Here is a 56797-nt window from a genome sequence, read left to right on the forward strand (position 1 = left end):
GGGCGGCCGGCTGGGTGATCACTCCGAAGGACGGTGTGGACAGCGTCCCGGTGTACGGCCGCGCCTACCCGGAGGCCTCGGCCTATCCGGCGGGGGTGCCCGTCCAGGCGGTATCCCCGCTGCCGTACACCCTGCCCAAGGGCCAGAAGTACGTGGTCGGCGGCAAGGTGCCCGGCGAGTACTACTACGCGGTCACCTTCACCACCGACTCGCACAAGGTCGTCGTAGGAAAGGATCTCTACTACGAGATCCAGTACGGGCACCGGGTGGAGTTCGTCCGGGCCGCCGATGTGACGCTGGAGCGGTCGGGCCGGTAGCCGGGCCTCAGCCCTGCTGGAAAAGCTCCGCCGGGAGCGGTTTCAGCAGGGCGTAGAGGTCGTCCGTGATGGGGCGGTCCCAGGCGGCGATGGTGACCAGGACGTTGTCGCTGCGGTCGAACTGGACGCAGGAGATCCGGCTCTCGGAGAGCTTGAGGCGGCGCACGATCAGCAGGTTGTCGCCCTGCATCACCGGCATGTCCTCGGTTCCCACGACCGTCACCTCCTCGTCGTTCTCCAGCGCGAGCAGCAGTTGCGCGACCTCGAACGGGACCTCGTCCTCGGCGACGTCACGGGCCGGCGAGCCCTCGGGGAGGTTGCCGATGACCATCGCGGGGCCCCGGCCGCCGAACAGGTCGTACCGCAGGAACACGCCCTGGCAGGTGCCGTCGGGGGCGGGCAGCAGACCGGCGCCGAGATTGCCGGGCCAGTCGCCCGGATCCATGGCCAGCACATCGAATTCGGGGCCGGCGGGAGTGGCGCTGCGGCGGCGGAGGAACGACATGGGGCCATGGTACGGGGTGCCGTCCGGCGGTGTAGCCGTGGTTGGGTGCGGGATCGTTGTCGGGTGCGGGTGAGTGGGGGTTGAGCGCGCAGTTCCCCGCGCCCCTAAAAGACTCGGCCCTCCGTTGGCTGAATCAGTGCCGTTTCCAGGCCTGTGCGGTCCGTTCCCAACTTTTGGTACGCCGCTGAGAGCAGGCGTACTGCCGACTGTTCGTCCGTGTCGAGTTCTACGGCGATCTCGTGATCGGTGCTGCCGTGCGCGGCCAGGGTCGCGGCAGCGCGCTCTCGGGTCGTGAGGGTGTCTGTTTCGGTGGTGTGGAGGCGGCGGGGGCGTAAGCCTGCGGCGGCCAGTTCGGAGCGGGTGGTGTCGGCGAGGCCTTCGGCGCCGCACTGGACGGCTGTGTCGAGGCCTCGGTAGAGGTAGTCGGCGGCTTCCCTGGAGCGGCCGGTGCGGCGGAGTTCGGTGCCGAGGGCGACCAGTGCGCAGGCCAACTCGTAGGCGGCCGGGGAGCGTTCGAGGTGGGCGACGGATTCCTCAAGGAGTTTGGCACGGGCCGAGCCGGAGGAGACCTCGGCGGCGACGCGCAGGGCCTGGCCGATGGCGGACGGGGTGCCGAACTGGCGGGCGCGGGCGACCGCTTCGTGGGCGGTGGCGACGGCGCGCTCGGGGGTCTCGTGGCGCTCGGCGCGGGCGAGGTGGAGCTGCCAGGGGCACCAGGCGGGGTTGCGGATGCCGCGCGGGTCGAGGCGGCGGCCGGCGGCTGCCAGTTCCTCGGCGGCTTCCTTGGTGAGGCCGCGGGCCAGCAGCAGTTCGCCGTACACGGTCTGGGCGTCCGGGAAGACGACGGCGGCCGGGAAGGGTTCCGCGAAGGCGTGGTCCTCGGCGAGCTGTGCGGCCTCCGCGACCCGGCCGCGGGCGAGCAGGACCTCGATGAGGATGCCGGTGCCGTACCAGTAGACGGGAGTGCCGGGGCCGACCCGCTCGGCGAGGCGCAGTCCCGCGCGGGCGAAGTCCTCGGCCTCGGCGAGCCGGCCGCGCCGGTAGCGGAGGTAACCGAGGAGGGTGTAGCCGAAGGCCAGGTGGGCCCCGCGCCAGCCCTGTTGCTCGAAGTCGGCGATGCCGGTGGCGAAGAGTTCCTCGGCGCGGCCCGGCCGGTCGCAGTACATGTGGGCGAGGGCGACCAGCACCGGTACTTCGAAGCCGCGGTCGGCCTCCGCCCAGCCGAGGCCACCATTGAGTGCGCGCTCGGCATGGTGGAGGGCCACATGTGCGGGTTCACCACGGAGTACGGCGTCCCAGGTGCGCAGGCCGATGATGTACCGCTCGGTGAGGTCGCGGCCCTTGAGGCGGTCGGCGAGTTTGGTGAGGCGGCGGGAACGCGAGGGGTGGTCGGGTTCGTCGGCGCGGAAGGCGTCCCACATGAACTGCTCGGAGAGCATGCGGAGTTTGACCCGGGCGTCGTCGGTGACACGGATCTCGCGGGCGAGGGTGTCGGAGGCCTCGGCGAGGCGGTCGCTGTGGGCGAGGACCTGGGAGAGGCGGTAGACGATGTTCTGCCGCAGGCCCGCGTCGCTGATCGGCTCTTCGAGGGCGGCCCGCAGATGGTTGACGGTGGTCGCCGGTTCGGTGAGCAGGGAGGCGCTGCCCAGTTCGTAGAGGACGGCGGCCCGGTCGTCGAAGGGCGGGGGTTCGCGCAGGGCGCGGGCGAGGTAGCTGCGGGCGGCGTCGGGGGCGCCGGCGCGCAGGGTTTCGCCCGCTGCCGCGCGGAGTTGCTGGACGACCCAGTTGTCGCCGTCGGGGTGGGTCTCCATGAGGTGGCGGGCGGCGGCGGAGGGGCCCTGGCCGTCGTTGATGACGCACCAGGCGGCCTGTCCGTGCAGGGCCACGCGGACGCCGGAGGGGATGGCGCGGTAGACGGCGGTGGCGATGAGCGGGTGCACGAATTCGAGGGTGCCCGCGACGGTCGGCGTGCTGGTGAGGATGCGGGCGCCGCGCAGTGCCTCGGCGGCGTCGGCGGCTTCCTCGTGGCCGAGTCCGGCGACGGCGGCGGCGAGCGCCGGACGGGTCTCGGTGCCGAGGACCGCGCAGGCCCAGGCGAAGCGGACGGTGGAGGTGCCGAGGCGTTCGAGGCGGGTGAGAAGGCCGGTGCCCTTGACGGCCGCGGCGAGATCGCGCAGCAGGTGGGCCCCGGACTCGGTGGGGGTCAGACCCCGGTCGTGGATCTTGGCGGTGAGTTCCACGGTCTCGAACGGGTTCCCGGCGGTGACCGCCCAGCACTCCTGGCAGAACGCGTCGTCGGCGTGCTCGCCGAGCGTCTCGCGCACCAGGCCGGCGACGGCGTCGACGCTGAGCGGTTCCAGGTCGAGGGGACGACCACCGGCCCGGCCGGGCAGTCCCCTGAACGACTCGGCGTGGTCGGGGAGTTCGTCGGGGCGGTACGCGACGACTACCAGGAGCGGGAGTTGTTCGGCGCGGGGCGCGAACGCGGCCAGCCAGCCCAGGGATTCGGGGTCGGCCCAGTGCGCGTCGTCGAGGACGAGGACCATCGGGGCGCGTTTCACCGCGAGGTGGGTGAGCACCCAGTCGAGGCCGTCGCGCAGACCTTGCTGGTCGGGCGGGGAGCCTTCGGTGGGGGCGCAGAGACCGAGGGCGGGGCCGACGATGTCGTACCAACTCCCCAGCGCGGTGCGGAGATCGGCGTCGGCGGAGCCGGCGAACTGCGGTTGCAGCAGCTGGCGGGCGACATGGAAGGCGACGCGCTGTTCCTGGTCGCCGCCTCGCGCGGAGAGCACGGTGCAGCCCTGTGCGGCGGCACGGCGGCGTACCTCGGTGAGGAGGGTCGTCTTGCCGATGCCGGCCCGTCCCGCGAAGGCGAGCAGGGCGCCACGGGGCCGGTGTCCCGGCTCGCCACCGTCCGTGCGCAGGCCTGTGAGCTCGCCCAACGCGTCGTCCACGGCGAGGAGTTCACCCTCCCGTTCGAAAAGCGTCCTGTTGCCGCGCGCGCTCCGCTGTCCCATCCCCATACCCCCTGCCACGGCGGGCGCGTCCGCGCGGGGAGCGAACGCATACCGTGAGCTACAGGGACCTCAGCGTACGCTTTCCGAGGGTGCGGCGGCTGGTTAGTCGACAAAGGCGTACTGGCCGGTTTTCGCGGGTGCGCGGTCCGGAGCGAGCTCACTCCTCCAGCGCACGCGGCGGCACCACCGCGACCGGGCTCGCCGCGTGCAGCAGGACCGCCTGGGTGACCGAGCCGAGCAGCCGGGCCGGGGCGAGCAGGCGTCGGCGGTGGCGGCCCACGACGACGAGGTCCGCGTCCTTGGAGGCGGCGACGAGGTGGCCGGCCGCGTCGCCCGGTGCGACGTACGGCTCGACATGGACGGCCGGGTGGTCCTTGCGGTGCGGGGCGAGGAGGGACTCGGTGAGGACGCGGGTCTCGTTCTCGACGGCGTCCTGGTCGAGGACCGGTGGGACGAGTTCGCCGGCGGACGCCCAGGTCTGCGGCGGCCACGGGTAGGCGGCGACGACCTGAAGGCGTGCTCCGCGCAGAGCGGCCTCGGCGAAGGCGAAGGCGAGGGTGGTGTCGTCGGGGCTGTCCACGTGCAGGCCGACGACCACCCGGGGTCCGGGCTCGGCCGGTGGCGCGTCGTGGACCACGCGTCCGGGCCGGGGCACCACGACGACGGGGCAGTCGGCGTCGCGGGCGGCGGCCATGCCGTTGGAGCCGAGCAGCAGACTGGCGAAGCCGCCGCGGCCCCGGGAGCCGAGCACCAACAGCTGTGCGCCGGTGCCGAGTTCGGGCAGTACGGCACCTGGTGCGCCTTGTAGCCCGAGGTACTCCATGACCGGTCGGTCGGGGCGCCCGTCGAGGTGGGTGCGGACCTGGTCGAGCACCTCGTCCTCGTCCGGGCCGGGCGGTCCGGCGACCAGGACGCCGGGCGGTGTCCAGGCGGCCGCGTACTGCCACACATGGACGACCCGAAGCGGCACCCCGCGTCCGCGCGCGGCACCGAGGGCCCAGTCCAGGGCGCGCAGGCTGTCGTGCGAACCGTCGACCGCCGCGATGACCGGCAGAATGCTCATGGGTTCCTGACCTCCGGGATGACGGGACCTTCCCTTCCGGGGCCAGCCTGGCTCAGGCGTCGGCTCCGGAAGGGCACTCGAGGTCGCGTGTCCGGAAAAACAGGTGGAACGCCCTTCAGGTCAGGTCGAACTCCCCTTCCCGCGCCCCCGAAACGAACGCGCCCCATTCCGCGGGCGTGAAGATCAAGGAAGGGCTTTCCGGGCGGCCGCTGTTGCGCATCGCGATGAATCCCTCGACGAAGGCGATCTGGACATCCCCCTGTCCACGGCTCCCTGAATGCCACTCGGCGTCACTGAGGTCCAGCTCCGGCTTGTCCCAGCCGGCAAGCGGGTGCTGCTGGATGGTGCTCTCGGCCACGTCCGTGCTCCTCCCGGTTCGTCGTCCGCGGCCAGCCTAGCGATCGGTTTCTGATGCCAACAGGCCACGTGAGGGGGACCTTTCAGGAGGCGGGGGGTTCGCTGCCCACGAGCCACATCGAGAAGAACTGGGATCCGCCGCCGTAGGCGTGTCCGAGGACCCGTCGGGCCCCTTCCACCTGGTGTTCTCCGGCCTGGCCGCGCACCTGGAGGGCGGCCTCCGCGAAGCGGATCATGCCGGACGCGCCGATCGGATTGGTCGAGAGCACCCCTCCTGACATGTTCACGGGGAGATCGCCGTCCAGCTCGGTCACCCCCGACTCGGTGAGTTTCCAGCCCTCGCCCTCGTCGGCGAATCCGAGGTTCTCCAGCCACATGGGCTCGTACCACGAGAACGGCACGTACATCTCGACGGCGTCGATGTCCCGGCGCGGGTCGGCGATCCCCGCCTGCCGGTACACGTCGGCCGCGCAGTCCTTGCCGGCCTGTGGCGACACACAGTCCTTTCCAGCGAACAGTGTGGGCTCGCTCCGCATGGCGCCCCCATGCATCCAGGCAGCCGGACGTGGTGCCCGGGCCGCGCCCGCCCGGTCGGTGAGGACCATCGCGCAGGCACCGTCCGAGGAGGGGCAGGTCTCCGAGTAGCGGATCGGGTCCCACAACATCGGCGAGGCCTGGACCTTCTCCAGGGTGATGTCGTGCTCGTGGAGATGGGCGTACGGGTTCTTCAGCGCGTTGCGCCGGTCCTTGTACGCCACCAGGGAGCCGACCGTGTCGGGCGCTCCGGTGCGCCGCATGTAGGCGCGCACGTGGGGGGCGAAGAAGCCGCCCGCGCCCGCCAGCAGCGGCTGCTGGAAGGGGATCGGCAGGGAGAGCCCCCACATGGCGTTCGACTCGGACTGCTTCTCGAAGGCGAGGGTGAGGACGGTGCCGTGCACCCGGGCCGCGACAAGGTTGGCGGCAACGAGGGCCGTCGACCCACCCACGGAACCGGCGGTGTGCACCCGCAGCATGGGCTTGCCCACGGCGCCCAGCGCGTCGGCGAGATACAGCTCCGGCATCATGACGCCCTCGAAGAAGTCGGGCGCCTTCCCGATGACGACGGCGTCGATGTCGGCCCATGTCAACTCGGCGTCGTCCAGGGCCCGTTGGGCCGCCTCCCGCACGAGCCCGGCGATCGACACGTCCCGCCGCGCGGCGACATGCTTGGTCTGGCCGATCCCTACGACGGCCACGGGCTCCTTGCTCATCGCGGATCCCCTTCGAGTACGGCGACCAGGTTCTGTTGCAGACAGGGACCGGAGGTGGCGTGGGCGAGGGCCCGGTCGGACTCGCCCCGGTGGATCCGGGCGGCGGCCTCGCCGATGCGGATCAGCCCGGCGGCCATGACGGGGTTCGCGGCGAGGGCTCCCCCGGACGGATTGACGCGCACCTCGTCGCCCAGGCGCAGCGCCTTGCGCAGAACGACCTCCTGAGCGGTGAACGGCGCGTGCAACTCGGCGGTGTCGACGGGCCGTTCGAAGGCACCGGCCTTCTCGGCGGCCAGCCGCGCGGACGGCGAGTCGGTCAACTCGCGTACGCCCAGGCCGTGTGCCTCGATGCGGTGGTCGATCCCCCTGATCCAGGCGGGCCGTTCGCACAGTTCACGAGCCCGGTCCCCGGCCGCGAGGATCACGGCGGCGGCGCCGTCCCCGACCGGCGGACAGTCACCGGTGCGCAGCGGCCGTACGACGTACTCCCCTTGCGGTACCGAACCCCGCACCTGGGCATGGGAGTTGGCGCTCGCGTCGGTCCGGCTGCGGGCGGCCACGGCGGCGAGCGCGGGCTCGTCGGTGTCGCCGGCGTCGATGAGGGCCTGTGCCTGGAGGGCGGCGAGGGCGACGGAGTCCGGCCACAGGGGCGCCACGTAGTACGGGTCGAGCTGACGGGTCAGGACATCGCGTACGGAGCCGGGGGACGACTTGCCGTACGAGTAGACGAGCGCGGTGTCGGCGTCGCCGGTGAGGAGTTTGGTCCAGGCCTCGTAGAGCGCCCAGGCGCCGTCCATCTCGACGTGCGACTCGGAGATCGGCGGCCAGGCGCCGACGCCGTCGAGGGCGAGGGTGAAGGAGAAGGCGCGGCCCGCGAGGTAGTCGCTGGAACCGGAGCAGGTGAAGTCGATGTCGGCGGTCTTGAGGCCGGTCTGATCTAGGACGCCGTGCAGGACCGGCATCAGCATCTCCACCTCGGAGAGCTCGTCGGTGGTGCGCCGGTGGTCGGTCTGCGCGAACGCGACGACTGCGATCTCACGCATCGCGGCAGCTCCATGCATCACAGCAGCTCCTTGTAGGCGTCGTAGTCCGCGTCGGGCTCACCGGTCGGCCGGTAGTGGTCCGGATAGCGACCCCCCTCGCTCCACACCGCCTCGACCCGCAGCCCCATCCGCACCTGGTCGTACGGGATGCCGCCGATCCGCCCGTGCAGCGCGAGGTCGGCCCCGTCGAGGGCGATGTGCGCGTAGACGTACGGCACTTCGATGTCGAGGTTCTTCGCCTTGATGTTGACGATGCAGAACGTGGTGACCGTGCCGCGCGGACCCACTTCCACATGTTCCGCCGTGGCGACACCACATGTGGGACACGCACCCCTCGGCGGGACGTACACCTTCCGGCAGGAGGGGCATCGTTCACCGACGGTGCGCTGTTCGGAGAGCGCGTGGATGTAGTCGGTCTGGGCACGCCCGGGCGAGTAGACGTAGTCGAGGCGGGCCTGCGCCACGATGCCGGTGACCATGTTCTCGAACTCGCCACTGTGGTCGGCGGGTTGACCTGTCTCGTCGCCGTCGTACGGTTCGAAGCAGGCGATGTCCGTGATGGCACCGGTACGTTCCTCGGCCCACCGGACGCGGACGCGCATGTCGGTGCGGACGGCGTCGGGGCCGGGTGCGTCGAGGGCGTGCAGGAGGGCGGTGTCGGCGCCGTCGAGCCGGACCAGAACCCAGGCGAAGGGTGTGTCGAGGGGCTGCCCGCGCCGGGGTTCGTGATTCCAGGCCCAGGTGGTGACCGTCCCGGTGGGGGCGACCTCGACGAGATCGCGAATCTCCTCGGCGGTGACGGGGTCGTACTCGACGGGAGGGACGAGGGTCCGTCCGTCGCCGGTCTTCACCCCGAGCACGACGCGCTCACGAAGCCCGGTGAGAAAGGCACTCTGGACGGGACCGAGGGAGCGGGTGAAGGGGAATTCCAGGACGAGCGGTGCTTTGAGGACGTCGGGCATGAGGGGCTGCCTCCTTGCGAGGGTCAGGCTCGCTTGTAGACGGGCGGTCGCTTCTCGGCGAAGGCACGGGCGCCCTCTTTCGCATCGGCGGTGTCGAAGATCGGCCAGCCGCGCTTGAGTTCGGCGGCGAGGCCGTCGGTCTCGGTCTGCTCGGCGGTCTCATACACCGACGCCTTGACCGCCTCGACCGCCAACGGCCCACAGGAGTTGACGAGTTCAGCGATCTCCAGCGCCTTGGCGAGAGCCGCCCCGTCGGGCACGACATGTCCGATCAGCCCGACGTCCGCCGCCTCCCGCGCGCTGTACGGCCGCCCGGTGAGCAGCATTTCCAGCGCGTGAGTGCGCGGAATCTGGCGCTGGAGACGGACAGTTGAGCCCCCGATGGGAAAGAGCCCGCGCTTGACCTCGAACAGCCCGAAGGTCGCGGACTCACCAGCCACCCGGATGTCCGTGCCCTGAAGGATCTCCGTGCCGCCGGCCACGCAGTACCCCTCGACGGCCGCGATCACCGGTTTCCGGGGCCGGTGATGCCGCAGCATCGCCTTCCAGTGCAGATCCGGGTCGGCCTTGAGCCGGTCGCGGTACTGCTGGCCCTCCATGCCTTTCCCGGCAAGGGCCTTGAGGTCCATGCCCGCGCAGAACGCACCGCCCGCGCCGGTCAGCACGATCGACCGGATCTCGTCGTCCGCGTCGGCCTCGATCCACCCGTCGTAGAGCCCGACGAGCATCGGCAGCGAGAGCGCGTTCTTGGCCTCGGGCCTGTTGAGCGTGAGCACCAGTGTGGCGCCCTCGCGCCGCACGGTCAGGTGTTCCGTACCGCTCATGGTCGTCCTCCCGTCGCCGTACCGCCTCCGGAACGAGAACAGGTTGCAGGAGGCGCCCTGCCAGTACAAGAGGTTTCTGACACTCAGTCAGATTTCTTCTGCGCGGACCCTTCACAGTTGCCGCGCCCTTTGCTCTGATGACCGGCGAACCGACGTCAGGAGGAGTGGTGGAGTACAACATTGCCGACCTGTTCGAGTCGGTCGTCGACGTGGTCCCGGACCGCGAGGCGCTCGTGTACATCGACCACCCGGGCGCGGGCGCGGAACGCCGCCTGACCTACGCGGAGTTGGACGCGGCGGCGAACCGGATCGCCCATCATCTGATCGACACCGGGATACGCCCGGGTGAGCATCTGGGACTCCATCTCTACAACGGCGTCGAGTACTTGCAGACGGTACTGGGCTGCCTGAAGGCGCGGGTCGTACCGGTCAACGTCAACTACCGTTACGTCGAAGAGGAGTTGGTGTACCTCTACCAGGACGCCGATCTCGTCGCGCTGGTCTTCGACACGGAGTTCACCGAACGGGTGGCCGCCGCGCTGCCGCGCGCGGAGAAGCTTCGGCACCTGGTACGGGTGGGGGCGCCGGCCCAAGACGCCCCGGACGTACCGGCCGTGGCGTTCACCGACGCCGAGGCCACCGGGTCCCCCGAGCGGGGGTTCCCGGCCCGTTCGGGCGACGACCAGTTCATCATCTACACCGGCGGCACGACCGGGATGCCCAAGGGCGTGATGTGGCGCCAGGAGGACCTGTTCTTCTCCGGGCTCGGCGGTGGCGCGCCGACGGGTGAACCCGTGAAGAGGCCGGAGGAGTTGGCCGAGAGGGTCGCGGCCGGCGGGGCGGGGATCACGTTCTTCCCCACTCCCCCGCTGATGCACGGCACCTCCACGCTCACCGCGTTCATCGGCTTCAACTTCGGCCAACGCATCGTGATCCACCGGAAGTTCATGCCGGAGGAGGTGCTGCGGACCATCGAGAGGGAGAAGGTCACCAGTATCTCCCTGGTCGGCGACGCGATGCTGCGACCGCTGATCGACGCCCTCAACGGGCCGATGAAGGGCACGGACTGCTCGTCGGTGTTCAGTGTCTCGTCGTCGGGCGCGATCATGTCGGAGACGGTGCGCCGGCAGTTCCAGGAACTGCTCCCGAACACGATGCTGCTGAACAACTACGGTTCGTCCGAGTCCGGCTTCAACGGCACGGCGACGGCGGACTCCGGCGCCGGGCAGTCCTTCCGCATCCGGGTCAACTCCCGTACCCAGGTGGTCGATCCGGCCACGCACGAGCCGGTCGCCCTCGGTGAGATCGGCCGGGTCGCGCAGTGCGGCCATGTACCGCTCGGCTACTACAACGACGAGCGGAAGACCGCCGAGACCTTCTTCGAGAAGGACGGCAGGCGGTGGGTCCTGCTCGGCGACATGGCGACCGTGGACGAGGAGGGTGTCGTCACGGTGCTCGGCCGTGGCTCGCAGTGCATCAACACCGGTGGGGAGAAGGTGTATCCGGAGGAGGTCGAGCAGGCGCTCAAGTCGCATCCGGACGTCTACGACGCGCTGGTGGCCGGAGTGCCGGACGCGAAGTGGGGCAACCATGTGGCCGCCGTGGTGGAGTTGCGCGCGGGTGCGGTACGGCCGTCGCTGGACGACATCCAGACGCATTGCCGTTCCCATCTCGCCGGGTACAAGATCCCCCGGCAGTTGGTGATCGCGGAGTCGATCCAGCGGTCACCGAGCGGCAAGGCGGACTACCGGTGGGCGCGGGAGGTGGCGGTCGCCGCAGCTCAGTGAGTCAACAGTGGGTCAACACCCAGGCCAGGTTGAACTGGCGGTAGCGTGCCACCGTACTGATGGTGACGGATCTGGTGGCCCGGGCCAGGTACGCCATGCCATCTCCGGGCTCAGCACGGAAGGACGTTCGGGTGCCGCTCTTCACTCGCTCTCACCCATCGGCGCAGCCGAAAGCCACCGGGGAGACCGACTCGACAGCGGCGACGGAGGCCGCCGCCGCACCGCCCGAACCACAGGGCCCACCCGAGCCGGACGATACGGCGGACACGCCCGAGCAGCTCGAACCGGCCGAGGCGCCCGAGACGGCGGATTCCGCGGACCCCGCGGAATCCGCCGCGCCCGACGAGACCTCTGAGCCCGCGGAGCCGACGGATTCAGAGGCGGAATCCACCGCCGACTCCGCCGAGCCGTCGTCCCAACTCCCGTCCCGCGCCGGTTGGTTCGGCTGGCGGACGCGTTACCCCCGTACCGCACGTGCCGTTGGGGTGGGTACGACCGTGCTGGCGGGTGTGCTGCTGATCGTCGCGCTCCTCGTGCCCGACCGGCTCGACCGGATCACTCTCCAGTCGTTCTTCCGCTTCCCGGTCGAGGCGATCGTCCTCGCGATCGTCCTGCTCGTACTGCCCGCGAAGGCACGGCGGATCGTGGCCGTCGTGCTGGGGGCGTTCGTCGGGCTGTCCACCGTCCTGAAGTGCCTGGACATGGGCTTCTACCAGACCCTGGCCCGGCCGTTCGACCTGGTCTTCGACTGGGTCCTGCTGAGCGACGCGGCGGACTTCCTGAAGGACTCGGTCGGCCGCTCGGGCGAGGTGCTCGCGATCGTCGGGGTGATCGTGGCGCTGATCGCCGTGCTGGCGGGGAGCGCGCTCGCGATGGTGCGGCTGTCGGACGTGATGGCCAGGCACCGCCCCATGGCGGTACGCACCACACTCGTCCTCGGTGTCGTGTGGATCATGTGCTTCACGCTGAGCTTCCAGGTGGGCGGCGTCACGCTCGCCACGAAGGGCTACAGCACGTTCCTCGCCAACCGTGTGCAGTACGTCCGCGAGGGGCTGGGCGACGCCGACATCTTCAGGAAGCAGCTCGACGTCGACGCCTTCGCCAAGACCCCGCCGAACCAGCTGCTGACCGGCCTGCGCGGCAAGGACGTCCTGTTCACGTTCATCGAGAGCTACGGCCGGGTCGCGATCGACGACCCGACGATGGCACCGGAGATGGACAAGACGCTCGCGGCGGGAGACGCCCGGCTCAAGGCGGCCGGTTTCGCCTCGCAGAGCGGCTGGCTCAGGTCACCCGTGACGGGCGCCGGCAGCTGGCTCGCCCACTCGACGTTCCTGTCCGGGCTGTGGGTCAAGAACCAGCAGCGGTACCGGACCGTGACCACCAGCACCCGCGCGACCCTCACCAGCTACTTCCAGAAGACCGGTGCCTGGCGCACGGTCGGCATCGTCCCCGGTGTCCGCAAGGCCTGGCCCGAGGGCAAGTACTTCGGCCTCGACAACATCTACGACTCCACGCACCTCGGCTACAAGGGCCCGTACTTCAGCTGGACGCCGGTACCGGACCAGTTCAGCCTTCAGTCCTTCGAGGACCTGGAGTACGGCAAGAAGAACCGGGACCCGATCATGGCGGAGATCATCCTCGCCTCCAGTCACAACCCCTGGTCGCCCATCGCCCACACGATCCCCTGGAACCAGCTCGGGGACGGCACGATCTTCAACCAGATCAAGAAGGAGGGCACGAACCCGACGGAGGTCTGGAAGAGCGCGAAGCGCGTGCGCACGGAGTACCGCAAGGCCATCCAGTACTCCGTGGACAGCCTGACGCAGTGGATGCAGCGCTACGGCAACAAGAACACCGTCCTCGTCTTCCTCGGCGACCACCAGCCCGTCCCGACGGTCACCGGAGGCACCTCCGACCGGGACGTGCCGATCACGATCGTCGCGCACGACCCCAAGGTGCTGGACAAGATCTCCAGCTGGGGCTGGACGGACGGGCTCAAGCCGGCGGACAACGCACCGGTGTTGAGCATGGACAAGTTCCGGGACAAGTTCATGACGACGTTCGCGAAGTGACGGTCGCCGTCCGGTCGTCGCCGGGCGGCCCGCTACGCCCCGCGAGGAACGGCTCCACCGCCGCCAGGAACTCCTCCGGCCGGTCCGTGTGCACGAGATGTCCGGCGTCGACGGTCACCAGACGGGCGTCGGGAATCCGTTCGGCGACCGCGACGACCCGGTCCTGAGGGATCCCGCTGGTGGGACCGCCCGCGATCACCAGCGTGGGCATGGTGATCCGCCCCATGTGGTCCCACCACACGGGGTCGGGGCGGTTCGCCGAGACGTCGGTGGCCTCGATCATGGCCCAGTCGAACGGCAGCTTCCCCGCGGGGCGTTCGGTGGGCGGCCTCGGCGGATCGAAGGCAATCGGCGCCGGCACATCCTCCAGGACCAGCCGCCGTACGGCGTCGGGCGCCTCCTGCGCGAGCAGGTACGCGACGATGCCGCCCAGCGAGTGGCCGATGACGTCGGCGCGTTCGATGCCGAGGACGGTGAGAAGGGCGCGCATGTCGTCGCGCATCGCCTCGTACGCGTACACGTCGGCCGTGGCTCCCGGCTCGGTGCCGGGCCAGTCGCTGCGGCCGTGGCCGCGCAGGTCGGGGGCGTACACGCGGCGCGGGTCGGGTGCGCCTGCGAGCCGTTCGGCGATCCGCGTCCAGTCGATGCCGTCGGCGCCCCGGCAGTGGAGCAGGAGGACGGGCGGTGCCTCCTGGGGCCCCCAGGAGTGCAGGGCGAGGGTGATGCCGTTGGCCTCGACGGCTCGGGTCTCGGTGCGCATGGCGGGAATGTAACCGCCGGGACGACGGGCGGGGCGCCTACTCTGCCGAGGGCAGAACCGCGCCGTGCGCGTCGAGGAACGCGACGACATGGCGCACGAACCACTCCGGATCGTCCAGCCACGGGTAGTGACCGGCACCCGGCTGCACCGCCGATGTGGCGTGCGGGAACACGTCGGCGCTGCGGCGGGCGAGTTCGGGCCGGGGGCCGCCGTCGAGTTCACCCGCGAGAACCAGGACCGGTGCGGGCAGCCGGCCAAGAGCGGCCATGAGGGCCGGTGGGTCGAAGGCGCCCTCGGAGAAGTACAGGTCGGCGGCCTCGTCGTTGCTCTGCTCGTCGGCGAGTGCGGAGTTCCGTTCGGCGACGACATCCCAACGGCCGTGGAAGAAGGGCTCGAAGACCGGGTCGAAGTCGGCGGTGCCCGCGAGCCAGGCCTCGAACGCCGGGAACGCGTCCTCGAACCACGGTTCGCCCTTCCGGAGCCGGGCGGCGGCGAGCCGTCCCTCGGGTGTGGCCGGCATGCCCAGTGCCCATGGGGTGGCGGTGATCAACGCGAGTCGTGTCACCCGCTCGGGATGGCGGGCCGCGTAGAGCATGGCGAGGCTGCCGCCCGCCGAGTGCGCGAGCAGATCCATGTGGTCCAAGCCCATGTGGGCTCGCAACACCTCGACGTCGGCGACCAGTCGGTCGCAGCGGTACGTCCCCTCGTCGGCCGGCATCGCGGAGTCACCGGTGCCGCGGAGATCCAGCAGGATCAGCCGTCGATGCGCGGCCAGTCCGCCCAGGTCGCCGAGGTAGGCGGAGGCCCGCATGGGTCCACCGGGCAGGACGACCAGTGGCTCGCCCTCACCCCGTACGTGGTAGGCGAGTTCGGTGCCGTCGGTGGCGGTGAAGGTGCCGGTCACGGTCTGCATGACGGTAGATCATCACGGCCGACCGGGCGTGGGCGCAAGAGCGGACTCAGTCGCCGAACCGCTCCCGCAGCTCCCGCTTCAGGATCTTCCCGCTGGCGTTCCGCGGCAGCTTCTCCACGAACACGACCCGCTTCGGTGCCTTGAAGTGGGCGAGCTTCGCGCGGGCGTGGTCGATGAGTTGGGCCTCGGTGACCTCGCCGCGCGGGACGACGACCGCGGTGACCGCCTCGATCCAGCGGTCGTCGGGAAGGCCGATCACGGCGACCTCGGCGACGCCCTCGTGGGTGTAGAGCGCGTCCTCCACCTGGCGTGAAGCGACCAGTACGCCACCGGAGTTGATGACGTCCTTCACCCGGTCGACGACGGTGAAGAAGCCGTGCGCGTCCCGTACCGCGAGGTCGCCGGAGTGGAACCAGCCGTCGCGGAAGGCGGCGGCGGTCTCCTCGGGTTTGTCCCAGTAGCCCTCGCACAACTGCGGTGAGCGGTAGACGACTTCACCCTGGGTGCCGTCGGGTACGTCCTTGCCGTCCTCGTCGACCACGCGCGCGTCCACGAACAGGACCGGACGGCCACAGGAGTCCAACCGACCTTTGTGCTCGTCGGGGCCCAGGACGGTGGCCAGGGGGCCGATCTCGCTCTGGCCGAAGCAGTTGTAGAAGGCCAGCTCGGGGAGCCGTTCGCGCAGCCGTTCCAGGACGGGCACCGGCATGATCGACGCGCCGTAGTACGCCTTGCGCAGGCCGCTCAGGTCGCGGGTGGCGAAGTCCGGGCGGTTCGCCAGGCCGATCCACACCGTGGGCGGGGCGAACAGGCTGTCCACGCGCCCGGCCTCGATCAGGTCCAACAGCCGGTCGCCGTCGGGCGCGTCAAGGATGAGGTTGGTGGCGCCGACCGCCAGGTACGGCAGCAGGAACACATGCAGCTGCGCCGAGTGGTACAGCGGCAGCGCATGCACGGGCCGGTCCCCGGCGCTCAGGTCCAGAGCGGTGATCGCGCTCAAGTACTCGTGCACCAGGGCCCGATGGGTCATCATCGCGCCCTTGGGCAGCGCCGTCGTGCCTGAGGTGTAGAGCAACTGCACCAGGTCCTCGGTGCGCGGCTCGGGACCGTCGTACGGCGGCGCGGACGCCAGCCGCTCCAGCAGCGAACCGTCCGCGTCCCGCAGGGGCAACGTCCTTGTGTCGTCCGGCAGTTGGGCGGCGAGGTCCGGGTCGGTGAGCACCAGCGCGCTGCCGGACTGGCCGACGATGTACGCGAGGTCGTCGCCGGTGAGGTTCTGGTTGACCGGCACGTGCACGAGGCCCGCGCGGGCGCAGGCGAGGAAGCCGATCAGGTAGGCGTCCGAGTTGTGGCCGTAGGAGCCGACCCGGTCGCCCGGTGCGAGGCCCTGGTCGAGGAGCACGGTCGCCGCGCCGGAGACGGCGTCGTCGAGTTCCTGGTACGTCCAGGAGCGCTCGCCGTAGTCCACCGCCACGCGGGCGGGAGTGCGGCGGGCACTGCGTCGCAGTACCCCGTCAACCGTGCTGCCGTGTCCGGGCGTCATGACACATGATCCTCGGGCCGAGGCCCGGGCAGGTCAAGCCGGGCGGTCGAGGTGGGCCCGGCCCACATGTGCCGGACCCACACAGGGCGTCCGCCCATATGCCGTCCTCACATAGTCCGGACTCACATGGGCCGGACGTGCCCCTCCCAGTACGGGTCCCGCAGCCGCCGCTTGTACAGCTTGCCGTTGGGGTCGCGGGGCATCTCGGTGATGAAGTCGATGCTCTTGGGCCGCTTGTAGCCCGCGAGTTGCTCGGCGCAGTGGGCGAGAAGCGCGGCGGCGAGATCCGGACCCGGTTCATGGCCGGGGGACGGTTCGACGACGGCCTTGACCTCCTCGCCCCAGTCGTCGTGCGGGATGCCGAAGGCGGCGGCGTCGGCGACGGCGGGGTGGGCGAGGAGCGCGGACTCGATCTCGGCGGGGTAGATGTTGACGCCGCCCGAGATGATCATGTCGATCTTGCGGTCGCGGAGGAAGAGATAGCCGTCCTCGTCGAGGAAACCGAGGTCGCCGACGGTGAAGAAGTCGCCGATGCGGTTCTTCCTCGTCTTGGCCTCGTCCTTGTGGTAGGCGAAGCCGCCGGTGCTCATCTTCATGTAAACGGTGCCGAGTTCACCGGGCGGGAGCCGGTTGCCGTCGTCGTCGAAGACCGCGAGTTCGCTGATGGGCCAGGCCTTGCCGACGGTGCCGGGCTTCTTCAGCCAGTCCTCGGCGGTCGCGAAGGCTCCACCGCCCTCACTGGCCGCGTAGTACTCCTCCACGCAGTCGCCCCACCACTCGATCATGGCCCGCTTCACATGGTCGGGGCACGGGGCGGCGCCGTGGATGGCGTGCCGCATGGACGAGACGTCGTAGCGCGCCCGGACGTCCTCGGGGAGGGCGAGGAGGCGGTGGAACTGGGTCGGGACCATGTGGGTGTGGGTGCACTTCTCGCGGTCGATGAGGCGGAGCATCTCCTCCGGGCTCCACTTGTCCATCAGGACCAGTCGGTGGCCGATGTGCAGGCTGGCGCTCGCGAACTGGAGGACGGCCGTGTGGTAGAGCGGCGAGCAGACCAGGTGCACGTTGTCGTCGAAGGGCTTGATGCCGAAGATGCCGAGGAAGCCGCCGAGGTAGGCGGACTCGGGTGGCTTGCCCGGCAGGGGGCGGCGGATGCCGCGGGGGCGGCCGGTGGTGCCCGAGGTGTAGTTCATGACCCAGCCGAGTGTGCGGTCCGCGGGCGCCGACTCCGGTTGTCCGTCGAGGAGTTCGGGGTACGGCCGGAAGCCGTCGATGGCGCCGACCGCGTACCGGTGGGTGGCGGGGAGGCCGGCCTCGTCGGCGGCCTGGCGGACGGGTTCGGCGAACCGCTCGTGCGCGATGAGCACCTTGGCGCCGGAGTCGGCGACGATCCAGGCGATCTCCGGTGCGACGAAGTGGTGGTTGACGGGGACGAGGTAGAGCCCGGCCTGGGTGGCGGCCAGATGGGCCGTGAAGAACTCGACGCCGTTGGGCAGGACGACGGCGAAGGCGTCACCCGTCTCGAGTCCGGCGGCGCGCAGGCCGTGGACGAGTCGGTTGGCGGCGGCGTGCAGGCGGCCCGCGGTCCACACCTCGCCGTCGGGAGCGACGAGGACCTCACGGTCGGGGTTCTGAGCCGCCTGGGCCCAGAAGCCGGCGGGCGGTGTGCTCACGCCCTGTGTGGCGGCTCCACCTGACGCGGCCCCGCCCTGTGTGGCCCCACCCTGTGTGCTGTCGCCCTGTGTGCTCACTGGCCGCTCCTTCCGGCGATGCGGTTGATGCGGTCGACGGCCTGCTCGAAGCCGCGGGTGAGGTCGTCGAAGACGGCCTGGACACTGCGTTCGCTGTTCATGCGGCCGACGATCTGGCCGACCGGGGTGCCGAGCAGTGGTTCGACCTCGTACTTCTGGATGCGCGAGACGGCCTCGGCGACGAGCAGGCCCTGGAGTGGCATGGGGAGGGTGCCCGGGCCGTCCGGGTCGTCCCAGGCGTCGGTCCACTCGGTTCGCAGTTGGCGAGCCGGTTTCCCGGTCAGGGCGCGGGAGCGGACGGTGTCGCCGGACCCGGCGGCGAGCAGTTTGCGGGTCACGCCGGGCGAGTGCATATCGGCTTCCGTGGTGGTCAGCCACAGGGAGCCCAGCCACACGCCTTGGGCGCCGAGACTGAGCGCGGCGGCCACCTGCTGTCCGCTGCCGATGCCGCCCGCGGCCAGTACGGGCAACGGGTCGACGGCCTCGACGACTTCGGGCGTGAGCACCATGGAGGCGATCTCGCCGGTGTGTCCGCCCGCCTCGTAGCCCTGGGCCACGACGATGTCGATGCCGCCCTCCGCGTGCTTGCGGGCGTGCCGGGCGCTGCCCGCGAGCGCGGCGACCAGGACGTCCTGGTCGTGGGCGCGGGCGACGACGTCGGCCGGTGGCGAGCCCAGCGCGTTGGCGAGCAGCTTGATCGGGTAGTCGAAGGCGACGTCGAGCTGGTTGCGGGCGACCTGTTCCATCCACCCTGTGATGCGCCAGCCGGACGCCTCGCCCTCGGCGAGTTCGGGCACGCCGTACTTGGCCAGGGTCTCGGTGACGAACTGCCGGTGTCCTTCCGGGATCATCGCCTCGACCTGGGCCTCGGTGACGCCCTCCACCTTCTTCGCCGGCATGACGACGTCGAGGCCGTACGGCATCCCCTCGACATGCGCCTCCAGCCAGTCGAGGTCGCGTTTGAGGTCGTCGGGGGCGGTGTAGCGGACCGCGCCGAGCACTCCGAAACCGCCGGCCCGGCTGATGGCCGCGGCGACGGCGGGGAACGGCGTGAAGCCGAAAATGGCGTGCTCGACTCCCAGTTTCTTGCTCAACTCCGTCTGCATGGGCGCAGAATGCCGCAGTCCTCCGGACGACGGAAGGCCTTTTCTGATGCTCCGTCAGATTTTCCCGGCGGTCGGGTCCGCCACGGTGGCTTTTCCCTCAGCGGCTCTCCAGCCGGACGTGCAGTTCCCGTTCCTGGTCGCCTGAGGTCAGCGCGAGGTCGTGGACGGTGAACAGGGAGTCCAGGGTCGTACGGAACTGTTCGACGGCCCAGTAGCCGCCCTGGACGTCCGCGTCGACGGAGGCCGCGAGGCGGGCCGGGTCGCCGGTGGGGCGTTCGTGGGGGTCGGCGACGTCGAAGGTGCCGAGCCAGACCGTGGGCCGGGTGTCGTGGTGGTCGCGGGGTACGTCGTCGGCGCACCGGTCGGAACCGAAGCACGCGCACAGCGTGTCGAACACGATCCGGGCGTCCTCCTTGCTGCACCCGCTGATCTCCACCGAGACGGATTCCATGTGCGCGGGCACCATGTGTGCGCCATCGATGTCCCTGTCCGTGTTCATGGCGGTCACTCCTCTCGTCCCCTCCCAGAAAAGCACCACTTCCCCGGCGGGGCACCAGCTCGGTCAGCCCGCGTCGCCCTCCAGTACCGCCATCGCCGCGTTGTGCCCCGGTACCCCGCTCACTCCCCCGCCGCGTACCGCGCCCGCCCCGCACAGCAGCACGTTCGCGTGCCGGGTCTCCACGCCCCAGCGGCCGGTGTCGTCCTCGGCGTAGGGCCAGGTCAGCGCGCGGTGGAAGATGTTGCCGCCGGGGAGCCGGAGGTCGCGTTCCAGGTCGAGCGGGGTCTTCGCCTCGATGCAGGGGCGGCCGTCGGCGTCGGTGGCGAGGCAGTCGGCGAGCGGTTCGGCGAGGTGGGCGTCGAGCTGGGCGAGGGTGGCCTTCAGGAGTTCCTCGCGTACGGCGTCGTTGTCCCGTTCGAAGAGCCGGGCCGGGGTGTGGAGGCCGAAGAGGGTGAGGGTCTGGTAGCCGTCCTCGATCAGGTCCCGGCCGAGGATGCTCGGGTCGGTGAGGGAGTGGCAGTAGATCTCGGAGGGCGGTGCGGCGGGCAGTGAACCGGCCGCGGCCTGGGCGTGCGCGGCGGCCAGTTGGTCGTAGCCCTCGGCGATGTGGAAGGTGCCGGCGAAGGCCTCGCGCGGGTCGACCGAGGTGTCGCGGAGTCTGGGCAGCCGCTTGAGCAGCATGTTCACCTTGAGCTGGGCGCCCTCGGCGGGGGCGGGCGGTTCGTCGCCGGTGAGGGCGGCCAGTTGCTGCGGGGAGGCGCCGACGAGGACGTGCCGGGCGGCCACGACGTCTTCGCCGTCGGCGGTGCGGTAGGTGATCTCGGCGGCGCGTCCGTCCGTGTCGATGCGGACGGCCTCGTGGCCGGTGGCGAGTACGGCGCCGGCCGTGCGCGCGGCGGCGGCCAGGGCGTCGGTCAGGGCGCCCATGCCGCCGACCGGGACGTCCCAGGCGCCGGTGCCGCCGCCGATGACGTGGTAGAGGAAGCAGCGGTTCTGCGCGAGGGACGGGTCGTGGGCGTCGGCGAAGGTGCCGATGAGGGCGTCGGTGAGGACGACGCCCCGGACCAGGTCGTCGGCGAAGTTCTCCTCGACGGCGACGCCGATCGGCTCCTCGAAGAGCATCCGCCAGGCGTCCTCGTCGTCCACGCGGCGGCGCAGTTCGTCGCGGGTGGGCAGTGGTTCGGTGAGCGTCGGGAAGACCCGCTGCGCGAGGCGGCCGGTCATGCCGTAGAGCCGCTGCCAGGCCGCGTACTCGCTCTCGCCACCGGTGAGCCTGGCGAAGGCGTCGCGGGTGCGGCGCTCGCCGCCGCCGACGAGAAGCCCGGTGGGACGTCCGTCCCGTACGACGGGGGTGTACGACGAGATGGTGCGCCCGCGGATGCGGAAGTCGAGGCCGAGGTCCCGCACGATCTTCTTGGGCAGCAGGCTGACCAGGTACGAGTACCGGGACAGCCGTGCGTCGACCCCGGCGAACGGTCGCGTCGACACGGCGGCGCCGCCGGTGCCGTCGAGCCGCTCCAGGACGAGCACGGAGCGCCCGGCCCGGGCCAGGTAGGCGGCGGCGACCAGGCCGTTGTGGCCGCCGCCGACGATGACGGCGTCGTAGGTCCGGTGTCCGGGTCCCTCGTGTACAGGCATGGTTCTTCGTAACACGAGGTGATCTAGGTCGGCCAGAGGTGGGCGCACGGTCGTCAGTGCCCGCCCGACGCCCGCCCCTGTCGCAGTACCGCCACCCGGCGGTAGAGCTCGACCGCTTCCGCGTTGCGGCCGAGTTGTTCCAGGCAGTGGGCCTCGTCGTTGCGGCTGGCGAGGGTGTCGGGGTGGTCGGGGCCCAGGACGCGTTCGCGGGCGGCGGCGACGCGGCGGTATTCGGTGAGGGCGTCGGCCCAGCGGCCGAGCCAGCCGAGGCCGACGGCGACCTCGCGGCGGCTGACCAGGGTGTCGGTGTGGTCGGGCCCGAGGACGCGCTCGCGGATGGCGCACACGTCGCGGGACTCGGCGAGGGCCTCCTCCCAGCGGCCGAGGCGGCCGAGGTTGACGCCGAGGCCGTGGCGGGCGCGGAGGGTCTCGGGGTGGGCGGGGCCGTGGACGCGGGTGCGGTCGTCGATCAGGTCGCGGTAGAGCTTGAGGGCGTCGGCGCTGCGGCCCAGGCGGCCGAGGCTGATGCCGATCTCGTAGCGGGCGGCGAGGGTGTCGGGGTGGTCGGGGCCGAGGGCCTGCGCGCGGGCCTCGGCGACCTCGCCGTAGGTCTGGAGTGCCTCCTGCCAGCGGCCCAACTGGCCCAGCGCGTAGGCGACTTCGTAGCGGGTGACCAGGGTGTCGGGGTGGCCCGGGCCCAGGACGCGGGCGCGGGCGGCGGCGACCTCGCAGGCCATGCGGTACGAGTCCTCCAGGCGGCCGAGGCGGCTGAGGTTGAAGGCGAGGTTGTGGCGGCAGCGCAGGGTGTCGGGGTGGTCGGGGCCCATGGTGCGTTCGCGGGCGGCGAGGACGGACGTGTACACCTGGTGTGCGTCGAAGTGGCGGCCCAACTGGCCCAGGACGTAGGCCATTTCCTGCCGGGCGGCGAGGGTGTCGGCGTGGTCGGCGCCCAGTGCGCGTTCTCTGGCGCGCGCCACGTGGGTGTACTCGTGGAGGGCTTCCGCCGCGTGGCCGGTGCGGCTGAGGGTGAAGCCGAGTTCGTAGCGGCTGGCGAGGGTGTCGGGGTGGTCGGGGCCCAGGAGGTGGCCGCGTTCGGCGGCGACCGCGCGGTGCACCTCGCCGGCCTCCGCCCAGCGGCCGAGGCGGCCCAGGCTCAGGCCCGCGTTGTGGCGTCCGGCCAGTGCCTTGAGGGCCTCCGGGGGTGGCGCGGACGCCGACTCCGGTGCGGGTTCCCCGGCGTGGCCGGTGGCCGGGCGCGCGATCCACTCGCCGGTGAGCCCGGCCCCGGCGTCCGGCGGGGTGGTGCGCAGTCCGGCGCCGGTCGCCTTGTGCCCGGTGGTCATCCCGCGCGTCCAGGACGGCAACCGCGGCTCGCGGGAGACCGGTTCGGGCGAGGGCAGTTGGGGTCGCGGGGTCACAACTGTCGGCACGTACAGGGGTGTCGTACGGCCCATGGTGATGCGGCGGCCCAACTCGCGGGCGTCGTGCGGGCGTTGTTCGGGGAGCTTGGCGAGCAGGTCGAGGATGACCTTCTCCAGGTATTCGGGCAGTTCGGCACGCTGGGCGCGGGGCGGCCGGGGCGGGGTGTCGCGGTGGCCGATGAGGATGGCCCAGGCGTCGCCGAGGTCGAACGGCGGTGCGCCGGTGGAGAGTTCGTACAGGACGCAGCCGAAGGAGTAGAGGTCGCTGCGCTGGTCGACCTCGGAGCCGCCGATCTGTTCCGGCGACATGTAGTGCGGGGTGCCCATCGCGATGCCGGTGCCGGTCAGCCGGGACGTGAAGCCGATGTCGGCGCCGAGGCGGGCGATGCCGAAGTCGCAGATCTTCACCGTGCCGTCGGTCAGCCGCATGATGTTCGCGGGCTTCAGGTCCCGGTGCACGATGCCCTGTTGGTGGCAGTAGGCGAGGGCGGAGGCGACCTGCTCGGCGATGTCGACGACGTCACCGACGGGCAGCGGGCGCTGCTGGTTGTCCTCCAGGAGCTGGCAGAGGTTTCGGCCGTCGAGGAGCTCCATCACCAGGAAGAGGACGCCGTCGGACTCGCCGAAGTCGTGGACGACGGTCACCCCGCGGTGCTGGAGCGCGGCGGCCACCCGGGCCTCGCGCCGGAACCGCTCGCGCAGGACGCGGGTGAACGACTGGTCGTGGTGCGGGTTCAGCGGCTTGAGGCACTTCACGGCGACATGGCGCCCCAGCGACTCGTCCCGTGCCCGCCACACCTCGCCCATGCCGCCGCGCCCGATCAGGTCGAGCAGCCGGTAGCGGCCCTGGATCAGCCTGCTGTCCCCCATCTCCCGCGATCGCCCCCGTCGGTGTTCGTCCTGCCCTCCCCTGGCTCGTCCAGTATGGCGAGCGATCGTCCGACTTTGTACGGGGAGGGTCGGGACCCGGGGCCGAGCCGTGACATGGCGCGGATGATGTGCTTGGGCGGGAGTTGCCAGCGCACATGGGCGGGAACGCAGCGCAACAGGGTGCCTGTGACGCGCAGTTGCCGGGTGACGGTGGCGGCTGCGGCGGCCGGTCTGCCGTAGAGCCGGTGGGCGTACGGCGGCAGGGAGGCGTACGCCAGGTGTGCCACGCGCCGCCAGAGCAGCTCGCGCGCCGGGACGAGGAGGGGGTGCGTCGGCGGGCGGAGCAGGAAGTCGTCCACTTCGCGTGCCTCGGGTCCGGCGGCGAGCGCGGGCCCTATCTGCTCGAAGCAGGCGGCGAGTCCGGCCCGGTCGCCCGGTACGGCGGCGGGGTCGAGGCCCACCAGTCGGGCGCTCTCCCGTTGTTCGGCGAGATAGCGGTCGGCCTGGGCGTCGGTGAGACGGAAGCCGGAGCGGCGCAGCACGTCCAGATACGAGTCGACCTCGGCGCAGTGCACCCACAGCAGCAGCTCGGGCTCGTCGATTCCGTACCGCTCCCCCGTGTCCGGGTCGGTCGCCCCGAGCATGCTGTGGATCTTCCGCACCCGGGCGCCGGCCTTCTCGGCGGCCTCGGTGGTGCCGTAGGTGAGGGTGCCGACGAAGTTCGCGGTGCGCATCAGTCGTCCCCAGGCGTCGCGCCGGAAATCGGAGTTCTGCATGACTCCGCGGACGGCTCGCGGGTGCAGTGCCTGGAGGTAGAGCGCGCGGACGCCGGCGACCCACATCATGGGATCGCCGTGCATCTGCCAGGTCACGGAGTCCGGCCCGAACAGTCCCGGGTCGCCCGTCCCAGGGGCGTCCATGTCCGCAGGCTAACGCCGTACCCTCGGCATTCCCAGACCGATCCACGAGATGATCTCGCGCTGGATCTCGTTGTTGCCGCCGCCGAAGGTGAAGATCACGGCGGAGCGGTAGCCGCGTTCCAGTTCGCCGTGCAGGACGACGCCCGCGGAGCCCTCCTGAAGGGCGCCGGCCGCGGCGACGATCTCCATGAGCCAGGCGTAGGCGTCACGGCGGGCCTCGGAGCCGTAGACCTTGACGGCGGAGGCGTCCTGGGGGGTGAGGGTGCCCTCCTGGACGGCGTTCACCATCTGCCAGTTGAGGAGTTTCATGGCGTCGAGCCTGGCGTGGGTGCGGGCGAGGAGGCGGCGGACCCAGGGGAGGTCGACGACGCGGCGGCCGTCGGCGAGTTTGGTCTCCATGGCCCAGTGCTGGACGTCGTGCAGGGCGCGGATGGCCATGGTGCCGTGGGCGGCGAGGGTGACGCGTTCGTGGTTGAGCTGGTTGGTGATCAGGCGCCAGCCCTGGTTCTCCTTGCCGACGCGGCGGGAGACCGGGACGCGGATGTTCTCGTAGTAGCTGGCGGTGGTGTCGTGCGAGGCGAGGGTGTTGATCACCGTGCAGGTGTAACCGGGGTCGGCGGTCGGCACGAGCAGCATGGTGATGCCCTTGTGCGGCGGGGCCTCGGGGTCGGTGCGGGTGGCCAGCCACACCCAGTCGGCGGTGTCGCCGTTGGTGGTCCAGATCTTCTGCCCGTCGACGACGTACTCGTCGCCGTCCCGTACGGCCTTGGTCTTGAGCGCGGCCAGATCGGTGCCGGCCTCGGGCTCGCTGTAGCCGATCGCGAAGTCGATCTCGCCGGAGAGGATCTTGGGGAGGAAGTACGCCTTCTGTTCGTCGGTGCCGAACTGCATGATCGTCGGGCCCACGGTGTTGAGGGCCATCAGCGGCAGCGGTACGCCCGCCTGCGCGGCCTCGTCGAAGAAGATGAACTGCTCCATCGGCGTCAGCCCGCGCCCGCCGTACTCCTCGGGCCAGCCGACACCGAGCCAGCCGTCCGTGCCGAGCCGGCGGATCGTCTCGCGGTAGAAGCGCTTCTGGGCGGCCGGGTCGGCATAGCGGGAGTAGGCGTGGTCGGGGACCAACTCGGCGAAGTAGGCACGCAGTTCGGTGCGCAGCCGCTGCTGCTCGGGCGTGTATTCGAGATGCACGGCGCCTCCAGGCTCCCAAGGCCGGTCCTGACGGCGCACACCGTAGAACGTGTTCCAGAAATTGGGAATGGCGAGGCGGCGATGCCCGCCAAGAGGGTGCCCGCGCCCGTCAGTTCAGCGTCGCCAGGAACTCCGTGCACGCCCGTGCGCAGTCGCGGCAGGCCCGGGCGTACGCCTCCGCCTCCGCGTCCGGGCGCTCGTCGAAGAGCTGTGCGCTCTCCAGGCAGACGAGCAGGCACCACTTGGTCTGGAGGCGGAGGGTGGGCTCGTCCTGGAGGTTGTGTTCGGCCAGCATGCGGCAGGTCGCGTCGCAGACCTCCGCGCACCACAGCGCCTTCTGCCGGACGAGGGCCTCGTGGCCGGTGGCGTCCGGGTCCGTGCGGCCGACGCGCAGCACGCAGGCCCGCGCGCACGCGGTGCAGGCCTGGGCGCAGGCGAAGCGGTCCTCCAGAAACCGGACCAGCTCCTGTTGGGTCGTCATCGCTGTCACGCGGTTCGGGTTGCCGCCGCCGGCCGCCGCAAACCCGGCGGGCGGATGCCCGGGGGTGCGCGGGAGCCCGGCGATCAGTACGGTGCTGTCCAGGTGTTCGACCTTGGACACGGGAGACTGCGCACGTCATCGAGGGGTTGAGGCGGCATGGCCGGCAAGAAGGCGGCAAAGCTGCCGCGCGACACGTACGAGACCGAACTGCTGCGGTTGCAGACGGAGTTGGTGAAGCTCCAGGAGTGGGTGCGGGCCGAGGGGACCCGGCTGGTGATCGTCTTCGAGGGCCGGGACGCCGCGGGCAAGGGCGGCACCATCAAGCGGGTCGCCGAGCACCTCAACCCGCGTGTCGCCCGGATCGCCGCGCTGCCGAAGCCGACCGACCGGCAGCGCACCCAGTGGTACTTCCAGCGCTACGTCGAGCATCTGCCGGCCGCCGGGGAGATCGTGCTGTTCGACCGGTCCTGGTACAACCGGGCCGGCGTCGAGCGGGTGATGGGCTTCTGCTCCAAGGAGGAGTACCAGCTGTTCCTGCGCCAGTGCCCGATCTTCGAGCGGATGCTCGTGGAGGACGGGATCGTGCTGCGCAAGTACTGGTTCTCGGTGAGCGACGCCGTGCAGCAGGACCGGTTCCGGCGCCGGCTGGAGGATCCCCTGCGCCGCTGGAAGCTGTCGCCGATGGACCTGGAGTCGATCACCCACTGGGAGGACTACTCGCGGGCCAAGGACGAGATGCTGGTGCACACCGATGTCTCGGAGGCCCCCTGGTACCTCGTCGAGAGCGACGACAAGCGCCGGGCCCGGCTGAACATGATCGCCCACCTCCTCGACTCGCTGCCGTACCACGAGGTGGCACCGCCGGTGCTGGAACTCCCGCCCCGCCCGCCGTCCACCGGCTACCAGCGCCCGCCGCGCGACCTTCAGACCTACGTCCCGGACCACGCGGCGAGCCTCTGAAGCGGGCGGACCGAGGAACACCGTGTCGCACAGCCCGGGCGGGCGCCGCGTGGAGTGGCGGCGACTGACGCCCGGAATCGCCGCGCTGGCCGGCTACCGGCGTGCCTGGCTGCGCGGCGACCTGCTGGCCGGTGTCACCGTCGCCGCGTATCTCGTCCCGCAGGTGATGGCGTACGCCGGGGTCGCCGGACTGCCCCCGGTGGCGGGCCTGTGGGCGATCCTGCCCGCGCTCGCCCTGTACGCCCTGCTGGGCTCGTCCCGGCTGCTGTCCGTGGGCCCCGAGTCGACGACCGCGCTGATGACAGCGACTGTGGTGGGCCCCCTCGCGGCGGGCGACCCGAGCCGGTACGCCACGCTCGCCGCCGCCCTCGCGGCCACGGTCGGCCTGCTCTGCCTGGCCGCGTGGGCGGTACGGCTGGGCTTCGTCGCCGATCTCCTCTCGCGCCCGGTGCTGATCGGCTATCTGGCGGGCGTCGCCCTGATCATGATCGTGGACCAGCTGCCCAAACTCACCGGGGTACCGACGACCGGCTCGGCCTTCTTCCCCCAACTCTGGTCCTTCCTAAGGCACTTGGACCGCCTCCACGGGCCCACACTGCTGTTCGCCACCGTCCTGCTCGCGTTCCTCTTCACGTTGGCGCGCCTGTCCAGGGCGGTGCCCGGTCCCCTGCTGGCCGTGGTGCTGGGCACGGCGGCCGTGGCGGCTCTCGACCTCGACGACCGGTACGGCATCAAGGTGATCGGCCATGTCCCGGCGGGCCTTCCCACGGTCGGCCTGCCGGACCTCACCGAACTCCCCCACCTGGTGCTGCCCGCACTCGGTGTCCTGCTCGTCGCCTACACCGACTTCATTCTCACCGCCCGCGCCTTCACCGGCGGCGAAGAGGACGAGGGCCCCACCCTCGAAGCCGACCAGGAGTTCCTGGCCCTGGGCGCGGCCAACATCGGCGCCGGTGTCCTGCACGGCTTCCCGGTGAGCAGCAGCGCCAGCCGCACCGCGCTGGCCTCCTCCACGGGCGCCCGCAGCCAGGCGTACTCGCTGGTCGCCGGGGCGGTGGTCCTCGCGGTCCTCCTCTTCCTGAGCCCCCTGCTGTCCCGCACCCCCTCGGTGGTGCTCGGCGCCCTCGTCGTCTACGCGGCCCTCCGCATGATCGACCTCTCCGGCTTCCACCGCCTCGCCACGTTCCGCCGCCGCGAACTCCTCCTCGCCCTGTGCTGTCTGGCCGGAGTCCTCGCCCTGGACATCCTCTACGGTGTGATCGTCGCCGTTGGCCTGTCGGTGGCCGAACTCCTCACCCGGGTGGCCCGCCCGCACGACGCCGTCGAGGGCCTGGTCCCCGGTGTGGCCGGCATGCACGACGTGGACGACTACCCGCAGGCCCGCACCGTCCCCGGGCTCCTCGTCTACCGCTACGACTCACCGCTGTTCTTCGCCAACGCGGAGGACTTCCGCCGCCGCGCACTGGCCGCCGTCGACCAACAGGCGGCCCCCGTACGGTGGTTCGTCCTCAACACCGAGGCCAACGTGGAGGTGGACATCACCGCCCTGGACGCGGTCGACGAACTCCGCCGCGAACTCACCCACCGTGGCGTGGTGTTCGCCCTGGCCCGGGTGAAGCAGGACCTCCGCGACGACCTTCAGGCGTACGGACTGGTGGACTCGGTCGGCGAGGACCACATCTTTCCCACTCTGCCGACGGCGGTGGCCGCGTACCGGGAGTGGAGTGGCGGGGCCGGTCGGGGAACGGCCGGTTCGGGGTCGTAGTGGTCTGGGTCCCGGAAGTTCGGTGACGTGCAGGTCACTCGAACCGTATGACGACCCAGAACTGGCGCCGGGCCGAGCACCGTCGGAATGGCATGGGACCCGTCCACTGAGTAGCCTCCGGGGCATGCGGATCTCTGTTTCCTCGGACATGGACGAACCTGTGGCGCGTGCCCTCGTCGCGGAGTTGCGCGAGCGCGGTCACGAGGTGCTGGCGCACGGGGCGCTGCTCCCCGGGGACGATCCGCAGTGGGCGGTCTGCTCGGAGGCGGCCGCCCGTGAGGTCGCCGCCGGGACCGCCGACCAGGCGGTCGTGTGCTGCTGGACCGGCACGGGGGCGTCGATCGCCGCGAACAAGGTGGCGGGCGTACGGGCGGCACTGTGCACGGACGCCTACACGGCGGACGGCGCCCGGCGCTGGAACGACGCCAACGTCCTGGCCCTCGGTCTGCGCCTGACGTCCGAGCCGCTGCTCAGGGAGATCCTCGACGCCTGGTTCGCGGCGGAGCCAAGCACGGACGCCGACGACCGGGAGAACGTGGCCCGCGTCGGCAGCCTCGACCTGAACAGGACTGCTCCGTAGGCGAGTTGGCGTACTAGGGCGCAATGGCCTGCCGGAGTGCCTGGCGGCAGGCGCGGATGGCCGGGTGAGGGCCGCGTCCGCTGCGTACGGCCGTGAACAGGGAACGGGCGCGATGGCCCTCGGGGAGTTCTCGCAGCGCGACGGCGGGCGGGCGGCCGTTCCAGGCGAGGTCCGGCAACAGGGCTGCGGCATGGCCGAGTTCGGCCAGCCTCAGGTGCAGCACCAGGTCGGCGGACTCGAAACGCACATCGGGTTCGAGGCCCGCGGTGCGGCACAGCGCGGTGGCCCAGTGCCGGGCAGGTGAGCCCTCGGGTTCCATGACCCAGGGGTGGTCGGCCAGCGCCCGGAGCACGTCCATCGGTCCGGTGTCCTGGTCGACGGGTCTCGGGGTGGCCAGGCGCAGCGGGTCCTCGCAGAGGGGCTCCTGCTGGACCAACTCGCCGCCAGCGTCCCGGACTTCAGCTACGAGCTGCGCCGCGGCCTGCATCGCGAGCCGTTCGAGGGGGACCCGGACCAGCCCGTCGTCCGCACCCTGCTCCACCACGCGCGGTCCGTCCTCGGTCACACCCCCGCCGTCCTCGCCGAGCCGTACTGGACCGACTGCGCCCTCCTGGACCGGGCCGGGATCCCCTGTCTGCTCTTCGGGGCCGACGGCGCGGGAGCCCACGAGGCCCTCGAATGGGCCGACATCGCCTCCCTGCACCGACTGACCGACATCCTCACCGACACCGTCACGGACTTCTGTTCCTGACGGCCCCGCGCGGGTGCCGCCGTAGACTGCCGCGCGTCGTGGACATGTTCCGGCCGGGCCGACGAGGATCGAGGTGGCGGTGCGATGAGTACGGTCACCGGCGGTCGGCCCTTCGCGCATCCCGCGCTGTTCTACCGGGGCGAGGACCAGTACACGGCGGGCACGGTGCCGTTCGTCCGGGAGGGTCTGGCGGCCGGGGAGCCCGTAGCGGTCGCCGTTCCCGGCCCCCACCTCGGCCTGATCAGAGCCGAACTCGGGCCGGGCGGCGCCGGGGTGCGGTTCCTGGACATGACCGAGGTCGGCCGCAATCCGGGGCGGATCATCCCGGGTGTGCTGCGGGCCTTCGCCGACGCGCATCCCGGCGGCCGGGTACGGATCGTCGGGGAACCGATCTGGCCCGGTCGCACCGCCGTCGAGTACCCGGCGTGCGTCCAGCACGAGGCACTGATCAACTCCGCTTTCGAGGACCGCGAGTTGACGATCCTGTGCCCCTACGACGCGGACCGCCTGGCACCGGAGGTGCTGGCCGACGCCCGCGCCACCCACCCCCTCGTCATCGACGGAGAGGGTCAACTCCCCACCGACACCTACGATCCCGAGCGGATGATCGCCCGCTACAACGAGCCGCTGGTCCACCCGCCGGGCGCGGCCTCCCTCGTGTTCGACTCGGGCGAGCTCCCCAAGTCCCGCTGGTTCGCGGTCCAGGAGGCCGAGCGGCTGGGCCTGGCGGGCGCACGGTCGCAGGATCTGGCGCTGGCCGTCGCGGAGTTGACCACCAACAGCGTGGTGCACGGGGGCGGTTCGGGGACGCTGCGGATCTGGGCCGAGGGCGAGCGGATCGTCTGCGAGGTCGAGGACCGCGGCCGGCTGACCGACCCGCTGGCCGGCCGCCGCCCGCCGTCACGCGACCTGCCCGGCGGGCGCGGACTCCTCCTGGTCCACTCCGTCGCCGACCTCGTGCGGGTGCATACGGCCCCGGAGGGCACGACGATCCGGATCTATCTCGCGCGTTGACGGTTCAGGCGCGGTCCGGGCCCGCACGGTGGGTCGGTTCACCGCGGGCGTGGATCATGTGGGGAGGAGACCGGTGCGCAGCTTCTTGAGGGTGCGGTTCAGGAGGCGGGAGATGTGCATCTGCGAGAGGTTCAGTTCGCGGCCGATCTCGGCCTGGGTCAGCTCCTGGCCGAAGCGCATCTCGATGATGGTCCGCTCCCGCGCGTCGAGCCGTCGCAGCAGCGGGGCGAGCGTGTGGAGGTCCTCGAACAGTTCCAGGGCCGGGTCGGCGTCGCCCAGGGTGTCCGCGTACTTCGGCGCGCCGTCGGTCTCGTCGTCGCCGCCCGGGGTGTCGATGGAACCGGCGACATAGCCGTTGGCGGCGATGAGTCCCTCGACGACCTCGTCCTCGGTCAGCTCCAGGTGGGCGGCGAGTTCCCTGACCGTGGGGGTGCGGCCCAGCTCGGTGGCGAGGGTCTCCTTGCTCCTGGCGAGGTCGACGCGGAGTTCCTGGAGGCGGCGCGGGACGTGCACGGCCCAGGTGGTGTCGCGGAAGAAGCGCTTGATCTCGCCGACGATGTAGGGGATCGCGAAGGAGGTGAACTCGACCTCGCGGGTCAGGTCGAAGCGGTCGATGGCCTTGATCAGGCCGATCGTGCCGACCTGGATGACGTCCTCCATGTCGCCGCTGCCCCGGTTGCGGAAGCGGCGGGCCGCGAAGGCCACCAGGGACAGGTTCATCTCGATCAGCGTGTTCCGCGCGTACTGGTACTCCTGGGTGCCCTCCTCCAACTCCCGCAGCCGGTCCAGGAAGAGCCGCGACAGCACACGCGCGTCCTTGGGGGCGACCTTGGACCCGTCCTCGATCCACGGCAGTTCGTCCGCTGCCTGCGGTGTTCCCGTGCGGGCAGGGGCAGTTGCGCCGAGGGTGTTCACAGAGGAAGCCACGATGCCGCCTTGGGCCGGGGAACAGGACGAACCCCACGTGCCCGCTCCGGGCGACTTCATGTCCGCGCGGACGGATATTTGTTCCCCGGCCCCTCCCGCCGGAGTCGGCCGGGCACCGGTCACAGGCGGCGCCAGCGTGCCGACGCGAAGGAGAAACCGCCGAAGAGTACGAGCCCGACGGCGACCGCGACCAGCAGCCACGGGCCCGCCGGGGTGTGCGCGAAGGTGCGCAGGGTGGCGTCCATGCCCTTGGCCTGGTGCGGGTCGAAGCGGACGGCCGCGACGAGTACGAAGACGCCCACGCCTGCGAACACGGCACCGCGCGCCGCACCACCGCCCACACCGAGACCGGTGACGACCTGCCGGACCCGGCGGCTCATCCTCCCGGTCTCCAGCCTCCGCAGGAACCGCCGCATCACCGCACGCACCGCGAGGGTCGCGCCGACTCCGATCAGGACGCAGCCGGCGAGACCCACCATGACCTGGCCGCCGGGGAGTTTCAGCGCCGAGGCGGTCCAGTCCCGGGACTTCGCGTCACTGCCGGAGGTGCCACCCGTACCGGCCGCGAAGGACGCCGTACCCCAGCAGACGAAGCCGTAGAAGACGGCCCGGCCCCCGTCCAACAGCCGCGAACCCACCTTGTTCTTCGGGCCCTTGGCCAGCAGCGCCCGGGAACCCCGCCAGACCGCCATGCAGCCGAAGCCGACGACCAGCATCCACAGCATCGCCTTCCCGAAGGGCTGCGCCGCGATCTGCTGCAACGCGCCCTGCCGGTCCGCCTCCCGGCCCCCGTCGCCGAACGCGATCCGCAGGGCGAGGGCGCCGACGAGGACGTAGACGACGCCTCGTGCGACGAATCCGGCGCGCCCGGTGGCGGCCAGCGCCTGCTTTCCCTCGGCCCCGCCCGGCGCGCGGCTCCGGCGGCCGGTGGAACTGCCGTTCCACCGGCCCCACTTGTGCGTAGGTGACGACGTCATGATGCCTTTCCTGGAAACACTGGACGGGCCGATGTAAGGGCGCACGGTAGGTGGCCCGCACTCCCGCGTGCCCCGGTCGGGCGGTTCGATGTCCGTCGGAAGGGGTGGGTGGGTGCCGGCACGGCGGTGACGGTCGGCCCGACCGCCTCCCGGCCGCCGCAGGGCGCGCTTCCGCCCCACCATCGTCTACAGTGCCGTAGACGGTCTACAGATTTGTAGTCATCCAGGGAGCATCATGCGCCGGACCATCCTGGTCGTCGAGGACGATCACGCGCTGCGGGACGTGCTGATGCGCGGGCTGCGGGACGAGGACTTCGACACGGTCCCCGCGTCGGACGGCGCGACCGCCCTGCGGCTGGCCACGGACGACATCTGCGCCGCCGTGCTCGACATCGGGCTGCCCGACGCCGACGGGCGGGACGTGTGCCAGGCGATGCGGGCGAACGGGTTCCGCTCCCCCGTCGTCTTCCTCAGCGCGCACCACCGGCTGCCCGACCGGCTGGCGGGGTTCTCGGCCGGCGGCGACGACTACCTGTCCAAGCCCTTCCATCTCGCCGAGCTCGCCGCGCGGCTGCGGGCCGCCCTCAAGCGGGCCGCGCCGCCGCCCGCCGCCACGGCGGGAGACCTCGTGCTGGACGCCGTCCGGCACACGGTCGACGTCCGGGGCGCGCGGGTGGATCTGACGCCGACCGAGTTCCGGCTGCTGGCCGCGCTCATGGCGGCCCACGGCGGGATCGTCAGCCGCCGCGAACTGGTCCGGGCGGGCTGGCCCGAAGGAGCCCGGGTGCACGACAACACCCTCGACCAGTACCTGACCCGGCTGCGCCGCAAGCTGCGCGAGGCGTGCAGCGGGCGGACGATCGGCACGGCTCGCGGGATCGGGCACCACCTGGCATGAGCGGTGACCTTCGCCGGCGGCACGTGAGCGCCCTCCTGCGCCGTGCGGCGCCCCGCACCCTGCGCGGCCGGCTCTCCCTCGTGGCGCTCGTCACGGCCACGCTGCTGATGCTGGTCCTGACCGTCGCCTTCAACGCCGTGGCCGGCCACCGCCTCCAGCACCAGGCGGACGACGAACTGCGCACCCGTGCCGCCGCCGTCGCGACCACGATCGACACCAGCGGCTCGACGGTGCGTGTCCTGGAGACCTCCCACGACGACCTCCTCGACGCCGACGTGTGGATCTACTCCGGGCGGCGGCTGCTGGAGGCGCCGCCGGCCTCGGGCTCCCTGACCCGGGTCGCCGACGCGCTCGCCGGTCGCGGTGGGCAGCGGTGCGTCACGGCCGACGTCCACGGGCCGCTGCGCCTGTGCTCCCATCCGATCTCCGGCGGCGCCACCGTCGTCACCGCGCTGGACCTCTCCCCGTACCGGAGTTCGGCCGACACCCTGCTCCTGGGATCGCTCGCCCTGGACGCGGTCATGCTCGCCTGCACCTACGTCCTGACCCGGCTGGCGGTGGGCCGCGCCCTGCGTCCCGTGCGCACGATGACCGACCAGGCCGGCCAGTGGAGCGCCGTGGCCTCCGGGGAACGCTTCGGCAGCATGCGGCACCCGGCCGAACTCGCCCGTCTCGGCGCGTCGTTGGACGCCATCCTCGACCGCATCCGCACCCTGCTGCGCCACGAGCGGCAGCTCACCGGGGAACTCTCGCACGAGCTGCGCACGCCCCTGAGCCGGATCATCGCCGAGCTCGACTGGTGGCGGGCCCGCCCCCGCACGGCCGACCAGACCGACGCCAGTCACCGGGTCATCGCGGAGGCCGCAGAGTCCATGCGGACGATCTGCGACACGCTGCTGGCCGACGCCCGCGACGGCACGCTCACCGCTCCAGGCACCGCGCAGATGCTGCCCACGCTGCGACGGCCGGCCGAAGTCCTGTGCGTGCCGGGCGAGTTGACGGTCACCGTCGAGGGCCCGTCCCTGGTGGCAGGCGTGCCGCCCGCCCTCCTCGAACGCATCGTCAGCCCGCTCCTCGCCAACGCCTGCCGCTACGCCCGCTCCACCGTCGCCGTCCGCGTGCACCGCACACCCGACGGCGTGGGCGTCGACATCACCGACGACGGCCCCGGCGTACCGTCCGCATTCACCGCGCTGCTCTTCGAACCCGGCCGCCGCGCGGACCCGGCCGACGGCCACGGCGGCGCGGGCCTCGGCCTACCCCTGGCCCGCCGCCTCGCCCGCTCCGCAGGCGGCGAGGTGACGCACGACCCCGGACACACGCCCGGGGCACGGTTCGTGGTCACACTGCCCGCAGGCTGACCACGTACCAGCCCCCCACCCCGTGCCGACCCGCCCGACATCCTTGGCGAGGCGAGCCTCGTACTGCCCCCGGCCCGGCGTCCCGCCCGCTCCACCGCTGGCGGCGAAGTGACGTTCGACGCCGGGCACACACCCGGGGCACGGTTCGTGGTCAGGCTTCCCGCAGGGTGACCACGAAGCTGCCGCTCATCTCATACCGATGCCGCGCCCTGCCCGACGTCCTTGCGGGAGATCGCCAGGTACCCCACGAAGCCGAGGATGGCCACTGTCCAGGAGAGCGTGACCGGGCCGAGTCCCATGGCGAGGCCGCCTCGGCCGTGGCCGACGGCCATCCAGTCGGCGACGGACGCGCCGAGCGGGCGGGTGATGACGTAGGCCGTCCAGAAGGCGGCCACCGCGTTCAGGCCGCCCCACCGGTGGGCGATTGCCGGGACGGCGATCGCGACGGCGTAGAGGACGGCGGAGCCCAGGTAGCCGAGGCCGATCGTGGCGGTGAGGTCCCCGGCGGCGGTGCCGAGGGCGAAGGTGGCCAACACCGTTGCCCAGTAGAAGAGTTCGCGGCGCCGGGTGTGGATGCTGTGGATGGAGAGGGTGCCTTCGGAGCGGTACCAGAGGGCGAAGACCGCGGCCAGCGCGGCCATGAAGAACGGCGTCGAGACCGCGTACGGCACACCGAGACCGACGTGCAGGACATCGGCGGCCATCGTGCCGAAGACGCTGACCATGACGACCGCGGTCCAGTAGATCCAGGCCACATACCGCCGGACGGCGAACTGCAACGCCAGGGCGCCCACCAGGGCGAGGCCGCCGAGGCCGACGGCGGGGATCGGGCCGAACGCGTGGGCCAGGAAGTCGGAGGCCGTCTCGCCCATTCCGGTCGTCAGCACCTTGATGATCCAGAAGTAGACGGTCACCTCCGGCACCTTGCTCGCCGTGTGTCGTACGTGGCCCGGGGGCCGTCGGTGCGTGAGGTGATCTGTCGTCATGGCAGGCACGATGACATGCTGTGCGGCGCTCGCCCCAGCCCCCTTTGCCAGAGCTTTGGTGCTTCTGGTGCGTGAGTTGGCCGAGGCCCGTACGAGCCTGAACACAACCTGAACGCGACGACCGAAGGCCTGGTCAGCGGCGTGCGGCCGGTGGTACAAGCACCGCCCCGCGCCTCAACCGAAGCCATGCGCAAGGGCAGTTCGTGAGTGCCGACGATCAACGTTTCTTGCGTCGCCCGAAGAGCGCCTGGTAGGACTGTGACGCGCCGTACGTCACATGTTCGATTCTGCGGGGGTTCATGTGGTCGCCACGGCCGTCAGGTCTTCGCCGCGGCGGGGCCCCGGTGCTCCGCGCCCGGCCCGGCGGCGGCTCCCGGTGGTCGCCAGGCGGGCCGCACAGCACGGGCTGGTCCTGGCCGCCGTCGCGGTGACCGTACTGCTGTGCGCGACGGCACTGGCCGCCCTCGCGGCACTCGCGGACAGTTCGGTAGAGGCCGGTGCCGTACGGCGGCTGACCGCCGACCTCGACGCCCAGGTGAACGTCAACGCGTCCTTCCGCGCCGGAGGCATGGCCGCCGCCGACCGCGATGTGCGGGCCGCCGCCGACCGGGTGTTCGCCGGGGTGCCGCAGCGCACGTACGTGGGGCTGCTGGGCACCTCGCCGGTCTCGGTGACGGGCGTCGACGGGGTCGCGGGCCCGCCGCGCACACCCGGCGGCACCGGGCTGCATCCGGTCGCGGTGCAGAACGGGGGCCGGTTCGGGCGGCTGGTCGCCGGGCGGTGGCCCGCCGGTACCGCCGACGCCCCGGCCGGCGCGTTCACCTCACTGCCCGAGGTCAGGGTCTCCACCGGGTCCACCGCCCCGGTCGACACGGCGGTGCCGGACGCGCTGGCGAAACGCCTGGGCATCGGACCCGGCTCCAGTCTCCGCGTGCGGGACGCCTTCGACCGCGCCACGACCCTGCGGATCACCGGCGTCTTCCGGGCGACCGGTGCCGTCGGATTCTGGCCCGCGATGGCCGGCGACCTCGCCGAGGGAGAGACCGCCGACCAGGACCTGCTGGTGGTCTCACCGTCGGCCCTCAACGGCAGCGCCGTCCTGAACGGGCATCTGACGGCCCACTGGAGTGTCCAGCCCGACCTCTCCCGCCTCGACGCGGACGGCCTCGCCGCGCTGCGCGACCGGCTGCGCGCCTTCTCCGGCAGCCGGAGCCAGGTATCGGTGTTCGGCGGGCATCAGCCGTCGCTGGCCGATGTGACGGTGGCCTCCGGACTGCCGGGCGCCATCGACGAGTTGACGGTGCCGACAGTGGCGGCCCGGTCCTCGCTGTACCTGCCCAGCGTGCTGCTGGCCGTCCTCGCCCTGGCCACCCTGGTGCTGGCCGCCCGCGAGCTGACCGTGCGCCGACGCGAGGAGCTGGCACTCCAGCAGGCCAGAGGCGCCGGCACCCCGAGGCTGCTGCGCGGCGCGGCGGCCGAATGGGCGCTCACCGGTGTCCCGGCCGCCGTCGCCGCCCCCTTCCTGGCCGGGCTGCTGCACCCCGGCAGACGGGGCACCGACGCGTGGGCGGCCGTAGGGCTGACCCTGCTGGTGCACGCGGCGGCGGTCCTGCTTCCCGTACTCCCGTCGGCGCGGTCGCGGCCGGGCCGAGGCGCACGGGCCGCCGCCGCACAGCGGCTGGGTGCCGACCTGGCCCTGCTGGCCGTCGCGGCCCTGGGCTATCTGGAGTTGCGGCGGCACCACTCGCTGATCGCCGACATGGGCACCGGCAGCGCCTCCGCCGACCCGGTGCTGGTCCTGGTGCCGACCCTGGTGGCCGGTGCCGCCGCGCTCCTGCTGCTGCGGCTGCTGCCGCTGACCTCTTTGCTGCTGGACGTGTTCGGCCGGCGGAGTCGGGGGCTCGTACTCCCGCTGGCCGGTTGGCAGTTGGGCCGGCGGGCGGCGCGCAACGCGGGCCCGGTGGTGCTGATGTGCCTGGCCATGTCGGTGAGCGCCTTCGCCACCACCGCGCTGGCCTGTCTGGGCGGTCTGGCGTCGGAGCAGGCCGCGTTCACCGTCGGCGCGGACGTGCGGATCACCCCGTCGGCGGACGACGGCTACCCCTCCTCCGTCCTGGGCGCCGCCTATCGCGCGCTGCCCGCGGTGACCGGCGTGGCCCCGGTGACGCGGTCGACGGTGAACCTGCCCGGCGGCGCCACCGAGGATCTCGTCGGCACGGTCGGCGGACCCGCACCCCGCACCCCGGCACCGGTCGTCCCCGGCATACCGCTCCCCGGGCGTCCGACCGCGCTGCTGCTGGACGAGCGGCTGAGCAGCGACGGAAACCGCGTGGCACCGAGCCTGGAGCTGACCGTGCAGGACGCGTCCGGCCTGGTCAGCGTCGTGACCGCCCGGCTGCCCACCGCCGACGGAGCCAGACACACCGTCGCGATCCCCCTCGGCGTGGCCCTGAGCGGCGGCCACCCCCGGGCGTATCCGCTGACGGTGACCGCCGTCAACGTCCTGCCCCAGCCGAACACCCGTCCCGCGCGCCTGGACCTGGAGCTGATCCGGGTCGGCGCGCGCGACACCACGGACAGCTGGGTCACCCGGCTCCCCGGCGGGCAGCTCTGGGCCGACGGCACGGACCACGCCGCCGACTCCACCGAGGGCGCCTGCAAAGGGCAGTTGACCGACAGCTACGAACCCGGCACCTCCGGTGTGTGCTCGATCGCTCCCGGCAGCAGCAACGTGCTCCGGACCGTCATCAGCACCGGCATGCGGCCCTCCCGGGCGACCTCGGACGCCTTCGGCGGTCTGTCCGACAGCGACTACGACACCCAGGCCGGCAGCCAGGTGCGGCTGGTGGCGGGTCCGGCGGGCGGTCCGGCGCCGCTTCCGGTGCGCGCCGACGCCACGACGCTGCGCCAGGCACGGCTGAGCGTGGGCGGCACGAGCACCCTGGACCTGGGCGAGGGCCGTATCACCGCCCGGATCGTGGGCAGGGTCGACTCGCTGCCCGGACTGGGCCGCGGCCAGGGGCATCTGATCGCCGATCAGCGGCAGCTCGCCTCCGCGATGACACAGGCCGGCGTGGACCAGGAGGATCCCGCGTTCTGGTGGCTCGGCAGCACCGACAGCGCGCGTACGGCCGCGGCCGTGGAGGCGCAGCCCGCGCTGGGCCGGGTCACCACCACCGCGCGTACCGCCGCGTCCCTCCAGGCGGATCCGTTCCGCGAGGGGCTGCGCAGGACACTGGAACTGGTCCGCTATCTCGCCCCCGGTTTCGCGGTCGTCGCCTTCACCGTGCACGCGGTGGTCTCCACCCGGCGGCGGCGCAAGGAGTTCGCGTTGCTCCGGGCGATCGGCGTCCGCGCCAAGAGCCTGTCCGCGCTGCTGGGCGCCGAGCAGCTGAGTCTGGCGCTGTTCGCGGTGGTCCCGGGGGCGCTGATGGGCATGGCGCTGGCTACGGCCGTACTGCCGCTCGTCACCGTGGACGACAGCGGACAGGCCCCCTATCCGCCGCTCCCGCAGATCATCCCCTGGGGCACCGTGGCCCTGACCGCGCTGGCGACCGCGCTCGCCATCAGCGCGGTCGTCCTGGCACTGGCCCGACTGCTGTCCCGGGTGGACCTGGTGCGTGTGCTGCGAGCGGGGGAGGACCGTTGAGCCGTACGGCCGGAAACGGGTCGGTGACGCGCCGCCTGATCCGCAGGGAGACCCGGGGCGACCTGCCCCTGCTGGCCTGCCTCGCCGCGCTGGTCCTGGCACTGACGGCACTGTGCGCCTGGGCCCCCGCCTTCGCGGGCGGCCAGGAGGACCGGGCACTACGGCAGCGGGTCGACGCGGCGCAGTCCCAGGCGCCGCTGATCAGCCTGAGCACGACTCCGGAGGTTTTCGACACCCAGCCGCCCGCCGTGGACATGGCCACCCTGCTCGGCGCCGGCCGCACCCTCTCCAAGCAGCTCGGCGGCGGGGCCGCCCGGCACATGTCCTTCACCGGCGGCGGCAGCTACGACTACGACCAGGCGTCCCTGCTCTCACCGCGACCACCCGGACCGGCGAACACCAGCACCCAGCTGACGGTCAGCTATCTGCCGTCCGCGCGGGCCCATCTGCGTTACGTCAGCGGCCACGCGCCGGCCGACCGCACACCGTCGGCCACCGCGCCCCAGATCGCGCTGTCGCAGACCACCGCGCGGGTGCTGGGTGTCCGGGTAGGCAGCCGACTGACACTTGAGTTCGCCAAGACGCCCGGGGTGCAGAACGCCCCGCCCCAGGCGCAGTTGGTGGTCAGCGGGGTCTACCGCACCACGGCCGCGACCGACGGTTTCTGGACCGGCCGGGAGACCCTGGACCAGCCCTCGCGCCACCCTCAGGAGCGCTCCGCGGGCACCGTGCTCGCCGTCCGCGGCCTCGTCGGTCTCGACGCCGCCGATCTGCTGGCCGGCGCCGGAGTGGGCGGCCCGCGCGTGACCTGGCAGTTGCGCGCCGACCTGTCCGGGGCCTCGCTCGACCGGGCCCGCGCCCTGACCGGGCCGCTGTCCCAGTACAGCGTGGACCTGAGTGCCGCCCTGTGCCAGGGAGTCGACCCGATCACCAACGACATCGCCTGCCAGGTCGACGGCCAGACCACCGGCCCCCTGCTGCTGACCGACTTCCTGACGCCGATGCTCGCCACGTTCACCGCGCAGGACCAACAGGCCCGATCCCTCGCGACGTTCGCGGTCGACGCGCTGGCCGCGGTCGTGCTGGCCACCACGGCCGTCGCGGTACGACTGCTGCTGCGCCGACGGCAGGCACACCTGCGGTTGCAGCGGGCACGGGGCGCGTCCAGCGCGCGGCTCGTACTGCTGCGCTGCGCCGTGGCCTGGCCGGTGGTGGTGACCGCCGCCCTGCTCGGCTGGACGGCTGGACAGGCCCTCGCCCCCACCGGCACCTCCGGATCGCCGCAACCGGTGCCCGCCGCCTGTGCCACCGCCGTGGTGGCTCTGACCGTGCCGCTGATGACCTGGCTCGCGGTCCGCGAGCCGCGCAGGCCCGGCCGGCTGCGGCGCTCGCGCCGGAGGACGGTCGTCGGCCGCCGCCTGGTCCTGGAGTCGACGGTGCTGCTCGCGGCGGCGGCCGGTGTGGTCGCGCTGCGCTCGCAGGGCCCCGACGGCATCCTGGGCGCGGTGCCGGTGCTGGTGGCGCTGGCCGTCGTACTGCTCCTGCTGCGGATCTCTCCGCTCGTCCTGCGCCTGGTGCTGCGGCAGGCGCGGCGCGGTCGGGGAACGGTGGGTTTCGTCGGAGCGGCCCGGGCCGCGCATGACGCCCCGGCGACCGGACTGGCCCTGTTCGTCCTGGTGTTGACGCTGGGGACGGCCGTGTTCGGCGGCCTGGTGCACCGTACGATCGACGACGGTCTGACCACCGGAGCGGCCTGGACCACCGGCTCCGACGCGAGCGCGACCGTGTCCGGGACCGTGGCCTCCACCGGGGCCGCCACGACCGGTATACGGACCGCCGTCCAGCGGCTGCGCGTTCTCGACCTGGCGGGACAGGCCGACGGCGCGGCGATCCCGCAGGTCGCCGTGGTCACCGTGGATCCGCGCCGACTGGCCGCCGTCGCTCCGAAGTCACCGCTCGCCGAAGCCCTGTCGGCGGGGACCCGGGCCGACGCGAGCACTCCGCTGCCGTCCTTCCTCTCCCCCGGGCTGCGGGCGAGGGAGCGCACCGGCGGCTTCACCACCACGGTGGTGAACCCGGGGCGGCCTCCGGTGGACCTGACTCTCAAGCCGGTCGGCACCCTCACCGACGCCCAACTCGACGACCCACTCCTCGGGCCGGTCACGGCACTGATCCCCGCCGGGACGCCGCTGCTGATCACCACCGCCGACGCCGACCGTCTGCTGCCCCAACAAGCCTCGGGAAGCACGGTGTTGCTCCTCAAGGGCGACACTCCCGCCGGCACCGAGCCCGCCGCACTGCGGTCGGCGGCGGCCAGGGCGCTCGGTCCGCTGGCCCGGATCCGCGTCCGCTCCGAGACGCTGGACAGCCTGCGCGCGGACGGTCTGACGCGAGGGCTCGGCACGATCTACTCCGTCACCTCGCTCCTCGCCGCGCTGACGGGTCTGCTCGCGCTCGCCCTGGAACTCACCCTGACCTCCGGCGAACGCGGCCGCACCACCTCGTTCCTGCGCACGCTCGGCCTCGGCGGCAGGGAAGCCGGGGCACTGCACTTCCTGCAACTGCTCCCGCTGGCGGTGGCCTCGGCGGCGGGCGGCACCCTGCTCGGGCTGCTCGAACCACGGCTCATGGCAGGGACGTTGGACCTGCGGCAGTTCACCGGCGGCCCCGCCCAGCCGGCGCTGCGGACCGACTACTCACTGACCCTGGCCCTCGTCGCCGGCGTGACCGCGCTGATCCTGATCGCGGCGGCCACCGAGACGGTCCTCGCCCGCCGACGCCGGTTGGGCGCGGTACTGCGGCTCACGTGAACGCCCGCTAAATCCCGTCCTCGGCCTCGGACTTCGCACGCCGTGCGGCCTCGTCCGGCCAGACGCCGATGTGGTCGCTCTCCAGGGCGAGCCGCACCCGCTTGCGCATGTGGAGGCGTTCGGTGAACTCGCCGGGCAATTGGAGTCGGCCGCTCGCGTCCAGGACCGCGTACTCCTCGGCGGTGAGCACGTCGACGCCGTCCTCGCCGGTGGCGACCCGGCGCAACACCTCGGTCGAGGTACGGCCGTTGCGGATCAGTACGGTGCGCTGGACCTGCTCGGACACGAGCGCGTCGTGGGTGACCACGATCACGGTGACGCCCAGCTCCTCGTTGGCCCGGCGCAGTGCGGCGAAGACCTCGTCGCTGGTCGCGGTGTCGAGTTCGCCGGTGGGTTCGTCGGCGAACAGCACCCGGGGCTCGTTGGCGTTGGCGACGGCCACGGCGACCCGCTGCTGCTCACCTCCGGAGAGGGTGTCGGGGGTGCGGTCCCGGCAGTGGCCCACGGACAGCAGGTCGAGCAACTCCTCGGCGCGGGCTCGCCGTTGGGAACGCTTGACCCCGGTGTACGTCATCGGAAGCATCACGTTCTCGGCCGCCGAGAGGTAGGGCAGCAGATTGCGGGAGGTCTGCTGCCAGACGAAACCCACAGTGGTACGGCGGTAGTTGAGCCGGTCGCGGCGCTTCATGGCCAGCAGGTCGTGTCCGGCGACCTCGGCGGCACCGGCGGTCGGCACGTCCTGGCCGGAGAGGATGCCCAGCAGGGTGGACTTGCCGGAGCCGGAGGCACCGATCACCGCGATCATCTCGCCCTCGGCCACGGCCAGGTCGAGTCCCTGGAGGGCCTGCACCTCGACGCCCTCGGTCTGGTAGATCCGCACCAGGTTCTCGCAGACCACCAGGCCCTCTTCGCGGCGCGGGGCTGCGGCCGCGGTGGCCCGCCGCCGCAGCTCGTCCAAGTCCGGTGCCACGGTGCGCTGTTGAGGAACTGCCACGCGGTCTCCCGGGAGTTGAGGTCTGGCGCTGACGCGGTGGGACTGCGGCCAGGCTAATGCGGATCACCGCGCGGAGTGCACGGCGGAGGTGCCGTCAGGCGTCCTCGACGATGCGGCCGTCGCGGAGTTCGAGTACGCGGTCGGCCAGCGCGAGGAGTTGGGTGTCGTGGGTCGCGACGAGGGCGGTGACGGACTCGCTGCGGACGACGGCACGCAGCAGGTCCATCACGGTGAGACCGGTGTCGGCGTCGAGCTGGCCGGTGGGTTCGTCGGCGACGATCAGGGCCGGGTTGTTGGCGAGCGCGCGGGCGATGGCGACGCGCTGCTGCTGGCCGCCGGACAGTTCGCCGGGACGCTGGTCGGCATGCTCGGAGAGCCCGACGAGGGAGAGCAGCAGGCCGACGCGGGCCTCGCGCTCGCGGGCCGGGACCTTCCGCAGCCGCAGCGGGACCCCGACGTTCTCGGCCGCGGTGAGAATCGGGATGAGCCCGAAGGACTGGAAGACGAAGCCGATACGGTCCCTGCGCAGCGCCAGCAGCTCGTCCTCGCCGAGGCCGGCCAGGTCGGTGCCGTCCAGGGTGATGCGGCCGCCGTCGGGAGTGTCGAGACCGCCGACCAGGTTGAGCACGGTGGTCTTCCCGGAGCCCGATCGGCCTCTCAGGGCGACGAGTTCACCGCGCGGCACGCTGAAGGAGACACCGCGCAGGGCGTGCACGGCGGTGTCACCGCTGCCGTAGGTCCGCCGCAGGTCCTCGACCACCACCATGTCGCCCATGTTTCCCCTCACCCCGCCGACAGCCGCACCGTAGGGTACGCCGGACCCGACAGGCGATGACGCGCGGAAGGGGACCCGCGGACAATGCCGCCGGTCCCCTTTTCCACATCGGTGGCACGGAAATTGTTTCCACGTGCCGAAAAACAGTGCTACCAGCGATACCAGCGGCCGCTCCCGCCCTTCGGACGGGCCACGAAGCCGACGAGCCAGAGCACCAGGACAATGATCGCGACCCACCAGAGAATCTTCAGCGCGAAACCCGCACCGAAGAGAATCAGGGCCAGCAGAAGAACAAGAAGCAGGGGAATCATAGTTTTCAACCTCCGATCCTCCGTGTGCCCGCCCATTCCCCGTTCACGCCCACGGATTTCCCACGCGGTGTCCGTGTCCGCCTCGCATGTCACATCCGGGCCGCTCACGCGGTCTATGTGGTGACGGACAACGAAGCAGAGGGAATCATGCGTGAGATTGTGATCGTCGGCGGTGGCTACGCGGGCTTCTACACCGCATGGGGCCTGGAGAAGAAGCTGCGTCGGGGCGAGGCGAAGGTCACGGTCGTGGACCCGCGCCCGTACATGACCTACCAGCCCTTCCTGCCGGAGGTGGCGGCAGGTTCGGTGGAGGCGCGGCACGCCGTCGTCTCCCTGCGGCGGCACCTGCACCGTACCCGGCTGATCGCGGGGACCGTGACCGCGATCCGGTCGGCGGACCGCACGGTGACCGTCCGCCCGGTGCGCGGCAACTCCTACGCGCTGCGCTACGACACCCTCGTGGTCACCGCCGGCGCCGTGACCCGCACCTTCCCCATCCCCGGACTGGCCCAGCAGGCGATCGGTCTCAAGCACGTCGAGGAGGCCGTGGCGGTCCGGGACCGGCTGATGACCGGCTTCGACCAGGCCGCGTCGCTGCCGCCCGGCCCCGAGCGGCGCAAGCTGCTCACCGTCACGTTCGTGGGCGGCGGGTTCTCCGGCGTCGAGGGCTTCGGCGAACTCCTCTCGCTGGCGACCGCGATGCTCCGGTCCTATCCGGAACTGACCGCCCAGGACCTGTCCTTCCACCTGGTCGAGGCCCGCGGCCGCATCCTGCCCGAGGTGAGCGACAAACCCGGCGCCTGGGTGGTGCGCCACCTCGAAGGCCGGGGCGCGCACGTCCACCTCAACACCCGGCTGCTGTCCGCCGAGGACGGCCACGTCGTCCTCTCCGACGGACAGGAGTACGACTCCACGCTGATCGTCTGGACCGCGGGCAACGCCTCGAACCCGGTCGTGCACAACCACACGGACCTGCCCCTCGACGAGCGCGGCCTGCTGCAGGTGAGCGCCGATCTGCGGGTGGGCACGGACAGCGGGCCGCTGCCCGACGTGTGGGCGGCGGGCGACGACGCGGCCGTTCCCGACCTGGCCTCGCCCCTCCCGGGCGCGCGCACGGTGCCCAACGCCCAGCACGCCGTACGCCAGGGCCGGCTCCTCGCCAGGAACCTCGTGGCCGACCTGCGCGGCAAGCCCCTCCGCACCTACCGCCACAGCAGCCTCGGCGTGGTGGCGACCCTCGGCCTCGGCCGGGGAATCTTCCAGTACAGGCGCATCGTCGTCACAGGATTCTGGGCATGGTTGATGCACCGGGGCTACCACATGCTGGCGGTACCCAGCTGGGAGCGGAAGATCCGCGTCCTGGCGGTCTGGCTCACCGCCGCCGTGACGGGCCGGGACCTCGTGTCCCTCGCGTCCGTGCAGCATCCCCGGGACGCCTTCGTCACGGGCGGGCACACACAGGGACAGGATGCCGGCCGTACGAAGGAAGACAGCACGGCATGACCACGCGGGGTTCTCGATTCCACCGGGGGTACGCCATGACCGCACGCGAGGAGGCCGCCCGCGGCCTGACCGACATCGAGGGCTTCCTCTACCGGGAGGCCCACATGGGGGCGACGCGCCGCCGCCTGGCGGACCTCACCGCGCGCGTGGGGGGCCTCACTCCCGAGCAGCAGCGGGACATCGGGACGTGGTACACCGACGAGCAGCGACACGTCGCCCGTATGGTCACCGACCACATCGCCGAACAGGTCGCCGCGCTGGAGGCACGGCATCAGGCCCGGATCCGGCACTGGCTGCGGGGCACACTCGCCGCCATGGTCCTGGTCACCCTGGCGATGACCGCCTGCGTCGTGGTGATACTCGGCTCGTCGCGCTGACGTCCGTGAAGAAACGCTGACGTCCGTGAGGAAACACGGTCCGGTTCTGTCGCAGGCGCCCGTCGGCCCCGGTCTGTGCAGCGGATGGAGCGGAGCACCGACGGAGGCCACTGGATCATGTATGTCGAACAGTCCCCCACCCGGACCGGCGATCTCGACGAGGCCGTCGCCGTCTTCGTGGGCAGCCGAAGGCGGCTCTTCGGGATCGCCTACCGGATACTCGGCAGCGCGGTCGAGGCCGAGGACGTGGTCCAGGAGGTGTGGCTGCGCTGGCAGAAGGCCGACCGCTCGGCGGTGGTCGGTCCCGTGGCGTTCCTCTCGACCGCGACGCCCCGGCTGGCCATCAACGTCGCGCAGTCGGCGCGCGTACGACGGGAGACGTACATCGGACCGTGGCTGCCGGAACCCCTCGACACGAGCGCGGACCCCGAGGTCGGCGCCGAGCGCGCCGAGGCCGTGGAGCTGGCGCTGCTCCTGCTGCTGGAGCGCCTGAATCCCGTCGAGCGCGCCGCCTATGTGCTGCGCGAGGCCTTCGACTACGCCTACACCGAGATCGCCGAGATGCTCGAACTCGGCGTCATCAATGTGCGGAAGATCGTCAGCCGTGCCCGCCGTCATCTGCTGGACGAGCGGCGGGAAAGCGTGGACACGGCCGAGAGCGCACCACCTTCGGTGAGCAGCACATGCTTCAACAGAATCGAGTGGCCCCTTTCGGGGGAAAGGGGCCACCCGAAACGGACGGTGTCTACTTCTGCCGTGTGAGCCAGTCGGCGAACCGCGTCCCGGCGAGGTGTGCGTCAGATCCCGGCAGGAGCGTGTCCTCCTCCAACTCGGCGCCCCAGTACGTCGCCTGCGGGTCCGTGACGATCTTGCGGGGGTCGTCATGGGCCGAGAGCCCCATCCGGATGAACTCCTCCAGCTGGAACGCCTCGGGACCGGCGACCTCCACCACACCGCCCACCGGGTCCCCTACGGCGGCGCGGACGACGGCCTCGGCGACGTCGTCGGAGACGATGGGCTGGATCTTCGCGTCGGGCAGATGCACGGTGTCGCCCACGGTGACGCCGTCCGCCAGCCCCTTCGCGAACTCGAAGAACTGGGTGGCGTGGACGATGGAGTAGGGGTTGCCGGACGCCTTGATGAGGTCTTCCTGGACCTGCTTGGCGCGGAAGTACCCGCTCCCCTGGAGGCGTTCGGTGCCGACCACGGACAGTGCCACGTGATGCGCGACGCCGGCCTCGGTCTCCGCCTTCAGCAGATTCGTCGTCGAGGTGCGGAAGAAGTCCATGACCGCCTGGTCCTCGAACGACGGCGAGTTCGACACGTCCACCACCACCGACGCGTCCTTCAGTACCTCGGCCAGCCCCTCGCCCGTCAGGGTGTTGACGCCGGTGCTGGGCGCCGCCGCGACCACCTCGTGCCCGTGCTCGCCGAGCCCGGCGACCACCTTCGAGCCGATGAGTCCGGTCCCACCGATCACTACGACCTTCATGACGGAATTCCTTTCGGGTTTGTCTGATGCCTGCATCAGTGGAGACCAGGCACGGGTGCTGTTTGTGACACGACCTATTCGACGAGTTTCCCCGTGGTCGAGACTTCCTCCATCAGGGCGGAAATCTCGTCAGGGACGGCCGGAATTGCTTCGCGCGTGACGCCCGCCGTCGGGGACCACACGAGATTCACCCGCAGCGCGGAATCCTGTTCGGGATAGTCGCTGCGGTTGTGGCAGCCACGCGTCTCGCGGCGTTCCAGCGCCGATTCGAGAGTGGCCCGGGCCGCGAGCGCGGCCGACTTGAGATCGAAGGCGTGGGCCAGATCCTGATAACCCGCGATGTCCGGATGGATGCCGACGGCCTCGATGCGCTTCTCGATCACCGAGAGTTCCGCGAGTCCGGTACGCAGGCCGTCCTCGTCGCGTACGACACCGGCGTGCTCGGTCATGGTGTCGCGGATGGCGCGTTGCAGGGCCCGCACGTTCTCGGGCCCGTCGGCGGCGAGGAGTGCGTCGATCTCGGCGCGGGCCTCCGCGACGGCCGACGCCGAGCGCGGCTGCGCGGTCAGGGACTGCGAGTACGCCGCGGCGGCCCGGCCGGTGAGGCGGCCGAACACCAGCAGTTCGATGAGGCTGTTGCCGCCGAGCCGGTTGGCGCCGTGCAGTCCGCTCGACGCCTCCCCGATGGCGTACAGGCCGCGTACGTCGGTGCTGTGGTCCTCGGGGCGCACCCACACCCCGCCCATCGAGTAGTGCGCGGTGGGCGCGATCTCGATCGGGTCGCGGGTGATGTCCAGCATCTGGAGGTCGAGCAGCGTCTGGTAGACGCGGGGCAGCCGCGTCATGATCGTCTGCCTGGGCAGGTGCGAGACGTCGAGCCAGACGCCGCCGTGGGGCGTGCCGCGCCCTTCCTTGATCTCTGTGTACGCGGCCAGGGCCACGCGGTCGCGGGTGGAGAGCTCCATGCGCTCGGGGTCGTAGCGGGCCATGAAGCGTTCGCCGAGCGCGTTGCGCAGGATGCCGCCCTCGCCGCGGGCGGCCTCGCTGACCAGGGTGCCGGCGGCGTTCTCGGGTTCGATGATGCCGGAGGGGTGGAACTGCACCAGTTCGGCGTCGCGCAGCCTGGCCCCCGCCTCCACGGCCAGGCGGAAGGAGTCCCCGGTGTTCTCGTCGCGCCGCGAGGAGGTGCGCCGCCAGATGCGGGTGTGTCCGCCGGCGGCCAGGATCACCGCGTCGGCGTGGATGACGTAGCGCCGTCCGCTCGTGAGGTCGAAGCCGTACGCGCCGAACACGGCGCCCTCGTGGACCAGCAGCCGGGTGATGTACACCCCGTCCAGCACGGGGATGTCCAGTCGCTCCGCGCGCCGGATGAGGGTGCGCTGGATCTCCAGGCCGGTGTAGTCGCCGGCGAAGGCGGTCCTGCGGAACTTGTGCGCGCCGAAGAAGCGCTGCGAGATCCGGCCGTCCTCCTCCCGGGCGAAGTCCATGCCGTAGCGCTCCAGGTCCTCGATGCCCCGGGCGGCCCCCTGGGTGACGATCTCCACGGTGCGGGGATCGGCGAGGAGGTAGCTCTCCTTGAGGGTGTCGGCGGCGTGCTGCTGCCAGCTGTCCTCGGGGTCCATGGTGGCCAGCGCCGCGTTGATGCCGCCGGCCGCCAGCGCCGTATGGGCGTCGTCCTTGGGGCGCTTGCCGACGGCGAGGACGTCGACGCCGGCCTCGGCCAGTTCGATCGCCGCCCGCAGACCGGCCCCTCCGGTGCCGATCACCAGCACCATGGTCGCGAGACGTTGTTCGGTGACAGCCACGGTCCACTCCGATCACTGGGGTCTTCATCCGGTACGACCGGACAGCCCCGCGATCCGTGACAGCTCAGGACGTGGTGCCGCCGCCCAGGGAGGCGACGTAGGGTGCCAGCTTCTCCGGGTTCATGACCCACATGGCCCGCTCGACGCCGCGTTCCGAGATGTCGAGGGTCAGTAGGACCACCGGTGTCCCCCCGGCCGTGACGAGGACGGCGGGACCGCCGTTGGCCTCGACCCAGTGGATCTCCTTCTCCGGCCAGAAGCGCGGTGCGAAGGCGGCGAGGTACCTGGAGACGTGCACCAGGCCGACGACCGGGAACTTGGACGCCCCGCGCAGTCCGTTCCCGTCGGTGTAGCTGACCACGTCCTCGGCGAGGATGTTCTCCAGCACGGCGAGATCGCCGGTCTGTGCGGCGGCGAGGAAGACCTCCATCAGCCGTCGGTGCTCGGTGGCGTCGACGGGCTTGCGGCGCTGGGACGCGAGGTGTCTGCGCGCGCGGCTCACCAGCTGGCGTGTGTTGGTCTCGCTGGTCTCCAGCATGTCCGCGATCTGCCGGTAGGGGTAGTCGAAGGCTTCGCGCAGCACATAGGCCGCCCGTTCCACGGGGTTGAGCCGCTCCAGCAGGAAGAGCACCGCCGTGTCGAGCGCCTCGGCCCGCTCGGCGCCCAGCTGCGGATCCGCGCGCGTGTCGACCGGCTCCGGCAGCCAGGGGCCGACGTACGACTCGCGGCGCACCCGCGCGGACTGGGCGACGTTGAGCGCCAGCCGCGCGGTGACGGTGGCGAGGAACGCCTTCGGCTCACGGACGACGGTTCGGTCGGTGTGCTGCCACCGCAGCCACGCCTCCTGGAGTACGTCCTCGGCCTCCGTGGCGCTGCCGAGCACGCGGTAGGCGATCCCGAAGAGCTGGGGACGCGCCGCCATGAACACGTCCGCCGCCTCGTCGAGGGAGTCCGTGCCGTCCCCGATACCCATGCGTGCCGCCTTCGGTTCCGCCCGGTTCGCGCGAGCGCCCGCCCATCGTACGGCGCCCCTCCCGCACCGCTCGCGACCGCCGGGCAGGTCAGACGCCGCTCTCCGGCCGCGCGGCGACGGCACGGCCCGCGTCGAGTTCGGCGACCAGGCCGCGCAGGACGGGGCCGTACTCGGGGTGGGCGAGCGCGAACGCCATCTGGGCGACCATGTAGTCGGCCGGATTCCCGGTGTCGTACCAGCGGCCCTGGATGACCTGTCCGTACACCGCGCGGGTGGCGGCGTAGGCGTTGATGGCGTCGGTCAGGTAGACCTCACCGGTCCTCGTCTCGTACCAGCGGCGGGTCTGCTCACGCAGTTCGTCGATGATCCCGGGGGTGACGACATAGCCGCCGATGGCCGCGTACGACGACGGCGCGGCGGCGGGCTCGGGCTTCTCGACCAGGCCGGTGATGCGCAGTTGTCCGTCCCCGAGGTCCTCCTTGACGATGGGCACCCCGTAGCGCTGGGAGTCGACGGGGTCCATCGGCATGAGGGCCAGCACCGGGCAGCCGGTCTGCTCGTAGGCGCGGACCAGTTGCTGGGCGCGGGGGACCTCGGCCACGAAGACGTCGTCGGGCCACAGCACGAGCACCGGTTCGTCGCCGAAGGCACGGGCGGCGTTGAGCACGGGGGTGCCGTTGCCGTAGGGACCGTACTGGTCGAGGTAGGTGATGTGCCCCTGCCGGGCCAGCTCCGCGACCTCCTCCACGGCGTCCGCGTAGGCCGTCTTGCCGTCTTCGCGGAGTTGGTCGACGAGGGCGGGGTTGGGGCGGAAGTGCTCCTGGATCAGGGACTTGCCGCCCGAGACGACGATGGTGATGTCGGTGATGCCGGAGTCCACCAGCTCGCGGACGGTGTGCTCGATGACCGGCTTGTCGCCGACCGGGAGCATCTCCTTCGGTGTCGCCTTCGTCAGGGGCAACAGCCTGGAGCCGAGCCCGGCGGCGGGAATCACGGCCCTGCGAATCGTCGGGGACATCACGTCTCTCTCCGGTCGGGCGTCATGTGCCCGTCGGCAGGCACACCCCGCCGACGCTACCAACGGCCCGCGCCGAACCCCGCCCGGCGCTCAAGGCGAAGATCGAGTACAGGCCATGCACCGTGGTGCGGCCGTCCCGTCGCGATGGAGCGCGGTCTGTTCACGTGTCAGGCCGCAGGCGCGGTGCCGTTCGCCGGGCCGCCGGCCAACCGGCTCATGGCACGCTGGGCGAGTGTCTGCTCGTGGAGGCGGCGGGCGGATTCGAGCAGGCGGATGCTGTCCGGTCCCCACATGCGGCGCAGGACGTAGCGCTCGTAGGGGCCCTGCTGCATCAGCCAGGCGACCGGCAGGAAGAGCTTCGCCGCGCGGGCGGCGCGCCTGCTCCTGCGCGGGCTGAGGCCCATCGAGTGGCGCATCTTGGCCGGGAGCGTGCCCATGACGGGGAGTTCGACGGCCGTGGTCTGCAACGCGTACGGGATGACGGCGCGCAGGTGTGAGATGTGGAAGTTCCGCTTCACCGTCCGCATGACGAGCTGGAACCAGTCCTCGCCGGTGCCGGGGGTGAGGTTGACCGTCGGGCTGGGTTCGAAGAGGTCCGCGTACTTCTCGTAGAGGGCGCCCAGTTCGGCCATCGAGGTGGGGATGTCCTCCTCGGGGGCGCCGACGAGCCTGAGGTAGGCCCCTGTCTCGGCGATGAACCGGTCGCGCTGCTCCGGGGAGAGGCGGTGCGGCTTCTTGCCGTCGCGGAAGGCGAAGGCCTCGTAGACGCGGAGCATGGGGTGCATTTCCGTCAGCGCGGCCCACATCGCGTCGCGCGGCTCGCTCGCCGCGTAACCGCCGAGTTCGGGCCGTGCGATGTCGATGACCTCGCCGGTCACCTTCTTGTGGATGGCGTGGAGGTGTTTGGCCATCAGCCGGGCGGTCTTCGTGTCGCCGAGCCACATGGGGGCGTGCATGCCCGAGTTGCGCGAGAGCCGGTCGAACACGTCCAGCATGGTGAGTGTGCCCTCGCGCGCCTTGCGGGCCATCGGGTCGCGGTCGCGCAGGCCCGCGTTGATCGGGTTGTAGCCCTTCGTCTGCACCACGCTCTGGGCGGCGTTGAGGAAGACGACGGTGGCCGGGTGGAGGAGCACCTCCCAGGCGACGCTCCCGGGTCCGAAGAGGCCGTGGTCGGGGGTGCCGTCGTCGTTGAGTGATCCCCCGGCCGGCGTGGGCTCGCCGAAGCGTCGCCAGCGGCGCTCCGTGCCGAGCAGATCTTCCCTGGTGATCTTGATCTTGGCCGCCTTGCTGCCGTGACCTGCGGCGACAGTGCTCATCGCGAACTCCTTCGTTCGATCCCGGTTTAATTCCCGCCCGGGAATTGAAGCTGCCAGCAAGCTATGCTCGGGGGTGCGCCGCGTCAACCCCCATGAGGCACGAGAGGCAGAAGCCATGAACGTCACAGAGCGGACACCGGCGACCGGTGGCCGGAGGGGACGCGGACGGCGGGCGGGCATCGACCTGGAGCGCATCATCGAGGCGGCCCGCTCCCTGGACTCGGGCACGCTGACCATGCAGGCCGTAGCGGACAAGCTCGGGGTCGACCGCAAGGCGGTCAACCACCATGTCAGCGACCGCGAATCACTGCTGAAGCTCCTGGCGCTCGACACCTTCGCGAAGGGCTCACCCGGCGTCGAGATCCCCGCGGACGCCTCGTGGCAGGAGGCATGCCGTATCTACGCGACCGCCTTCACCGACCGCCTGATCGCCGCCGACGCCCTCGCCGAACACCTCATGCCGGACGACTCGCTCTACGCCCAGTTCGTCGAGCCGGCCGAGGCCATCGCGAAACGGATGACGGAAGCGGGCTTCGACGACGAGGGCACGGTGCGCTGTCTCGCCCTGCTGACCAACCTCTGCTGGGCCTACGCCCGCGACGCCCTCTACGTGGCCCACAGCGGCGAGCGCCTCCGTCCCCGGCTGACTCGCGAAACCGTCTCAGGACGCGACCCCCAGGCATTCGAGCACCTCGCCAGGATCGTCGAACGCGGTGTCGACACCTACGACAGGAACCAACTCGACCTGAGCATCGAGATCTTCCTCCGCGGAGCCGAGTCGGTCCTGCTGCGCGGCGAGTCGGACGCGCGCTGACGCGCGAACGACGGGGCGGCAGCCCGACACGGGCCGACCGGCCCTGTCGAGGTCGTACGGCCCTGCGAACCTGCGTTCAGCGTGCGCTTGTTGCCTCGTGAGGAACCACGAAGGGGGCACAGGACATGGCGTGCCGGCGGCGGGAAGACCGGCGCGACCGGAGAGACGGCACGGAACCGCCACGCTTGTCGGAGACGCCGTCGCCCGAGGCCGCTTCCCCGCGGTCCGCCGTCTTCACCTACGACCCGCTCGACGGCCGGTCCGGCACCGGACCGCTCGCCACTCTGCGGAAGGGCGCCCTGCTCAGCGCCGGCGACCAGGCCAACGACACGGTGGACGCCGCGCACGGCGACCGGTACGCCCTCGCCAGGAGCACCGCCGACCGCCGTCCTCGGCCGGGCGCAGTACGGCAGCGGCGACGCCGAACTCGCCGTCGCCGCCCACGACCTGGCGACGATGGTGATCGCCATCGGCCACCTCGGCGGCGACACGCACCCCTGGCTGGCTGACCCGCATGCAGGCGTCCGGACCTGCGCGGCCCTGGCGCCCGGCCTCGCCGGCGACGACGCAGCGGGCCAGGTGCTGATGGAACTGGAACGGTCGCAGCAAGCCTTCGGCACGTCCTTCGACGACATGGCTCCACCCCTGCAACTCCAGTCCAAGTCGTACCAGGACCTGCTCACACGGCGACGCGGGAGCTGACGCCCGATGTCCGGGACGAGGGTAGGGCCCCGGCAGGGCGAACAGTCCCTGCCTCGCCTCAGTGGTCTTCCGTCCGAAGCGCGAGCTGATCCAGGGCCCCTGATCCGACGGGCATTCGCAGCCTGACCCATGCGTCGGCGGGAACCCCAACTTGGACGAAGGGGTCGGCCCGGGCTGCCACGGTTCACTCCCGCATCCGCGGGGATGTTCTTACCAGTACTCCAGCCGTAGATCGTTGCCGTCGTGGCAGGACCGTCCTATTCGTGTGTAACGGTGCCGCTCAGCCACGGTCCCAGGCTCCGCTGCGCGGCCCTCAGTACCTCACCCTGGGACAGCTCATCGGCTCGCTCGATCACAACGAGGCGCCAGTCCTCCCGGCGGACTGCGCCAAGTGTCACCGCACGCTCGCGCAGCAGGTACTTCACCGCCGACGCGACGTCCGCCACTGGAGGGCTTACCTCGTATCGGGCGAGTTTTCCGACGTACCAGTCCAGCCACTGCTGACCTCCCCTCCGCGCGGCCCGGGACAAGGCGGCCTCGGCATTCCCATCGAGAAAGACCATGACCGGGCAGACCGGTGCGAGCAGCTCCGTGAGGTCGGCCATGAACGCATCGATCCGCTCTTCCCCGTGACCCATGGCCAGCAGCGTTGGCACGAACGGCACCAGGGCGTCCGCGATCACCACGTCATCGCCGCTCGCCAGAACCGCATCAACGAACTCGGCGGTTGCCGCGAGCAACGTCCCCGGGTCGACGGCGCCGGTCGTCCGGAACGCCTCGGCCACCGCGGCGAACTGAGGCCTGGTCAGGATCTCTTCCTCTCGGAAGTGGTCCACTCGCAGTCCCGCATCGGCCAGCCATCGGGACAGACCAGCACACAGCGTCGACTTGCCCACCCCGGGAGACGCGCCCCACACAGTGATCAGAACCGTCATGACTGCCGAGCCTAGGAACGGCGGCCATGACTGCCAACCCCGCCGCATCTCCGCCCGTCCCTGCCGCGGATCGTGACCTTCATGCCTGAACGGCCCGGCCCCGGTAGTGGCCGCCCGGGATCGGGCCTGGTGACGGCGACGCCAGTCGGACCAGCCGAGCCGATGGGCGACATCGGGAGCGGGCCGGACGACGAGCGTGATGAACAAACGCTGGATCTCGTTGCAGGTCAGCGGTATGAGGCCGTCCGGCGCGAGTCGGCGGGCATGCTCGTCCGCGCGGACGACGACAAGGAAGGCATACGCGAGCATGACGAAGGTGACCCAGCGGGACCAGGACGCATAACGGCGGAGCTGGTGCTCGCCCAGCGCGGTCAAGGCCTTTCCGGACTGGAAGGAGAACCCCGCCCTCCCGTTCTCGCCGATTGCCATGGTGGGAGTCGCTCTCCGTGCGGCCACCGCATGACGGCACCGGTGGAAACAGCCCCTTGACGCCTCCCCCGTCGCAGGGGAGTACTGATCGAGAGGGCGGTGGAAATCCCTCGCCCTCTCGACGATGACGCGGCACAGCGACGACCGGTCGGTTCCCTAACCGGCGGCGGCCGGGGCGGGCGTCGGCTCCAGCGTCTGCGGGTGGGCGAGGTCGTAGGCGCTCTCGGCGTGCAGGTGGACGTCGACGCCTTCCTGTTCGACCTCGGGGCGCACGCGCAGGCCCATGGTCTTGTCGAGGGCCTTGGCGATGACCCAGGTCAGGCAGAAGGAGTACGCCAGTACGGCGAAGGCGCCGACCGCCTGCTTGCCGAGAAGGGAGAGGCCG

The 56797-nt window shown here is 71.4% G+C and carries 48 protein-coding genes and 2 pseudogenes (2 of these 50 running past the window's edge); 17 read left to right on the forward strand and 33 right to left on the reverse strand.

Annotated elements, in window-relative coordinates; genetic code table 11:
- Window positions 1-317 carry the end of an N-acetylmuramoyl-L-alanine amidase gene (locus ACQHII_RS04020; protein ID WP_427917884.1) on the forward strand. 1654 nt of this gene lie to the left of the window's left edge, so the window shows 317 of its 1971 coding nt (coding positions 1655-1971); the start codon falls outside the window, past its left edge; its stop codon occupies window positions 315-317.
- Between the two features lie 7 nt (window positions 318-324).
- Here ACQHII_RS04020 and ACQHII_RS04025 read toward each other — a convergent pair whose 3' ends face one another.
- The 8 genes from ACQHII_RS04025 to ACQHII_RS04060 all read right to left on the reverse strand — a co-directional run bounded on the left by ACQHII_RS04025 (window position 325) and on the right by ACQHII_RS04060 (window position 9338).
- Window positions 325-822: a hypothetical protein gene (locus ACQHII_RS04025; RefSeq protein ID WP_019069079.1), complete on the reverse strand. Its 498-nt coding sequence runs from the start codon at window positions 820-822 to the stop codon at window positions 325-327.
- 104 nt (window positions 823-926) lie between these two features.
- Entirely contained in the window at window positions 927-3839 is a 2913-nt protein-coding gene (locus ACQHII_RS04030) for an ATP-binding protein (RefSeq protein ID WP_427917885.1), read from the reverse strand.
- A gap of 157 nt (window positions 3840-3996) precedes the next feature.
- On the reverse strand, window positions 3997-4902 hold the full coding sequence (locus ACQHII_RS04035; protein WP_427917886.1) for a universal stress protein: 906 nt from the start codon (window positions 4900-4902) through the stop codon (window positions 3997-3999).
- A gap of 115 nt (window positions 4903-5017) precedes the next feature.
- Window positions 5018-5260, reverse strand: a complete 243-nt coding sequence (locus tag ACQHII_RS04040; RefSeq protein ID WP_427917887.1) for a DUF397 domain-containing protein — start codon at window positions 5258-5260, stop codon at window positions 5018-5020.
- 82 nt (window positions 5261-5342) lie between these two features.
- Window positions 5343-6509 (reverse strand): thiolase domain-containing protein, encoded by a 1167-nt coding sequence (locus tag ACQHII_RS04045; RefSeq protein WP_019069075.1) that lies wholly within the window; start codon window positions 6507-6509, stop codon window positions 5343-5345.
- Window positions 6506-7552, reverse strand: a complete 1047-nt coding sequence (locus tag ACQHII_RS04050; protein ID WP_427917888.1) for a thiolase domain-containing protein — start codon at window positions 7550-7552, stop codon at window positions 6506-6508. Before ACQHII_RS04050 ends, ACQHII_RS04045 begins: the two co-directional genes overlap by 4 nt.
- A gap of 17 nt (window positions 7553-7569) precedes the next feature.
- Window positions 7570-8514, reverse strand: coding sequence for a Zn-ribbon domain-containing OB-fold protein (locus ACQHII_RS04055; RefSeq protein ID WP_427917889.1), 945 nt, complete (start codon window positions 8512-8514; stop codon window positions 7570-7572).
- 23 nt (window positions 8515-8537) lie between these two features.
- Complete coding sequence (locus tag ACQHII_RS04060; protein WP_427917890.1) at window positions 8538-9338, reverse strand: crotonase/enoyl-CoA hydratase family protein; 801 nt, start codon at window positions 9336-9338, stop codon at window positions 8538-8540.
- Between the two features lie 167 nt (window positions 9339-9505).
- Here ACQHII_RS04060 and ACQHII_RS04065 point away from each other — a divergent pair, with 167 nt between their 5' ends.
- Both ACQHII_RS04065 and ACQHII_RS04070 read left to right on the forward strand, forming a co-directional pair.
- A complete protein-coding gene (locus ACQHII_RS04065) occupies window positions 9506-11125 on the forward strand; it encodes an acyl-CoA synthetase (RefSeq protein ID WP_427917891.1) in 1620 nt (539 codons plus the stop codon).
- A 131-nt stretch (window positions 11126-11256) separates the two neighbouring features.
- Window positions 11257-13200 carry a sulfatase gene (locus ACQHII_RS04070; RefSeq protein WP_427917892.1) on the forward strand — a complete coding sequence of 648 codons (1944 nt, stop codon included), beginning with the start codon at window positions 11257-11259 and terminating at the stop codon, window positions 13198-13200.
- Here ACQHII_RS04070 and ACQHII_RS04075 read toward each other — a convergent pair.
- From ACQHII_RS04075 to ACQHII_RS04125, 11 genes are all read right to left on the reverse strand, one after another.
- A complete protein-coding gene (locus tag ACQHII_RS04075) occupies window positions 13178-13960 on the reverse strand; it encodes an alpha/beta fold hydrolase (RefSeq protein ID WP_427917893.1) in 783 nt (260 codons plus the stop codon). The two genes, ACQHII_RS04070 and ACQHII_RS04075, sit on opposite strands and share 23 nt — an antisense overlap.
- A 37-nt stretch (window positions 13961-13997) precedes the next feature.
- A complete protein-coding gene (locus tag ACQHII_RS04080; protein ID WP_427917894.1) occupies window positions 13998-14873 on the reverse strand; it encodes an alpha/beta fold hydrolase in 876 nt (291 codons plus the stop codon).
- A gap of 46 nt (window positions 14874-14919) precedes the next feature.
- Entirely contained in the window at window positions 14920-16416 is a 1497-nt protein-coding gene (locus ACQHII_RS04085) for an acyl-CoA synthetase (protein ID WP_427917895.1), read from the reverse strand.
- Between the two features lie 122 nt (window positions 16417-16538).
- A complete protein-coding gene (locus ACQHII_RS04090; RefSeq protein WP_427917896.1) occupies window positions 16539-18089 on the reverse strand; it encodes an acyl-CoA synthetase in 1551 nt (516 codons plus the stop codon).
- Between the two features lie 74 nt (window positions 18090-18163).
- On the reverse strand, window positions 18164-19273 hold the full coding sequence (locus ACQHII_RS04095) for an NAD(P)H-dependent flavin oxidoreductase (RefSeq protein WP_427917897.1): 1110 nt from the start codon (window positions 19271-19273) through the stop codon (window positions 18164-18166).
- A 97-nt stretch (window positions 19274-19370) separates the two neighbouring features.
- The gene (locus ACQHII_RS04100) at window positions 19371-19772 is read right to left on the reverse strand and encodes a hypothetical protein (RefSeq protein WP_427917898.1); all 402 of its coding nucleotides are present in this window, start codon (window positions 19770-19772) and stop codon (window positions 19371-19373) included.
- Window positions 19773-19835: 63 nt separating this feature from the next.
- A complete protein-coding gene (locus ACQHII_RS04105) occupies window positions 19836-21410 on the reverse strand; it encodes a phytoene desaturase family protein (protein WP_427917899.1) in 1575 nt (524 codons plus the stop codon).
- Window positions 21411-21463: 53 nt separating this feature from the next.
- Complete coding sequence (locus tag ACQHII_RS04110) at window positions 21464-23701, reverse strand: tetratricopeptide repeat protein (protein ID WP_427917900.1); 2238 nt, start codon at window positions 23699-23701, stop codon at window positions 21464-21466.
- Window positions 23683-24621: an oxygenase MpaB family protein gene (locus ACQHII_RS04115; RefSeq protein ID WP_427917901.1), complete on the reverse strand. Its 939-nt coding sequence runs from the start codon at window positions 24619-24621 to the stop codon at window positions 23683-23685. The genes ACQHII_RS04110 and ACQHII_RS04115 overlap by 19 nt, the downstream gene beginning before the upstream one ends.
- A 9-nt stretch (window positions 24622-24630) precedes the next feature.
- Window positions 24631-25809, reverse strand: coding sequence for an acyl-CoA dehydrogenase family protein (locus tag ACQHII_RS04120; protein ID WP_427917902.1), 1179 nt, complete (start codon window positions 25807-25809; stop codon window positions 24631-24633).
- A 109-nt stretch (window positions 25810-25918) separates the two neighbouring features.
- On the reverse strand, window positions 25919-26290 hold the full coding sequence (locus tag ACQHII_RS04125) for a ferredoxin (protein WP_427925223.1): 372 nt from the start codon (window positions 26288-26290) through the stop codon (window positions 25919-25921).
- A 156-nt stretch (window positions 26291-26446) separates the two neighbouring features.
- On the opposite strand from ACQHII_RS04125, the gene ppk2 reads away from it, so the two are divergent.
- The 3 genes from ppk2 (at window position 26447) to ACQHII_RS04140 (ending at window position 29595) form a co-directional block, all read left to right on the forward strand.
- Window positions 26447-27250 (forward strand): polyphosphate kinase 2, encoded by an 804-nt coding sequence (gene ppk2 / locus ACQHII_RS04130; protein ID WP_427917903.1) that lies wholly within the window; start codon window positions 26447-26449, stop codon window positions 27248-27250.
- Window positions 27251-27272: 22 nt separating this feature from the next.
- On the forward strand, window positions 27273-29015 hold the full coding sequence (locus ACQHII_RS04135) for a SulP family inorganic anion transporter (RefSeq protein ID WP_427917904.1): 1743 nt from the start codon (window positions 27273-27275) through the stop codon (window positions 29013-29015).
- Between the two features lie 124 nt (window positions 29016-29139).
- Complete coding sequence (locus tag ACQHII_RS04140) at window positions 29140-29595, forward strand: RpiB/LacA/LacB family sugar-phosphate isomerase (protein WP_427917905.1); 456 nt, start codon at window positions 29140-29142, stop codon at window positions 29593-29595.
- A 13-nt stretch (window positions 29596-29608) separates the two neighbouring features.
- Here the strand turns inward: ACQHII_RS04140 and ACQHII_RS04145 are convergent, their stop codons facing one another.
- Complete coding sequence (locus tag ACQHII_RS04145; protein ID WP_427917906.1) at window positions 29609-30031, reverse strand: LysR substrate-binding domain-containing protein; 423 nt, start codon at window positions 30029-30031, stop codon at window positions 29609-29611.
- On the opposite strand from ACQHII_RS04145, the gene ACQHII_RS04150 reads away from it, so the two are divergent.
- Together ACQHII_RS04150 and ACQHII_RS04155 are read left to right on the forward strand one after the other, a co-directional pair.
- Window positions 29924-30346, forward strand: coding sequence for a M20/M25/M40 family metallo-hydrolase (locus ACQHII_RS04150; protein ID WP_427917907.1), 423 nt, complete (start codon window positions 29924-29926; stop codon window positions 30344-30346). The genes ACQHII_RS04145 and ACQHII_RS04150 overlap by 108 nt on opposite strands.
- 84 nt (window positions 30347-30430) lie before the next feature.
- Window positions 30431-31360 (forward strand): anti-sigma factor RsbA family regulatory protein, encoded by a 930-nt coding sequence (locus tag ACQHII_RS04155; protein WP_427917908.1) that lies wholly within the window; start codon window positions 30431-30433, stop codon window positions 31358-31360.
- A gap of 54 nt (window positions 31361-31414) precedes the next feature.
- Here the strand turns inward: ACQHII_RS04155 and ACQHII_RS04160 are convergent, their stop codons facing one another.
- A complete protein-coding gene (locus ACQHII_RS04160) occupies window positions 31415-32290 on the reverse strand; it encodes an RNA polymerase sigma factor SigF (protein ID WP_427925224.1) in 876 nt (291 codons plus the stop codon).
- Window positions 32291-32406: 116 nt separating this feature from the next.
- Window positions 32407-33264 (reverse strand): DUF1206 domain-containing protein, encoded by an 858-nt coding sequence (locus ACQHII_RS04165; RefSeq protein ID WP_427917909.1) that lies wholly within the window; start codon window positions 33262-33264, stop codon window positions 32407-32409.
- Between the two features lie 235 nt (window positions 33265-33499).
- Here ACQHII_RS04165 and ACQHII_RS04170 point away from each other — a divergent pair, with 235 nt between their 5' ends.
- Complete coding sequence (locus ACQHII_RS04170) at window positions 33500-34162, forward strand: response regulator transcription factor (RefSeq protein ID WP_427917910.1); 663 nt, start codon at window positions 33500-33502, stop codon at window positions 34160-34162.
- Window positions 34159-35523 (forward strand): sensor histidine kinase, encoded by a 1365-nt coding sequence (locus tag ACQHII_RS04175; RefSeq protein WP_427917911.1) that lies wholly within the window; start codon window positions 34159-34161, stop codon window positions 35521-35523. The genes ACQHII_RS04170 and ACQHII_RS04175 overlap by 4 nt, the downstream gene beginning before the upstream one ends.
- 191 nt (window positions 35524-35714) lie before the next feature.
- Here ACQHII_RS04175 and ACQHII_RS04180 read toward each other — a convergent pair whose 3' ends face one another.
- Window positions 35715-36509, reverse strand: coding sequence for a hypothetical protein (locus ACQHII_RS04180; protein ID WP_427917912.1), 795 nt, complete (start codon window positions 36507-36509; stop codon window positions 35715-35717).
- Between the two features lie 277 nt (window positions 36510-36786).
- Between ACQHII_RS04180 and ACQHII_RS04185 the strand changes: the two genes are divergently transcribed.
- Window positions 36787-40158 (forward strand): FtsX-like permease family protein, encoded by a 3372-nt coding sequence (locus tag ACQHII_RS04185; protein ID WP_427917913.1) that lies wholly within the window; start codon window positions 36787-36789, stop codon window positions 40156-40158.
- The gene (locus ACQHII_RS04190; protein ID WP_427917914.1) at window positions 40155-42968 is read left to right on the forward strand and encodes a hypothetical protein; all 2814 of its coding nucleotides are present in this window, start codon (window positions 40155-40157) and stop codon (window positions 42966-42968) included. The genes ACQHII_RS04185 and ACQHII_RS04190 overlap by 4 nt, the downstream gene beginning before the upstream one ends.
- A gap of 7 nt (window positions 42969-42975) precedes the next feature.
- Here ACQHII_RS04190 and ACQHII_RS04195 read toward each other — a convergent pair whose 3' ends face one another.
- The 3 genes from ACQHII_RS04195 to ACQHII_RS04205 form a co-directional block, all read right to left on the reverse strand.
- Window positions 42976-43962, reverse strand: coding sequence for an ABC transporter ATP-binding protein (locus ACQHII_RS04195; RefSeq protein WP_427917915.1), 987 nt, complete (start codon window positions 43960-43962; stop codon window positions 42976-42978).
- Between the two features lie 94 nt (window positions 43963-44056).
- Entirely contained in the window at window positions 44057-44737 is a 681-nt protein-coding gene (locus ACQHII_RS04200) for an ABC transporter ATP-binding protein (protein ID WP_427917916.1), read from the reverse strand.
- A gap of 149 nt (window positions 44738-44886) precedes the next feature.
- The gene (locus ACQHII_RS04205) at window positions 44887-45048 is read right to left on the reverse strand and encodes a hypothetical protein (RefSeq protein ID WP_026178601.1); all 162 of its coding nucleotides are present in this window, start codon (window positions 45046-45048) and stop codon (window positions 44887-44889) included.
- 147 nt (window positions 45049-45195) lie between these two features.
- On the opposite strand from ACQHII_RS04205, the gene ACQHII_RS04210 reads away from it, so the two are divergent.
- The 3 genes and pseudogenes from ACQHII_RS04210 to ACQHII_RS04220 all read left to right on the forward strand — a co-directional run.
- Window positions 45196-46551, forward strand: coding sequence for an NAD(P)/FAD-dependent oxidoreductase (locus ACQHII_RS04210; protein WP_427917305.1), 1356 nt, complete (start codon window positions 45196-45198; stop codon window positions 46549-46551).
- 35 nt (window positions 46552-46586) lie between these two features.
- Window positions 46587-46928 carry a hypothetical protein gene (locus ACQHII_RS04215; protein ID WP_427917917.1) on the forward strand — a complete coding sequence of 114 codons (342 nt, stop codon included), beginning with the start codon at window positions 46587-46589 and terminating at the stop codon, window positions 46926-46928.
- A 117-nt stretch (window positions 46929-47045) separates the two neighbouring features.
- A pseudogene (locus ACQHII_RS04220) lies at window positions 47046-47585 on the forward strand (sigma-70 family RNA polymerase sigma factor); the annotation flags it as partial.
- Window positions 47586-47673: 88 nt separating this feature from the next.
- On the opposite strand, the gene ACQHII_RS04225 reads toward ACQHII_RS04220, so the two are convergent.
- The 5 genes from ACQHII_RS04225 to ACQHII_RS04245 all read right to left on the reverse strand — a co-directional run bounded on the left by ACQHII_RS04225 (window position 47674) and on the right by ACQHII_RS04245 (window position 53532).
- Window positions 47674-48420 carry an SDR family oxidoreductase gene (locus tag ACQHII_RS04225; RefSeq protein ID WP_427917918.1) on the reverse strand — a complete coding sequence of 249 codons (747 nt, stop codon included), beginning with the start codon at window positions 48418-48420 and terminating at the stop codon, window positions 47674-47676.
- Between the two features lie 74 nt (window positions 48421-48494).
- Window positions 48495-50195 (reverse strand): FAD-dependent oxidoreductase, encoded by a 1701-nt coding sequence (locus tag ACQHII_RS04230; RefSeq protein WP_427925225.1) that lies wholly within the window; start codon window positions 50193-50195, stop codon window positions 48495-48497.
- A 94-nt stretch (window positions 50196-50289) separates the two neighbouring features.
- Entirely contained in the window at window positions 50290-51198 is a 909-nt protein-coding gene (locus ACQHII_RS04235; RefSeq protein WP_427917919.1) for an RNA polymerase sigma-70 factor, read from the reverse strand.
- Between the two features lie 88 nt (window positions 51199-51286).
- On the reverse strand, window positions 51287-52216 hold the full coding sequence (locus ACQHII_RS04240) for a UTP--glucose-1-phosphate uridylyltransferase (protein ID WP_427917920.1): 930 nt from the start codon (window positions 52214-52216) through the stop codon (window positions 51287-51289).
- Between the two features lie 167 nt (window positions 52217-52383).
- Complete coding sequence (locus tag ACQHII_RS04245) at window positions 52384-53532, reverse strand: oxygenase MpaB family protein (RefSeq protein WP_427917921.1); 1149 nt, start codon at window positions 53530-53532, stop codon at window positions 52384-52386.
- Between the two features lie 115 nt (window positions 53533-53647).
- On the opposite strand from ACQHII_RS04245, the gene ACQHII_RS04250 reads away from it, so the two are divergent.
- A complete protein-coding gene (locus ACQHII_RS04250; RefSeq protein WP_427917922.1) occupies window positions 53648-54346 on the forward strand; it encodes a hypothetical protein in 699 nt (232 codons plus the stop codon).
- Between the two features lie 456 nt (window positions 54347-54802).
- A complete protein-coding gene (locus ACQHII_RS04255) occupies window positions 54803-55048 on the forward strand; it encodes a hypothetical protein (RefSeq protein WP_427917923.1) in 246 nt (81 codons plus the stop codon).
- A gap of 1043 nt (window positions 55049-56091) precedes the next feature.
- Here the strand turns inward: ACQHII_RS04255 and ACQHII_RS04260 are convergent.
- Window positions 56092-56382, reverse strand: a pseudogene (locus ACQHII_RS04260) (IS701 family transposase); the annotation flags it as partial.
- Between the two features lie 186 nt (window positions 56383-56568).
- Window positions 56569-56797, reverse strand: the end of a protein-coding gene (locus ACQHII_RS04265) for an ammonium transporter (protein WP_427917924.1). The gene runs 1067 nt beyond the window's last position; 229 of the gene's 1296 nt are visible here — the last part of the coding sequence; the start codon falls outside the window, past its right edge — the gene reads right to left on this strand; the stop codon is at window positions 56569-56571.

Origin of the sequence: Streptomyces sp. cg40, from assembly GCF_050320165.1 — a bacterium.
In the GTDB taxonomy this organism is placed as follows: domain Bacteria; phylum Actinomycetota; class Actinomycetes; order Streptomycetales; family Streptomycetaceae; genus Streptomyces; species Streptomyces hokutonensis.

Bases quoted from the DNA above. Each gene is read 5' to 3' on its own strand.
- ACQHII_RS04060 (WP_427917890.1), bottom strand. From the start codon at position 9,338: ATGAGCGGTACGGAACACCTGACCGTGCGGCGCGAGGGCGCCACACTG.
- ACQHII_RS04205 (WP_026178601.1), bottom strand. From the start codon at position 45,048: ATGATTCCCCTGCTTCTTGTTCTTCTGCTGGCCCTGATTCTCTTCGGT.
- ACQHII_RS04045 (WP_019069075.1), bottom strand. From the start codon at position 6,509: ATGAGCAAGGAGCCCGTGGCCGTCGTAGGGATCGGCCAGACCAAGCAT.
- ACQHII_RS04095 (WP_427917897.1), bottom strand. From the start codon at position 19,273: ATGCAGACGGAGTTGAGCAAGAAACTGGGAGTCGAGCACGCCATTTTC.
- ACQHII_RS04200 (WP_427917916.1), bottom strand. From the start codon at position 44,737: ATGGGCGACATGGTGGTGGTCGAGGACCTGCGGCGGACCTACGGCAGC.
- ACQHII_RS04165 (WP_427917909.1), bottom strand. From the start codon at position 33,264: ATGACGTCGTCACCTACGCACAAGTGGGGCCGGTGGAACGGCAGTTCC.
- ACQHII_RS04115 (WP_427917901.1), bottom strand. From the start codon at position 24,621: ATGGACGCCCCTGGGACGGGCGACCCGGGACTGTTCGGGCCGGACTCC.
- ACQHII_RS04125 (WP_427925223.1), bottom strand. From the start codon at position 26,290: ATGACGACCCAACAGGAGCTGGTCCGGTTTCTGGAGGACCGCTTCGCC.
- ACQHII_RS04085 (WP_427917895.1), bottom strand. From the start codon at position 16,416: ATGACGCCCGGACACGGCAGCACGGTTGACGGGGTACTGCGACGCAGT.
- ACQHII_RS04140 (WP_427917905.1), top strand. From the start codon at position 29,140: ATGCGGATCTCTGTTTCCTCGGACATGGACGAACCTGTGGCGCGTGCC.
- ACQHII_RS04240 (WP_427917920.1), bottom strand. From the start codon at position 52,216: ATGTCCCCGACGATTCGCAGGGCCGTGATTCCCGCCGCCGGGCTCGGC.
- ACQHII_RS04225 (WP_427917918.1), bottom strand. From the start codon at position 48,420: ATGAAGGTCGTAGTGATCGGTGGGACCGGACTCATCGGCTCGAAGGTG.
- ACQHII_RS04175 (WP_427917911.1), top strand. From the start codon at position 34,159: ATGAGCGGTGACCTTCGCCGGCGGCACGTGAGCGCCCTCCTGCGCCGT.
- ACQHII_RS04155 (WP_427917908.1), top strand. From the start codon at position 30,431: ATGAGTACGGTCACCGGCGGTCGGCCCTTCGCGCATCCCGCGCTGTTC.
- ACQHII_RS04215 (WP_427917917.1), top strand. From the start codon at position 46,587: ATGACCGCACGCGAGGAGGCCGCCCGCGGCCTGACCGACATCGAGGGC.
- ACQHII_RS04110 (WP_427917900.1), bottom strand. From the start codon at position 23,701: ATGGGGGACAGCAGGCTGATCCAGGGCCGCTACCGGCTGCTCGACCTG.
- ACQHII_RS04055 (WP_427917889.1), bottom strand. From the start codon at position 8,514: ATGCCCGACGTCCTCAAAGCACCGCTCGTCCTGGAATTCCCCTTCACC.
- ppk2 (WP_427917903.1), top strand. From the start codon at position 26,447: ATGGCCGGCAAGAAGGCGGCAAAGCTGCCGCGCGACACGTACGAGACC.
- ACQHII_RS04025 (WP_019069079.1), bottom strand. From the start codon at position 822: ATGTCGTTCCTCCGCCGCCGCAGCGCCACTCCCGCCGGCCCCGAATTC.
- ACQHII_RS04245 (WP_427917921.1), bottom strand. From the start codon at position 53,532: ATGAGCACTGTCGCCGCAGGTCACGGCAGCAAGGCGGCCAAGATCAAG.
- ACQHII_RS04230 (WP_427925225.1), bottom strand. From the start codon at position 50,195: ATGGTGCTGGTGATCGGCACCGGAGGGGCCGGTCTGCGGGCGGCGATC.
- ACQHII_RS04185 (WP_427917913.1), top strand. From the start codon at position 36,787: ATGTTCGATTCTGCGGGGGTTCATGTGGTCGCCACGGCCGTCAGGTCT.
- ACQHII_RS04255 (WP_427917923.1), top strand. From the start codon at position 54,803: ATGGTGATCGCCATCGGCCACCTCGGCGGCGACACGCACCCCTGGCTG.
- ACQHII_RS04030 (WP_427917885.1), bottom strand. From the start codon at position 3,839: ATGGGACAGCGGAGCGCGCGCGGCAACAGGACGCTTTTCGAACGGGAG.
- ACQHII_RS04050 (WP_427917888.1), bottom strand. From the start codon at position 7,552: ATGCGTGAGATCGCAGTCGTCGCGTTCGCGCAGACCGACCACCGGCGC.
- ACQHII_RS04100 (WP_427917898.1), bottom strand. From the start codon at position 19,772: ATGAACACGGACAGGGACATCGATGGCGCACACATGGTGCCCGCGCAC.
- ACQHII_RS04075 (WP_427917893.1), bottom strand. From the start codon at position 13,960: ATGCGCACCGAGACCCGAGCCGTCGAGGCCAACGGCATCACCCTCGCC.
- ACQHII_RS04235 (WP_427917919.1), bottom strand. From the start codon at position 51,198: ATGGGTATCGGGGACGGCACGGACTCCCTCGACGAGGCGGCGGACGTG.
- ACQHII_RS04170 (WP_427917910.1), top strand. From the start codon at position 33,500: ATGCGCCGGACCATCCTGGTCGTCGAGGACGATCACGCGCTGCGGGAC.
- ACQHII_RS04210 (WP_427917305.1), top strand. From the start codon at position 45,196: ATGCGTGAGATTGTGATCGTCGGCGGTGGCTACGCGGGCTTCTACACC.
- ACQHII_RS04250 (WP_427917922.1), top strand. From the start codon at position 53,648: ATGAACGTCACAGAGCGGACACCGGCGACCGGTGGCCGGAGGGGACGC.
- ACQHII_RS04080 (WP_427917894.1), bottom strand. From the start codon at position 14,873: ATGCAGACCGTGACCGGCACCTTCACCGCCACCGACGGCACCGAACTC.
- ACQHII_RS04035 (WP_427917886.1), bottom strand. From the start codon at position 4,902: ATGAGCATTCTGCCGGTCATCGCGGCGGTCGACGGTTCGCACGACAGC.
- ACQHII_RS04105 (WP_427917899.1), bottom strand. From the start codon at position 21,410: ATGCCTGTACACGAGGGACCCGGACACCGGACCTACGACGCCGTCATC.
- ACQHII_RS04180 (WP_427917912.1), bottom strand. From the start codon at position 36,509: ATGACGACAGATCACCTCACGCACCGACGGCCCCCGGGCCACGTACGA.